The organism is Mesorhizobium sp. M1A.T.Ca.IN.004.03.1.1, from assembly GCF_003997555.1.
Taxonomy (GTDB): domain Bacteria; phylum Pseudomonadota; class Alphaproteobacteria; order Rhizobiales; family Rhizobiaceae; genus Mesorhizobium.
The window spans coordinates 43,107-100,777 of record NZ_RZTV01000011.1 but is presented as its reverse complement, the minus strand read 5'-3'; the positions used below and the strand labels follow the sequence as shown (position 1 = coordinate 100,777).

Below are 57,671 nucleotides of genomic sequence, written 5' to 3'. Positions count from 1 at the left end.
GACATCGGCACCTGGTCGATGTCCAGTAGTTCCCTCAGTTGAGCCACGGAGCGCTCCTGATTGCCGAGTGCGCATAGCACCAGCAATCGCTGCGGGTGCGACAGGCTCCGAAGCAATTCCGCCGCCTTGTCCGAGGCCGGGATCATATCTCTTACATTCATACTCTTGAATTTATAATCTTTGAATGTTAGATGCAAGCTCGCCATCCGGGCTCCGTCGAAGCCACACCCTACAACCGCGCCGGCCCGTTTGGAAATTGAGCCTGATCAACGCAGAGCGCGGGCTCTCCAGCGCAGAATGCTGCGAAAGATCAAATACCGGGAGGATCATCATGTCACACATCGTCGTCCTCGGAGCAGGTCTCGGCGGCACCATCATGGCATACGAAATGCGCGACAAGCTGCGCAGCGACGACCGATTGAGCGTCGTCACGCTCGGCACGTCCTATTCCTTTGTGCCCTCCAATCCCTGGGTGGCCGTCGGATGGCGGGAGCGCGACGACGTCACCGTCGATCTGGCGAATACCTTCAAGCGGCGCGGCATCGCTCTGCGCCCCGAAGGCGCGAAGAAGGTGCATCCGAAGGAAAACCGGATCGAGCTCAACGACGGCTCCTTCGTCGACTACGACTATCTGATCATCGCGACCGGCCCCGACCTTGCCTTCGATGAGGTGCCGGGTCTCGGACCTGCCGGCCATACCCAATCCATTTGCCACATCGATCATGCCGTCGCCGCGCGGGCGAGGTTCGACGAATTGGTCCGCAAGCCCGGCCCGATAGTCGTGGGCGCGGTCCAGGGCGCATCCTGCTACGGCCCGGCCTATGAATTCGCCTTCATCCTCGACACCGCGCTGCGCAAGGCCAGGGTGCGCGACCGCGTGCCGATGACCTTCGTCACGCCGGAGCCCTATATCGGCCATCTCGGCCTCGACGGAGTCGGCGACACCAAGGGCCTGCTCGAGAGCGCCATGCGCGATCGCCACATCAAGTGGGTCACCAACGCCAAGGTGGCTTCGGTCGACGCCGGCGTGATGCATGTCGAAGAAGTCAACGACGATGGGACGACCAAGGCCAAGCATGACCTTCCCTTCGCCTTCTCGATGATGCTGCCGGCTTTCCGCGGCGTGCCGGCGGTGATGGGTGTCGAGGGCATGGTCAATCCACGCGGCTTCGTCACCATCGACAAGCATCAGCGCAACCAGACCTATCCGAACGTCTTCGCGATCGGCGTCTGCGTTGCTATTCCGCCGGTCGGCAAGACACCGCTTCCCGTGGGCGTGCCGAAGACGGGCTTCATGATCGAATCCATGGTCACGGCCACCGCCGAGAACATCGGCGCGCTTCTGCGCGGCGAGGAGCCGAGGGCTGTCGCGACATGGAATGCGGTCTGCCTCGCCGATTTCGGCGATGAAGGCATAGCCTTTGTCGCGCAGCCGCAGATCCCTCCCCGCAACGTCAACTGGTCCTCGCAGGGCAAGTGGGTTCACGCGGCGAAGGTCGGGTTCGAGAAATACTTCCTCCACAAGGTGCGGCAGGGGAAGAGCGAGACCTTCTATGAGGGGCTGGCGCTCGACGTTCTCGGCATCAAGAAACTCAAGGCCATCCACATCGAGCCGGCCGAATAGGCACGGCGATATCCAGGAGAAAATGGATCATGACGATAGACAGGGCAGTTCTCATGTTCGCGGGCTTCATGGTGCTGATATCGCTCGCGCTCGGCATCTACTATTCGCCCTACTGGTTCCTGCTGACCGCATTCGCCGGGCTCAACATGGTGCAGGCCTCGGTCACGGGCTTCTGCCCGGCGGCGATGGTCTTCAAAAAGCTCGGCTGCAAGCCGGGCGTGGCGTTCAAATAAACGGCACGTCATCGAGCAATTGGCCGCTAGCCGGGAGGCGGCCCAGTCGCCTCCCGACCCATTTCAATCGGCGAGACAAGCATAATGAGAACAATACGATCGGCCCTCGCGAACATTGTTCTGATCGGCGCCGCCGGCCTTGTCGCGGTCGATGCGCGCGCCGCCGATTTCACGGTCAAGGCCGCGGCCGTCACCGAGATGAAGGCTGTGTATGGACAGGTGGAGAGCCGCACGATCCTGCCGGCCAGGGCGAGGATTTCGGGAACCGTCGCGTTCGTCCGCGTCTCGGAGGGCGCTGAGGTAAGCAAAGGCGACGTGATCGCCACCGTCGTCGACGACAAGCTCGCCTTGCAGCTCAGAGCCGCCGACGCCAAGATCGCGGCACTGAATTCGCAACTCGACAGCGCCCGCACCGATCTGCAGCGCGCGCAGGACCTGCTCGCCAAGGGTGCCGCCGCCCAAAGCCGGGTCGACGCCGCGAAGACGCAGTTCGATGTCGTCACGAACCAGCTGGCGGCTGCGATTGCCGAGAAGGCGGTCATCGAGCAAAGCACCAGGGAAGGCGATATCCTGGCTCCGGCCGACGGCCGGGTGCTGACGGTACCGGTGGCCGCCGGCTCGGTGGTCATGGCGGGCGAACCTGTCGCACGGGTGGCGTCGGGCCAATACTATCTGCGACTGTCCTTGCCGGAACGGCACGCCGTCGAAATAACGGAAGGCGCCCGCGTCGACATCGGTGAACGCGGCACGGGTACCAATGCTGGCTTCGTCAAGGCCAGCGAGGGACGGATTGCCAAGGTCTACCCCGAGATCGAGAGTGGCCGCGTGATTGCCGACGTCGAAGTCGCCGATATCGGGACCTATTTCGTCAATGAGCGCACGCTCGTTTCCATACCGGTTGCGAAACGGACCATGCTGGGCGTTCCGCCGGAGGCACTCAGGACCGTGCACGGCATAGACTACGTCACCGTCGAGACGGCGGACGGCCCACTAGAGGTCGCGGTCGTGCTAGGCGGGGAATTCCAGGACGCCGGCCAGCCTCGCGTCGAGATCCTGAGCGGTCTTGCCGATGGCGACAAGGTCGTCCTGCCATGAAACTCGGCATCGCCGGCTGGCTTACCCGTTCCTTCATCGCATCGCCGCTGACGCCTCTGTTCCTGCTGGCCGCGCTGGCGCTCGGGCTCGTGGCCCTGGTCACGTTGCCGCGCGAGGAGGAGCCGCAGATCTCCGTTCCCATGGTCGACATCCACGTGTCCGCCAACGGCCTGAAGGCCGAGGATGCCGTCAAACTCGTGACCGAGCCGCTGGAGACGATCATCAAGGGCATTGACGGCGTGGAGCACGTCTACTCGCAGACGATGGATGACGGCGCGCTGGTGACCGCGCGCTTCAAGGTCGGCACCAGCTCGGACGCCGCGATCCTGCGCGTCCACGACAAGGTCCGCGCCAACATGGATCGCATCCCGGTTGGGATCCCGGAGCCGCTGATCGTCGGGCGCGGCATCGATGATGTCGCTATCGTGGTGGTGACACTGACGCCGGCGCGAGAGGCAGCGACGCGCTACTCCTCTGCGGACCTGACGCGTCTTGCGCATGAGCTGCAGGTCGAGGTCGCGAAGCTTCCCGATATCGGCCTCACCTACATAGTCGGGGAGCAGCCGGAAGAGATCCAGGTCGAGCCGGATCCGGAAAAGCTCTCGCTCTATGGCATCACGCTGCAGCAGCTGACGGGCAAGATCGCCGGCGCCAACCGTTCCTTCCAGATCGGCACGGTGCGCGACCAGGGCAATCAGCGGGTGCTGGTGGCCGGCCAGACGCTGCAGGCTTTGTCCGACATCGGCAACCTTTTGCTGACCGCTCGTGACGGCCGGCCGGTCTATATCCGCGACGTCGCCAGCGTCGTGCTGGCGACGTCGCCGGCGGAAAACCGCGTCACCGACGTCGTCAAGTCCGACAAAGGTCTCGAGCGCGCGCCGGCCGTGTCGGTGGCGATCGCGAAGCGGCCGGGCACCAACGCGGTCGTCATCGCCGATACGATCGTCAAGCGCCTCGACCAGGTGCGCGGGCAGATCTTCCCCAAGGACGTCGAGATGGCCGTGACGCGCAACTATGGCGAAACGGCCAATGAGAAGGCCAACGAACTGCTCTTCCATCTCGGTCTGGCGACCGTCTCCATCGTGCTCTTGGTCGCCGTCGCCATCGGCTGGCGGGAAGCTCTGGTGGTGGCCGTGGTGATACCCACGACGATCCTGCTGACCATGTTCGCATCGCGCATCATGGGCTACACGCTGAACCGCGTCAGCCTGTTCGCGCTGATCTTCTCCATCGGCATCCTCGTCGACGATGCAATCGTGATCATCGAGAACATCGCGCGCCACTGGGCGATGGACGATGGACGTTCGCGCACCCAGGCGGCGATCGACGCGGTCGCCGAGGTCGGCAATCCCACCATCGTGGCGACGCTGACCGTGGTGGCGGCGCTGCTTCCCATGCTGTTCGTCTCCGGCCTCATGGGTCCCTATATGAGCCCGATTCCGGCCAATGCATCGGCGGCGATGCTGTTCTCCTTCTTCGTCGCGGTGATGCTAACACCCTGGCTGATGATGAAGCTCGGCGGCAAGGATCAAGCCGGCGCGCATGGCCACGCCGGCAGCGCGCATGGCGGCGTGCTGGGACGCATCTATGTCGCGGTGGCGCGGCCGATCTTGAAGTCGCGGTTCCGGGCGTGGGCCTTCCTTTTGGCCGTCGGCATCGCCACGATTGGGTCCATGGCGCTGATCTACACCAAGCAGGTGACGGTCAAGCTTCTGCCCTTCGACAACAAGACCGAACTCCAGATTGTGGCGGACCTGCCCAAGGGCTCGTCGGTAGAGGAGACCGACCGGCTGCTGCAGGCAGCCGTGAACCGGCTGGCCTCGGTGCCGGAAGTGGTTTCGTTCCAGACCTACGCAGGCGCCGCCGCGCCTTTCAACTTCAACGGCCTGGTGCGCCACTACTACCTGCGATCGAGCCCCGAACAGGGCGACATCGCAGTCAACCTGCTTCCCAAGGGCGAGCGCAGCCGCGCCAGCCATGCCGTTGCGCTCGACTTGCGCGATCGCTTGAAAGGAATGGCGATGCCTGCGGGCACGGTGCTGAAGGTGGTCGAGCCGCCGCCGGGGCCGCCGGTGCTCGGCACGCTGCTGGCCGAAATCTACGGCCCGGATGCCGAGACCCGTCGCGCGGTCGCGGCCAAGGTGCGCGAGACCTTCGCCAGCGTCCCGTTCATCGTCGACGTCGACGACAGCTTCCACAACCAGCCGGAACGGCTCCGGCTTTCGATCGACCAGGACAACCTGGAATATTACAAGGTTGAGCAGGCGGACGTGTACGACACGCTGAGCTATCTCTACGGCGGGACCACTGTCGGCTACTCGCACCGAGGCGGCGGACGCCTGCCGATCCCGATCCGCATCGCCTTGTCCAAGACAAATGGCGTGGTCGACCAGCGTGCCTTGGCAACGCCGGTGGCCGCAAACGCGCTGCCCGGCGCGCGCGACGTTGTCGAGCTTGGCGACGTCGTGCGGGTGAGCCGGGAGGCGGCCTCCTACCCGATCTTCCGCCACAACGGGCGCCCGGCCGAGATGGTGATGGGCGAACTGGCCGGCGCGTTCGAAGCGCCGGTCTATGGCATGCTCGCCGTGGACGATGCGATCGCCAAGGCGGACTGGGGCAACGTCCCAAAGCCGGCCATCGCGCTGCACGGCCAGCCGGACGACGAATCCAAGCCCACCCTGTTGTGGGACGGCGAGTGGGAGGTGACCTGGGTGACGTTCCGCGACATGGGCGCCGCCTTCATGGTGGCTATCCTCGGCATCTACATCCTGGTCGTGGCGCAGTTCGGATCGTTCAAGCTGCCGCTGGTCATCCTGACCCCGATCCCGCTGACGCTGATCGGCATCATGCTCGGCCACTGGGCCTTCGCCGCGCCCTTCACGGCCACCTCGATGATCGGCTTCATCGCGCTCGCCGGCATCATCGTGCGCAACTCTATCCTGCTGGTGGATTTCATCCGACACGCCAGAGGGCCCGACGAACCGCTCGTCGGCGTGCTGCTCAAGGCCGGCGCGATCCGCTTCAAGCCGATCCTGCTCACCGCGCTCGCGGCGATGATCGGCGCGGCGGTGATCCTGACCGACCCTATCTTCCAGGGGCTGGCTATCTCGTTGCTGTTCGGCCTCGCCTCGTCGACGCTGCTGACGGTGCTGGTCATCCCGGCGATTTATGTGGCGCTGCGAACCTGACATGCCATTTTTACGGCCCTCGCCGCATTCGAAAGGTTTACTTGATCAGTTGCGCGAACGCAGATGGTGCTTGCCAGGTTGAGAGTCGGATATCGAACGTTTATCGGCCTTCCCTTAGTTCACGAGGGACAGAGGTCGCTGAGATAGTTGCGCACGGTTTTGACATGTTTGGCCCGATAATCCGTCACATTTCGCAAAGAAAGCCAGTCATGCCACTTTTAACAGCTGCAATTGAGCAGAATTGCTCCTGGCGGGCACGGTACCAGCGCCGACGACCACATTCTCATCATGCAGCTTGCCGATGATACCACCGAACCGTTCGGGTTTGGCCGCGAAGTGGTGTCCAGGTCCGCACCCCTGTCGCACGCGACATCGCCAAGGCCAACCGGCTGCTTGAGGAGACAGGCCACGCGGACTTTCAGTTCTAGCTGATCACGGCCGATGAGGACTTTAACCGCAACACGGGCGATGCCATCGCGGCGCTGTTGCGGGAAGCGAAGGTCACCATCAAGCACACTGTCCGCCAAGTTCGCCCTTCTGAAACAACTAGACAAAGTATCCGTTCTGGCTGCACCGGAAGCTCCGCTCAGCTAGCCGCGCATCGCTCCTGCAGCAACGCTCATGCGCGTTTCGCCTTTCCGATCCGCGGCTCTCTTCGCCATGTTCTTGGCGAGCCCGACTAACCGGAGGACAGAACGCTTTGGATTGGAATCGAGCCAGACAGCCCTGATCGAGCTGACACTGTTGTGGCCTTCAAGGGGCATCCACTTCGCCGAATCGACGGTGATGGTGCGGGCATAGCTCTCCTCTGCAAAAGTTACTCCTTGGCCGAGTTGAACCTTGAGAATGATCGTCGCCAGGTCCGCCGAAGACGCCTGGAGGACCGGCCCACCAGCCGCCGCAATACGTTCCAGCAGTCGTAGATCAAGCCGTGGCCCCTCCTGTCCGGCTGAAATCAACAGGCACATATCCGCGAGGTCGGACCACGCGACCGCCGGCTTGTCGACAAGGGGATGGCGCGACGAAAGGAGTACGAAAAGGGGCTCCTGCCAGAATACCTCGCTGCAGCAGGACGTCATCTGGCCGAGGTCGTGGGTAAAGGCAATGTCAAGTCGACGCCGACGTATGGCAGCCAGGCACTGCCCGGCTGGAATATCTTCGATGGAGAGGTTCACCTCGGGGTATCGGCTGCTAAAACGATCAATGAGCCGCCTGAGAAATTCCCCTCCTGTCACCCAGCACAATCCGATGCGGAGCGTCCTTGCATCCTTGTAGCCTCGGGCACACTGGATGAAGGCGTCGAGCAGACCATCGTAGTGAGCGCGCACAACGTCGATCCACGCCCCTCCAGCCTCGGTCAACCGAACCCCGCGAAAATCGCGCTCGAACAGTTGCATGTCTAAATGCTGTTCGAGTTTGAGAACATTGCGACTAACAGAGGATTCCCGGACCCTCAGGGCTCTTGCCGCCCGCCGCAGGCTGCCGTAATCCGCCGCTGCAAAAGCATAGGCCAGCAACCGAAGGGCGTTGCCGTCGCCGGTCATGCAGCCTGCGCCTTGCGGATTATCGGCATGGGCAAGGTCTGTTTCGCGCCAAATGGTTCGGACTTCTTCGCGCGGACGGTATAGGCCGAGCCGGCGATGATATTGTCGTGCGGGTCGTAGGGATCACTGCCGAGCTGGTATCGGACGCGCAGGTCGGACCAGGTTTCGGGCACAATCTGCATCAGGCCCATCGCTCCCTTGCGCGAAGTGGCGCGTTGATCGCCTGCGCTCTCGGCGCCAAGAACGGCGCGGATCCAGGTTGGCGGAAGGCGGAAGCGCTTCGCCGCTTCCGCGATGTGGGTATCGTAGCGACCGCGCGCCGTCAGTGTGGCGACCGGCGAGCTCTGCGCCGGCGCATTGGCGGGAAGGATGCAATTGACGTGTAGCCCGCCAAGCAGAATAAGCGCCGGACGCCAGATCGCGCGAGACGCGTGCGTTCTCATTTTGCCCGTCGGCTGACGGCGCGCCGACATCGCTTAGTCCTTCTCGGCGCGATCGCGCTGGCGCGACCATTGCAAAGACCAGGACGTCTTGTCGTCGCCGTTTTGGAACAGATACGCCCGAACCGGCTGCGCAAAAGTCGGGTCGTCGATCTGCAACGATATGAACTCGCCGGCCTTCTCGCTCGAGTGTTTCCAGCCGGCCCCGATCGTGCTGCCGTCTTCGCCGCCGGCGTGCACACGATAGTCGGGCGCATTGTCCGCATCGCTCGATTCAGCCGCGACGATCGCGACCTCAAGGTCAAGACTAAGCGTGCGAATTCGCCCCGAATACCCGGTCTGATGGCGAATAAATTCTCCGATCTGTGGCATAGTGCTTTCTCCTGTCTTTGATGTGTGCGGTGACGATTGACGGCTCCAAAGAGTGCCGCCGATGGCGCACTCACCGCGCTGCCGCGCGCCATTGGAAGCGGCCGTCGCCCTGCTCGTCGGTCCATAGCGGGACCGCGTGGCCAATAACGTGATCGGTGGAAACGAGGCCGAAGTAGCGGCCATCGAGGCTGTCGCGAACCCAGCGGTTCATCAGGAAAACGGCGCCGACCGGGATGCGCAGGCAGCCCTGCCAGATCGGCAGGCCACGGCCGACGTGATCGCGCTCGAGCGCAACGCCCACGTCAGAGCCATCGACCGCAATCGTGAACCCGTTGCGGCACACGGTCTGACCGGAGACTGCAAGAATATGCTTCAGCAGCAGCACGCCTTTCGGCAGATAGCCGCGCCCGGCAAGGAATGTTGCAAGCGGTTCGGGCTGTTTCACAGCGACGAGATCGCCCACTGAAAACGCCCCTGCGCCGTCGATGCGGTAGAAGCCGATCGGTGCGCTGGCCGACGCGTTCCAGACAAACTTCGGCGGGACTGGCTTGAGAACAGGGTAAAGCGCACCAACCGTCGCAAGTGCCGTCACGAGGGCAAACGGTATGCGCCTGCTCCCCGGCCTGTCACCGCCGATCGTATCGAGCGCGCGCTCGACCGCGTGGCGGAAATTATCATGGCGCGGGGCGAACAGGGCGAGGCATGGCTTCCACTATACGACCATCTGGAACAAGCCTTGCGGGATCACCAGGCGAAGGAAGCACGTCTCGAAGAAGTGCGCCAGCGCGTCATACGATTGCGGGATCGAATGGCAGGGCGATCTTCATGAGTTCTTCCTGCCACATCTTCATCTCGCCACCCTCGCCATATTTCGGGCGATCGATGGTGTGCCCCATCAGCATGCGGCGAAGTTCTTCATCCAGCCTGGCGTTTTTCATCCGGTCTTCAAACGAGTGGCGCAGCGAGTAGACCGTGTGCTCGCTCGTTGGAAACAGGTTGTGTTTCTTGAAATGTTTATTCACTGCGGCCGACAGCTGAGCTTCGCGATCCTTGTATCGGGGAAAGCCTTGCGGATGTCTCTTGAACACTTCAAGCGCTACGCCGACCAAGGGCACCCTGCGCACAGACGATTCCGTCTTGATCTCACGCGGATCCTCGGGGTCCTCCCTAGGCTCGACAGAGATGTGAGGCACTTCATGATCGAGATGGATGACACCGGCATGCAGATTTGCAAGTTCGCTCGGTCGGCACCCTGTCTCGACGAATGCCAGAACGATGCCTCGAGCCTGGTCGTTGAGCTTCGACAAAGCACCTGGCGCTAGGATTTTGTCCTTGATCCAGTCCGTCGGGAACGGTGGCCGGCTACGTTTTGATTTATCCTTGAACGACAGGTCCGCAAAAGGATTTTTCTGTTCGGGGAAACCCAGATGGCGGTAATAGTCCCCGTAGAGCATTCGGAGGTTGCCCATGTTGCGGTTGCCGGTCGACGCCGAACGGTCGCCCGGGCCCTCTTCAGGCGCCACGCGGTCTAGCCAGTATTTGTGGACCTTGCGAGCATCATCGCGGGTAATCTGGCTCATAGGCTTGTCTTCGACCAGTTCGATGAACACGTCGACGCTCATCTTACGCTTGGCCTTCCACCGCTTGCGCTGATCAGGACTCTTCGTCCGCAGTTCGTCTCGGACTATTTCAGAGAAGTATAGCTGAAGCGCTTCAGATATCTTGTGGTCTGGCGGCGCTACCGTGCCCGTCACGGCGTCGACGACGGGAGATTTTGCGGGTTCCGCGACCGTGCTCTCGACTCGCCGCATGATGGTCTCGAGCGACTCGGAGGCAAGAATTTCGCCAAGCGGCCGGTAAACGAACCCTAGCGATTCTGCTCTCTTCACAGCGAGCTTGTAGCGGGTCTGCGCGGCCTGAGGATTTTCTCCAAGCAGCAATGCCGCCCAGAGCCCATTGTCTGCGGCCTCGTGGAGGTCGCGCGCGGTTCTGGCCCTTGATCTATCCCGCGTGTCTAGCGAGCGACGAACGAATTGGCCGCGATCATCAAGGCCCCTGACCTCTGTGGGGACTCGGCGTCGATAATGGAAATGATCGCCCCTGAGCTGGAGGTAGCGGTCAGGATCTTCCTGTTCGCGCCTTCGTCCCATGACTCGCAACCGCCATTTGTATCACAATAGGTAGCACAATTGGTGACACAAAATCGCGTTCTGAGCAACCCTGAAAGCCAAAATCCAGAGTTTTATGGAGCAAAATCAAAGGCTTACGAGAGATGGTGATGGTACCGTTGGCTGGGCTCGAACCAGCGACCCCCAGATCCACAATCTGGTGCTCTAACCAACTGAGCTACAACGGCACATCCGCCTGAGCGCAATCCGAAGAGAAAATCATTCCCCGTGTCCGCTCCGTCGTCGGCGATGCGTCCAATACGGATTATCGGAGTCTAATTCAAGGCCTTTGATGAGGCAAAGATCCGATGAACGAACCCGCGCAGTCCTGATTGGGCAAAGAAAAGGCCGGCGGGAGGAGGTGCCGGCCTTTTCCTGTTACGAGCCAGCGGGAGGAGGAGCTGGCTGGTCACCCCGGAGAGTAAAGGGAGGAGGTTTCACACTCCGGGTATTCATCTCATCAATTCATCGCACATCTATTTGTCTGACGAAATGCGACGTTTTGATGCATCGTTGAGTTGCGCCTGAAATCAGGCCGCCTTGATGTCCTTGAACGCCTTCTCGAAAGCGGTCTTCACCGGCTTCGAGACGTCCTCGACAGCCTTGGAGGCGACGGCCTGAAAGTCCTTGGCCTGCTCGACGGCCATCTCAGCGCGCTTGCGCAGGAAGGCAGTCTGCAGCTCGACGACTTCCGACAGCGTCTTGGCGCCGACCAGGGCTTCAAGGTGCGAGAAGCTGGCCTCGGCATTGGCGCGAAGGATGGCAATGGTCTTCAGCGAGACATCGCCGGAAACGGTCTTGGCGGTCTCGTAGGTCGACTCCAGAACCTTCTGGGTCTCCTCGGCGCCGTTCTTCAGTTTGGTGTAGGCCTCTTTCGACTGCTCGACGCCCTTCTCGGCGAAGGCGCGGATCTGGTCGGTGGCTTTGGAAGCGTCAAAGCTCGGGAATTCAACGTTCTCGATGGTCTCAGCGGTCTTGGCAGTCTTGGACATTTTCCAACCTTTCAAGGGCAGCGGCTTTGACGGAAAGCCGTCTCGTTCATGTATGATGGCAATATAAAGGCAAGTTTTGTGCATTGCAATATCTTTGTTGCACTGCACCATAAAAAAATCGCCCCGCCATTAACCAAGAGCCCAGAGATTTCGGCCGATACACGGCATGGCTTGTGGACCTTGGTCCCGTACGCTTTTATTAACAAAGCGTTAACTCAAAAAGCCCGCCTGGAAGGTCTGCCAGCGCATGCCGCCTGAAAACTACTCCTTCCTCGACGTCGCCGTGCTCGACGCGGTGCGCCAGCGCTTCGCCGCCGGCGACGCGCTGGCCATACTGTCGGCCGATCTCGAGCAGGTGATCTGGGCCAACGGGCCAGGTGCCGCGGTATTCGGCTATCCGGACATCGAAGCAATCATCGGCGCTTCCGCGCGGCTGCCGCTAGTTGCCAGGCGGCAGATCATGGCGACCAGCGGCTTTCCGGATATCGGCAGCGACCGCGCCGTCACCGTGCGGCTGGCGACCGGCATGGTCAGCCGCGCCGTCGGCTTGCTCGCCAGCGCGGTAACGATGCCGGACGGCGAAAAGGCGATCATGCTGGCGATGCCCGCGGCGCAGACCGGCTCGCGCGGCGCCGCCGAAATCGCCAGCCGCGCCATTGGCGGCTTCACCGAGGCCGGACATTTCATTGCCTTCGTCGATGCCCAAGGCCATGTCGAGGCGGCTTCGGAGGGATTTGCCGCGCTCGGCATCAGGCCGGAGACGCTCGCTGCCCTGGTCGCGGACGTGGCAAGTGCTGGAGACCGCATCGTCAAGCGGCTTGTTCCCGGCGCAAGCACCTCCTACCCGGCCGGGCTTGCGCGCTTGACCGACGCGCGCCATCTCCTGGTGGTGATCGACGAAGACCAGCTCGACGGGGAGCGGAACGACCAGCCCGACGCCGGTAAGTCGGCAGCGCCGGAAGGCGCGCCCACCGTCTCCGAAGACAAAAACACCACAGTCATCGCCGAGCCGAGCCGAGAGAACAATACCCAGTCTCCGGCCGCGGCAACGGGCGAAAAGGCAGACGTGGTCCCGCCGGCGGCCACGGATGACGCCCGGCCAACGCAAAGGACCGCGGCCACGGCCGACCGCGCGCCGGATGCTGCGCTGGTAGGCGGTGCCGGCCCGGCGCAGCATGACCATTGGTATTTCAATGCCGGCGGCGACGATGTGAAGGGGCCGGAGAGGCCGCCACAGATCGGACCGGCGGAGGTCGCGGCCGCAAGCCGGCAGCACACCGCCGGAACGGCGGCCGAGCCGAGCGCGGCGCGCAACATCGACCGTTCGGCGCCGCCGCTGCGTTTCGTCTGGCGGACCGACGCCGAAGGTAAGTTCAGCGCGCTGTCGCCGGAATTCGCCGATATCGTCGGCAAACCCGCCGCCGATGTGATCGGTCGCCGCTTCAGGGATGTCGCGACGACTTTCGGCCTCGACGCATCGGGCGAGATCGCCACTCTGCTCGAGCGGCGCGATACCTGGTCGGGACGCTCGGTGCTGTGGCCGGTGGCGGGCACGGACCTGAAGATCCCCGTCGATCTTGCGGCGCTGCCGGTCTATGGCCGCAGCCGCGCCTTCGAAGGCTTCCGCGGCTTCGGCGTCGCGCGCAGCGGCGACGCCGTTGTCGACCCGGAAGCGCTCGGCATGGCGCTGGTGCCCAATGGCGCCGCTCCGACAGAACCCGAACCTGCCGCCGGGCAACCCGCGGCCGAGCCGGCGAAACCTGCCGACCCGTTCCTGGGCGAAGTGCCGGCGCTGACCATCGTGCCCAAGCCGGAGCGCCGCTATGCCGACAAGGTGATCCGGCTGGCCGAGCACAGGCAGCCGGCCAACGACAAGCAGCCGGGAAATGACAGGCCGGCGAGTGAGAAAGGGCTGTCGATCCTCGAGCGCAGCGCCTTTCGCGAGATCGGCGAGCGGCTGCGGAAGGACAGTTCGGGACCGGCCGAGCCGCCAAGCGGCGCAACCGCGGGTGCTCAAAAGCAATCAGATGCGGCTGCAACCGCCGACAAGGCTGCTCCCAAGGCCGAACAACCGTTGGCCGGTGAGAGGAAGACCGATGGTACGGCCGAAGCGGAGACCGAGGCGGAAGATCAGAAGGATCTGGCTCGGCTCGATGGCCTCGATGTTCCCGAGGCAGCCGCTGGGAAAGACGAAACGCCCGCCGCCTCCGGGTCGCTGCTCAACTATGCCGGGCGCGAGAAAGCCGCCGATGAAGCGGAGGAAGCGCGTCCCGACAGGCGCCAAACCGCAGCGGCGGACAGGGCAGCTGAACCGACGGCCGAGCGGCCAGGAGCCGAAGCCCCTGCCCCTGAGGCAGGCGCTAGCGACGACGACGGCATGACCGCCGACGATTTTCGCGACGCGGAAGACAGCGAGGACTGGGTCGGTTCCGACCGGGATGGCGCCCTGCCCGCGGCTGAACAGCCTGGCGAAGCGAAAGCGCCGCCACCGAAAAGGCCGCGCCTCACGGTGCCGCCGCTCAAGCTCGAGGGCTTCGTGCCCTCGGCTTTCTCCACCGGGGAAGACGGCAGGGCTCCCGATACGTCCATCCTCGCCAGGCTGCCTGTGCCGCTGCTCATCCATTCCGGCGACGTGCTGCACTATGCCAATGAGGCGTTCCTGGAGCTCACCGGCTACGACGCGCTGGAAGACCTTGCCGATGCCGGCGGGCTCGGCGCGCTGTTCGCCGACCATTACGCCGATGATGGCGAGACCGACGAAAGCGACCGTTCGCTGAAGCTCACAACCCGCCAGAGCCAGGAATTCCCGATCGATGCGCTCCTGCGCTCGGTGCCGTGGCGCGGCGGTAAGGCGCTGATGCTGGTGGTGCGCCGCTCGGGCGAGGACGAGGCGCCCTCCGCCCATCTCAGCGCGGCCAATGACGAGCCGAACCAGCAGCCGGACGTGTCCGAGCTGAAGTCGCGAATCGCCGAAATGCGCACCATCATCGACACCGCCACCGACGGCGTGGTGCTGATCGGCCGCGACGGCAACATCCGCTCGATCAGCCGCCCGGCTGAAGCCCTGTTCGGCTTCGACAGCGACGAGATCGCCGGCAAGCCCTTTGCCTCGCTGTTCGCCATCGAGAGCCAGCGCGCAGCGCGCGACTATCTCGTCGGCCTTTCCGAACCTGGCGTGGCGAGCTTGCTGAACGACGGGCGCGAGGTGATCGGCCGCGAGGCGCAAGGGCGCTTCATCCCGCTGTTCATGACCATCGGCAGGCTGCCCAACGACAGCGGCTTCTGCGCCGTCGTGCGCGACATCACGCAGTGGAAGCGGGCCGAGGAAGACCTCACCCAGGCGCGCGCCGTGGCCGAGCGCGCCTCCTCGCAGAAGACGGATTTCCTCGCCCGCATCAGCCATGAGATCCGCACGCCGCTCAACGCCATCATCGGCTTTTCCGAACTGATGGTGGACGAGAAGTTCGGACCGGTGGCCAACGACCGCTACCGAGACTATCTGCGCGACATCAACCGTTCAGGCAACCATGTGCTCGACCTCGTCAACGACCTGCTCGACATCTCCAAGATCGAGGCCGGCCAGCAGGAGATGGCCTATGAGGCGGTGTCGCTCAACGACACGCTGGCCGAAACGGTGGCGATGATGCAGCCGCAGGCCAACCGCGAGCGCGTCATCATCCGCTCGAGCTTCGCCTCGCGGCTGCCGGAAGTGGTGGCGGATTTGAGGAGTGTGCGCCAGATTGCGTTAAACATACTGTCGAACGCCATCCGCTATACCCAGGCCGGCGGCCAGGTAATCGTGTCCACCGCCTACGAGACCTCCGGCGACGTTGTCATGCGCGTGCGCGATACCGGCATCGGCATGACGCCGGCCGAGATCGAGCAAGCACTGAAGCCGTTCAAGCAGATCAATGCGCTCAAACGCGGCCGCGGCGACGGCACCGGCCTTGGGCTGCCTCTGACCAAGGCGATGGTGGAGGCCAACCGTGCCCGCTTCACTATCACCTCGACACCTGGCGAAGGCACGCTGGTCGAAGTCGTCTTCCCATCGACGCGCGTGCTGGCCGAATAACGATCCGCAAGACAAGCTTTCGGCCAAAGAAAAAGGCGTCCTGGAGGACGCCTTGGAAATGAGATGCTGTCACAACGGGGCTTGAGCTGAACCTCAGGGGACGAGGAACGGGATTTCTCCCTCAAGTTACACGCGACTATCGGCGCCGTCCCTTAACAAGTCCTTACCGGGAGCCAAAAAAATTTACGAATGTGTACCACTCGTGAAATCTAGGTAAATTGGACCGACACTATTTCTTAACCATGCCGGGGAGGCCTAATCAGCAAGCTGCGGCAGGTTCTTGAACAGCTCCAGCGCCTCGGGATTGGCGAGCGCTTCCTTGTTCTTGATGGCGCGACCATGCACCACGTCGCGCACGGCAAGCTCGGTGATCTTGCCCGACTTGGTGCGCGGGATGTCGGTGACGGCAACGATCTTCGCCGGCACATGGCGGGGGCTGGCGCCCGAGCGGATTCTGTCGCGGATGCGCTTTTGCAAATCCTCATCGAGGCTCACGCCGGCGGCCAGCCGCACGAACAGCACGACGCGCACGTCGTTGTCGAAATCCTGGCCGATGCAGAGCGCCTCCAGGATTTCCGGCATCTGTTCGACCTGGTTGTAGATCTCGGCCGTGCCTATCCTCACCCCGCCTGGATTGAGCGTGGCGTCGGAGCGGCCATGGATGATCATGCCGCCATGCGCCGTCCATTCGGCGAAGTCGCCATGGCACCAGATGTTGTCGAAGCGCTCGAAATAGGCCGCGCGGTACTTCTTGCCTTCCGGATCGTTCCAGAAGCCGATCGGCATCGACGGGAATGCCTTGGTGCAGACGAGTTCGCCTTTCTCCTGCCGGACCGGCTTGCCGTCGTCGTCCCACACGTCCACTGCCAGGCCGAGGCCCGGCCCCTGGATCTCGCCGGTCCGGACCGGCTCGGTCGGGACACCCAGCACGAAGCAGGAAACGATGTCGGTGCCGCCGGATATCGAGGCGAGATGCACGTCCTTCTTGATGCCGTCATAGACGAAGCGGAAATCCTCCGGCGACAGCGGCGAGCCTGTGGAAGAGATGGTCCGCACGCTTGCAAGGTCGTGGCTGTCGATCGGCTTCAGCCCTGCCTTGCGTACGGAATCGATGAATTTCGCCGAAGTGCCGAAATAGGTCATCTTCTCGGCATCGGCGAAATCGAACAGCGCATTGCCGTCGGGGTAGAAGGGCGAACCGTCATAGAGCAGCAACGTCGCCCCCGAGGCGAGGCCCGAGACCAGCCAGTTCCACATCATCCAGCCGCAGGTGGTGAAGTAGAAAAAGCGGTCGCCGTCCAGCAGGCCGGCATGCAGCCGCTGCTCCTTGACGTGCTGGATCAGCGTGCCGCCGGCCGAGTGCACGATGCATTTCGGGATTCCGGTCGTGCCGGAGGAGAACAGAATGTAGAGCGGGTGCGAAAAAGGCAGCCGCTCGAAGGCGAGCGGCCTGGCGGCAAAGGGCGAGAGCGCTCCTTCCAGCGCCTCGGCCTTGTCGATGGTGGCGGCGACATCGGCCGACGTGCCGAGATAGTCGACGATCAGCACCTTGCGCACGGTCGCGAGTTTCTCGGCCACCGCGCGGATCTTGTCGGCGACCTCGATGGCTTTGCCGTTGTACCAATAGCCGTCAGGCGCGATGAAGACGACCGGCTCGATCTGGCCGAAACGGTCGAGCACGCCCTGTTCGCCGAAATCAGGTGAGCAGGAAGACCAGACCGCGCCGATCGAGGCGGCAGCCAGCATGGCAGCGACCGTCTCCGGCATGTTCGGCATCATGGCGGCGATGCGATCGCCCTCTCTGACGCCGATCGACAGGAAGAGCTGCTGCAGGCGCGAAGTGAGCGCATGGAGCTCGTTCCAGGACAGCCGGCGCTCGACCTTGTCCTCGCCGCGGAAGACGATGGCCAGGCTGCCGCCGGTTTTTTTCAGAAGGTTCTCAGCGAAATTGAGTTTCGCGTCGGGAAAGAAGGCGGCGCCAGGCATCTTCTCGCCATCGACCAGAGCCCGCTCGCCCTTGTCGCCGACAAGTCCGCAAAAGTCCCACACGAGGTCCCAGAACGCTTCGCGGTCGTCGATCGACCAGCGGTGGAGCTCGGCATAGCTGGAGAAAGCCTGGCCAGACTTGCCAGCCGCAGCTTTCATGAAGGCAGTCATGGGCGCGGAGGCGATCCGGTCCTGCGTCGGCGTCCACAAGGGGGTGTCGGCAGCCATATCGTTCCTCCCAAAGCGCGTCGCGATTGCGGCAATTAAGCCTGATGTCGCCTGCGTCGTTGTCCAAAAACCGGCGTGGCGTTGGCGGACCGGACGGGCTTATCGCTTATGCATACCGCAGCGCAGCAGAGCAAGATTTTGTTGAAATGGCCGACAAGGACACGGCGCAAACGCCATCGGAGGGCCATAAAGACTTGAAAAGCGTCGGCGCTCGGCTACACCCGTCGGGCGATTTGTCGGCAATGGAACTCACGGGGCGAGATGAGATCATCTTTGATCCGGCGCGGGGTATGGGTAATCGGCGTTGCGGTGCTGGTCATCGCGCTCGCCGTCGCTGCCTTGCCGCTGATTGCCTCGACGCGCATCGTACGCGACCGCATCGCTTGGGAATTGAGCGCCTGGAGCGGCTTTCGCGTGACGATCGACGGTTCGCCGCGCATCGAGGTGTGGCCTAAGTTCCGGGCCATCCTCAGCGATGTGACGCTGTCGCAATGGACGGAAACCGACGCGCCGCCGGTGATCGAAGCCGAGCGCGTCGAAGTCGATCTCTCGGCCATGGCCGCCGTGCAGGGCGACGTCCAATTCTCTACGGCAAGGCTGGTGCGGCCGACGATCAGGGTGGAGCGCAAGGCGAGCGGCCTCTATCTGCCGCCGCTGCCGACCGGCGGCCGCATCACCCGCTCGATCGACACTGCGCGCGGCGTGGTCACCGCGAACCCGCAGAAGCCCGACCTCGGCAGACTACCTTCCGATCCGTTCGGCATCGTCGAGTTCCGCGACGGCCGCGTCGTGACCTCGGTTGGCGGCAAGGATACCGAGATCCTGAGCAGCCTCAGCGGCCAGGTGAACTGGGCGGCGATGAACAGCGACGCCGCGCTCACGGCGACCGGCATATGGCGCGGCGAAAGCGTCCAGATCGATTTTTCCTCGGCGAAGCCGCTGGTGCTGTTTGCCGGAGGGGTCGCCCCCGTCACGCTCGCCTTCAAGGCGGCGCCCGCCACACTTTCTTTCGACGGCGTCACCTCGATGTCAGAGAACGGCTATCTGGACGGCCAAGCGAGATTCACCGCCCCTTCGCTGCGACGCCTGCTTGAATGGTCGCAGGCCGGCATGGCGCCTGGTGCTGCGATCGGCTCCGTCTCGGTCGCGAGCAAGGTGGCGGCCTCGGCGGGGCGCGCGAAGTTCGAGAACACGACGGTGGCGCTGGACAACAACCCCGGCATGGGAGCGCTGGACTTTTCGTTCAGCGAGCCCCTTCCCGTTGTTTCCGGCACGCTTGCGTTCGATGCGCTCGATCTTCGATCGGTCCTTTCCGCTTTCACGCCGATCGCTCCGGCCGGCCAGGCAGGCCCCGGCGAGTTCGACACCGGTTTCGCCGACAAGATCAACCTCGATCTCAGGCTGTCGGCGGCGCACGCCACCGCCGGCCCGATCCAGCTTGCCGATGTCGCCGCGACCGCGCAGGTCAAGAACGGGCTTGCCGTCTTCGACATCTCCGACGCGTCGGCCTTCAACGGCAATATCCAGAGCAGCCTGCGCTTCGACCGCAAGCCGGACGGCACGCAGGTCGAGTTGCGGCTTTTGGCATCGGACGTCGACACCGGCGCCTTCGCCACCGCGGCGGGGATGACGCGGCTGGTGCCGGCCGGAACCGGAACCGTCTCGGTCATTCTGAAGGGGCCGGGCAAGGCCTGGGACTCGATCTTCGAGAACGCCGACGGGTCTTTCTCGGCGACGTTCGGGCCGGGCTCGATCAACGGCCTCAACCTGCCTGCCTTTCTCAAGCGCAACGAACAGGGCGGATTCTTCGCCCTCGACGACGTCGCCGACGGCTCGCTGCCCATCGACGGCGCCGAGATCAAGGCGAGCATCTCGAAAGGTGTGGCGCGGCTGGACAAGGCAGAGGTCAATGCACAGAAGTACAAGATCTGGCTTTCGGGCATCGCCTCCTATACCGGGCGCGGGCTGGCGCTCTCGGGCGGCATCATCCCGAACGGACAACCTGCGCAGCAACAGCCGGCCCAACAACCGGCTACCGCCGGTCAGACAGCGGTGCAGGCGCCGCAGCCCTCAAAGCAGTCGTTGTTCTTCGTCGGCGGCAACTGGAGCACTCCGTTCATCTCGCCGATCAGCCGCGGCGTTTCAGGCCAATAGACCAAGGCGCAGGTCGCGCCCGTCTTTGTTCCCTATCCGCGCTGCGCCGCCTGCTCATCGCGCTGGCGCTGGACCGCGCGGCGCTTGTTGGCGATCGAGGCAATGATGACGCCGATCGCGACGACGGCGATCAGGATGGTGCAGGCGGCATTGATCTCAGGCGTCACGCCGAGGCGCACCTGGCTGTAGATCTTCATCGGCAGCGTCGTGGCGCCGGGGCCCGAGGTGAAGGAGGCGATGACCAGATCGTCGAGCGAGAGCGTGAAGGCCAGCATCCAGCCGGAGATGATCGCCGGCAAGATGACGGGCAAGGTGATCTGAAAGAAGGTCTTCACCGGCGGCGCGCCGAGGTCCATCGCGGCTTCCTCCAGCGAGCGGTCGAAGGAGACGAGGCGCGACTGCACAACGACGGCCACGAAGCACATGGTGAAGGTGATGTGGGCGAGCGTGACGGTGAAGAAGCCTCGGTCAAGTCCGACGGCCACGAAGAGCAAGAGCAACGACAGGCCGGTGATGACTTCCGGCATCACCAGCGGCGCAAAGACCATGCCGGAAAACAGCACCCGCCCCTTGAAGCGTGTGTAGCGGGTCAAGGTGATCGCCGCCAGCGTGCCGAGCACGGTGGCAACGGTCGCCGAGATGACGCCGACGCGGGCTGTCACCCAGGTGGCGTCCATCAGGCCCTGGTTGTGGAACAGCGACACGTACCATTTCGTCGAAAAGCCGCCCCAAACGGTGACGAGCTTGGATTCGTTGAAGGAAAAGACGATGAGAAGCACGATCGGCAGATAGAGAAAGGCAAAGCCGAGCACGATCGAGGTGATGTTGAAGCGGCTCCAGGTGGCGTTCATTTGCCTTGCTCCTGGGCTTTCGCTTGAGCCTGCTGGAAGAACATGATCGGGACGGTCAGCACCAGGAGCAGGATGACCGCCACCGCCGACGAGACCGGCCAATCGCGGTTGGCGAAGAATTCGTTCCACAGCGTCTTGCCGATCATCAGCGTCTGCGAGCCGCCGAGAAGGTCCGGTATGACGAACTCGCCGACCGCCGGGATGAAGACCAGCAGGCAGCCGGCAATCACGCCCGGCAGCGACAGCGGGAAGGTGATCTTCCAAAAGGCACCGATCGGCGGGCAGCCGAGATCCTGCGCCGCCTCGATCAGCGAATAGTCCATCTTCTCCAGCGACGAGTAGAGCGGCAGCACCATGAAGGGCAGATAGGAATAGACGATGCCGATGAAGATCGCGGTGTAGGTGTTGAGGATGACCAGCGGCTGGCTGATCAGGCCAGTGGCGAGCAGCACCTGGTTGAGCAGCCCTTCGGGTTTCAGGATGCCGATCCAGGCATAGACGCGGATCAGGAACGAGGTCCAGAACGGCAGGATCACGAGCATCAGCAAGGTCGGCCGGATCGTCGCCGGCGCGCGCGCCATGCCATAGGCGATCGGATAGCCGACGATCAGCGTCAGCACCGTCGAGATGCCCGCGATGATCAGGCTGGTCACATAGGCGTTGAAGTAAAGCGCGTCCTGGGTCAGCCAGGTGTAGTTGTCGAAGTTGAGCTCGCGAAAGCCGGCGAAGAATCCGGAAATGCCGTCGCCGAAATCGAGCACAGGAGTGTAAGGCGGCATCGAGATCGCCGTCTGCGACAGCGAGATCTTGAAGACGATGATGAACGGGACAAGGAAGAAGAACAGCAGCCAGAGATAGGGAACGATGATAACGAGACGGTCAACGAAGCCCTTCGCCAGCCTGGTCGGCAACTGAGCGGCGGTTTCGGCCGAGGAAGGGGCGGCGGCGATGTTGGTCATGGCCGCCCTGTTACCTTGTCAGCACGACGCCGGCGTCCGGCCGGAAGGAGACCCAGGCGCGATCGTTCCAGGTCAGAGGGTCGTCGCTGACGCGGGCAGCGTTCAACGCGCTTGCCCGCACCATCTGTCCGTCGTCGAGCTTGATGTGGTAGACGGTCATGTCGCCAAGATACGCAACGTCATAGACTTCGCCTTCCAGCGCATTGACGGCATCGGCCGGCTTCCTCGACGATACCTTGATCTTCTCGGGCCGGATCGCGAAGACGATGTCGGCGCCCTTGGTGGTGTCGGTGGCATTCTCGACAACGATCTGCGCACCGGTCGCGCCGGTGATGCGCGTCGTATTCGCTGCCCGCTCGGCAACCTTGCCCTCGAACATGTTCACATTGCCGACGAAATGCGCCACGAAGCGCGACGTCGGGGCCTCGTAGATTTCCGCCGGCGTCGCCACCTGCATCACCTCGCCCCTGTCCATGATGGCGATGCGGTCGGCCATGGTCATGGCTTCCTCCTGGTCGTGGGTGACGACGACGAAGGTAAGCCCAAGTTCCTGCTGCAGGTCCATCAGTTCGAACTGCGTCTCCTCACGCAGCTTCTTGTCGAGCGCGCCGAGCGGCTCGTCCAGCAAAAGCACCTTCGGCCGCTTGGCGACCGAGCGGGCAAGCGCCACGCGCTGGCGCTGACCGCCGGAAAGCTGGTGCGGCTTGCGCTTGGCGAACTGCTCGAGCTTGACCAGCCTCAGCATCTCGGCGACGCGCTTTTCGATATCGGGAGCGGGCATGCCTTCCTGCTTGAGGCCGAAGGCGATGTTCCTTTCCACCGTCATATGCGGAAACAGCGCATAGGACTGGAACATCATGTTCACCGGCCGCTTATAGGGCGGAATGCCGCGCAGGTCCTGGCCGTCGAGCAGAATGCGCCCCGCGGTCGGCTCCTCGAAGCCGGCGAGCATCCTGAGCAGGGTCGACTTGCCGCAGCCCGAGGCGCCGAGCAGGGCGAAGAACTCACGTTCGAAGATGGTCAGCGACAGATTGTTGACAGCGGTGAAGTCGCCAAACTTCTTGGTCACTTTGTCGAACTGGATATACGGCTTGGCGCTCGGATCATTCCATGGCGCGAAATCCCTGCGGATGCTGCCAAGCGATTTCATGTCCCACTCCGGGTCTATTTCGTTCCGCTGGAACGGTTCATGGTTTCGAGGAAACGTCGAACCGCTTTAGCTTTTTGTTTTGACGCAATTCCGGGCGGAAAACCGTCCCACACTGTTGCTGGAATTGCTTCTAAAGAAAGCGACCCCGGCAGTTTCTGCCGAGGTCGCGTCTCGATGCTTATTGGCCGGTGACGATCTTGGTCCAGGTGCGCGTGATGATGCGCTGTGTCTTGGGATCGTAGGGCTGGACGGTGTAAAGCTTCTTGGTCGTCTCCTCGTCCGGATAGACCGAGGTGTCCTCCAGCAGGGCCTTGTCGACGAACTGCTGCGAGGCCTTGTTGCCGTTGGCGTAGAGCACATAATTCGAGGATTTGGCGATGACTTCCGGGGTCATCATGTAGTTGATGAACTCATGCGCTTCCGCGACATGCGGCGCGTCGGCGGGGATCGCCATCTGATCGAACCACATCTGGGCGCCTTCCTTGGGCACCGAATAGCCGATCTCGACGCCCTGCTTGGCCTCCTCGGCGCGGTTTCGCGCCTGGAACACATCGCCCGACCAGCCGATCGCCAGGCAGATGTCGCCGTTTGCCAGCGCGTTGATGTATTCCGAGGAATGGAACTTGCGAATATACGGGCGGACCTTGAGCAGGGCCTCCTCGGCCTTGGCGATATCGTCGGGCGAGGTGCTGTTTGGATCGAGGCCGAGATGTTTCAACGTGGCCGGAATGATGTCGGAGGGGGAATCCAGCACATAGACGCCGCAATCCTTGAGCTTGGCGAGGCTCTCCGGATTGAAGAACACGTCCCAGCTGTCGATCTTGTCGGTGCCGAGTGCCGCCTGCACCTTCTTGACGTTGTAGCCGAGGCCGACCGTGCCCCACATATAGTTGACCGAGTACTCATTGTTCGGATCATACTTTGCGGTGCGCTCCGAAATGACATCCCACATGTTGGAGATGTTCGGCAGCTTGGACTTGTCGAGCTTCTGGAAGACGCCGGCCTGGATCTGGCGCGCCAGGAAATTGGCGCTGGGCACCACGACATCATAGCCGCTGCCCCCGGCCAGCAGCTTCGTCTCCAGGATCTCGTTGGAATCGAAAGTGTCGTAGACGACCTTGATGCCGGTCTTCTTGGTGAAGTCCTCGATGATCGAGCTGTCGATATAGTCCGACCAGTTATAGACGTTGACGACGCGGTCGTCGGCATGGCCGCTCGCGGCGAAGAGCGTCAGAAAGGCCGAAGTCGCCGAAAGCAAAAGCGCTTTGCGGATCATGATATTCTCCTTTGGTGAGTGTTCCCGTGCCGGCTCGTCGCGACATGGGCGCGGGACGGCGTTTGTTTCAGACTATGGAGATTTCCGGAGAGCCACAAGCGCGCGCGCCTGGCAGTGCGCCGGATCGTTGAGTGACGGGCGCCGCCCTTGCCTCCTTTCCAGGAAGCTGTTCGGACGGCCTCAGCGGCGTTGGCCGCGGCGTAAGCAGAGATGTAACGATGCGGTCCGGCCTCGATGAGGCCGGCGGAGTCACTTGGCAAGATACGCCTGTCTTGTTGTTGCCGTAATTGCAGCCTGCCCGCCCCGCAGCGGAGTTGTCAATGGGGAAGACACGCGAGCATCAATTGGGAGACGGCAGCCCGGTGATGCCCGGCCGCTCGGGCCGGGTCTGCCGCTTGAACTCAAACGCAATATGAACAAGCAGCGCGGCGATGACGACCGCGCCGCCGATGATGGTGCGCCCCGACGGCACCTCGGAATGGACGAGCCACACCCAGATCGGACCGAGGATCGGCTCGAAAGTGCCGAGCAGCGCCGCGACGGCCGCGGGCACCAGGCGGGCGCCCATGGCGAAAAAAGCAAGACCGACGCCGAGATTGATGACGCCGAAGGCGAAGAGAAAGCCCATGTCGCGCCCGGAGACGGTGAATTCCGTGGCTTGCGAGGCAGCAAAAGCACCGGCGAGCAATGCGCCGAGGCAAGTGGCCGGCACCATGCGCACATGGGCAAAGCGCCGGGTGATCACGGTCGCGAACGACAACATCACCGCGATCAGCAGCGCCAGGCCATCGCCGATCGGCGAGACGGCGCCGTCAAGCGATTCCGAGACCATGATGGCCACGCCGGTGATGACGGCGGCAATGGCGACCCAGGTTCCTGGGGTCACGCGTTCGCGAAACAGCACCCAGGCGAGCATGGCCGCCAGAAGCGGGACACCGGCCTGCATCAACAAGATGTTGGCGACCGTCGTGTAGGCGAGCGCGACGATGAAGCTCGTGGAGGCGGTGGCGAAGCAGAGAGCGACGCCCAGCCCAGGCAGGCCCATGTCGCGGAACAATCTCCAGGTGCCGCGCCAGCCGTCGCGCCAGAGCATGAAGGCGACGAGGAAGCCCACCGCCCAGATCGAGCGCCAGAACACCACGGTCCAGCTGTCGCCGACATGGATGAAGCGAGCGATGGTGCCGCCAAAACTCCACATCAGCGCCGACAGGAAGACCAGCAGCATGCCGATCCGCTCCTCGCGCGGCGAGACGGCGGCCAAGGCAACGCGAGACGAGGCGGTATCGGTCATAGGCGAGACTGTCAGCGATTTGCCGGCGCCACGATCCACCACGGACGACCACACCATATCCCATTCGCGTAGCGCAAATGCTCGAGCCAGGCGTGATCCAGCATCCGCTGAAATGTAGGACAAAGCCGGCTTGCGGGCCGCCGAACCGCTGCGGCTGGCGGGGGTGCTACCCCTGGAAATCGAAGGCGCTGAGACCCGTCACCATCTCGTCGAGGCCAAGCGGCCGGGTCACCGGCGGCTCGGCGCGCGCCAGGCAGCCAACGCGCTCGCAGAGCCTGCAGGCCGGGCCGACCGGCGTTGCATATGCCGTGCTCTGCGCGGCCTTGGCGGCGGACGGTCCGGGCAGCGCCGCGCTGTAGACGATCTCGTCGCGAAAGCCGATGTCGCAGCCCAGCAGAAGCGCCGTGCGCCGCGGCCGCTCGGAGAAGGCGCCTTGCGGCCCTTCGAGCGTGCGGGCGATGCAGAGGAACTCGGCCCCGTCCGGCATTTCCACCGCCTCGACCAGGATCCGGCCCGGCTGCGAAAAGGCCGCATGGACAGGAAGCTTCGGACAGGCGCCGCCGAAACGGCTTTGCGGATAGCCCAGGCTGCCCGCCTTGCGGAAGCGGTTGCCGGCACTGTCGACCTCCAGCATGAAGAACGGTACGCCTGAGGCGCTCGGCCGCTGCAGCATGGTCAGGCGGTTTGCCGCCTGCTCGAAGGAGACGCCGAAGCGCGAACGCAAGACGTCGATGTCGTAGCGGGCGCGGACGGCCGCTGCATGAAAGGCGTGATAGGGCATCATCAGCGCGTGCGCCGCATAGCGGCCGAGCTCGAAACGGGCTAAGCGGCGCGCTTCGTCCGTGCCGAGCTTCAACGTCTGGATCTCGCCCGCCACGGCCACCGTCATGCGCATCAGGCTCGCCTCCATGGCGACCTCGCGCAGCTGATCGAAGGGGGAGAGCCGCTCTGACAGGAACAGGCGTTGCGAATGGCGATCGTAGCGCCTGCGCCAGTTCGGCATGGTGGCCACCGGCAGCACCTTGACCACGATGCCGTGCTCGCGCCTTAGCCACGCCTTCAGCGTGCCGAACAGGTCGTCGCCTGGATCGAGCAGCGAAATGAAGGCCTCGGCTTCCTCCTCCAGCGCGGCGAAATGGTTCGGCCTGCGCTCGAAAGTCTCGTGCACTTCGTCGACAGGCAGGCGCGTGCCGGACAATGCGGTCGCCCTGCCCTCCCGCGCCAGGAGTTCATTGAGATCCGACAGCCGATCGGCCTGCTCGCGATAGGCGCGAAACAATTTCACCATCGCGGCGGAAGCGTTCGGCGCGATCTCGGCGAGGTCGATCAGTTCCTGGTCGCCCGGCAGTTCGCCGGCCAGCAGCGGATCGCCGAACACTTCCTTCAGCGCCGCGATCGATCCTTTGGTCTCGCCCTGCAATTCGTGCGGATCGATCTTGTAGGCCGACGCCAGCTTGAGGATCAGCTGCACCGTCAGCGGCCGCTGGTTGCGCTCGATGAGATTGAGGTAGGACGGCGAGATGCCCAGGCCTTCGGCCATCGCCGTCTGGGTCAGGCCCTTGGCGTTGCGAAGCCGGCGGATGCGCGGCCCGGCGAAAATCTTCTGCTCGGCCAATCGGCTACCTTGAAAAGAGTTTTACATAACGGCGCGCCGTCGCGGGCTCATCCAGCTTTTTACAATCATGACAGATTTACAGCCCCGACCTGTCAAACGCAACACCAGTTTTCCCGTATTTTAGCGGGCAAGCTCCGGTTTTTCTGGCGACTTTTGCGGCGCAATGTAAACAATGTAACAAGTGAACGGCCCACAGATACGTCCCTCAAACGGGCCATCTAAACAAGCAAGACTGACCTGGAGCAATCGATGACTGATTTTTACAACCTCGTCCCGTCCGCGCCGGAAGGCCGTTTCGACGGCATCGAACGGCCCTACTCGGCGGAGGACGTGAAGCGGCTGCGCGGCTCGGTCCAGATTCGCCATACGCTTGCGGAGATGGGCGCGAGCAGGCTGTGGAAGCTGATCCACGAGGAAGATTTCGTCAATGCGCTCGGCGCCATGTCGGGCAACCAGGCCATGCAGCAGGTCAGGGCGGGCTTGAAGGCGATCTATCTGTCGGGCTGGCAGGTCGCGGCCGACGCCAACACCGCGTCGGCCATGTATCCGGACCAGTCGCTTTATCCGGCGAATGCGGCGCCGGAACTGGTCAAGCGCATCAACCGCACGCTGCAGCGCGCCGACCAGATCGAGACATCCGAAGGCAAGGGTCTTTCGGTCGAGACCTGGTTCGCGCCCATCGTCGCCGACGCCGAAGCCGGCTTTGGCGGGCCGCTCAACGCGTTCGAGATCATGAAGGCTTTCATCGAGGCCGGTGCCGCTGGCGTCCACTATGAGGACCAGTTGGCGTCGGAGAAGAAGTGCGGCCATCTCGGCGGCAAGGTGCTGATCCCGACCGCAGCGCATATCCGCAACCTCAATGCGGCCCGGATTGCAGCGGACGTGATGGGCACGCCGACGCTGGTGGTGGCGCGCACCGACGCGGAAGCCGCCAAGCTGCTCACCTCCGACATCGACGAGCGCGACCGGCCTTTCGTCGACTATGACGCCGGCCGCACGGTCGAGGGCTTCTATCACGTCAGGAACGGCATCGAGCCCTGCATCGCGCGCGCCGTCGCCTACGCGCCGCATGCGGACCTGATCTGGTGCGAAACCTCGAAGCCGGATCTTCAGCAGGCAAGGAAGTTCGCTGAAGGGGTGCACAAGCACCACCCGGGCAAGCTGCTCGCCTATAATTGCTCGCCGTCGTTCAATTGGAAGAAGAACCTGGACGACGCGACCATCGCGAAGTTCCAGAAGGAACTCGGCGCCATGGGCTACAAATTCCAGTTCATCACACTGGCCGGGTTCCACCAGCTGAACTTCGGCATGTTCGAACTGGCCCGCGGCTACAAGGAGCGCCAGATGGCGGCCTATTCGGAACTGCAGGAGGCGGAATTCGCGGCGGAGGTCCATGGCTATACCGCGACCAAGCATCAGCGCGAAGTCGGCACCGGCTATTTCGATGCCGTTTCGATGGCGATCTCCGGCGGCCAGTCTTCGACCACCGCCATGCATGAGTCGACCGAGCACGCCCAGTTCAGGCCGGCGGCCGAGTAATGACAACAGCAGAGGAAACGCCCGAAGGGCACTTACGTCGAGGAGAACAGCAATGGCATCGATAAGCCGGGTCAAGGAACGGGCCGAAGAACAGTCAAGCGCGATGAGCGTCGATCAGCAGGCGACGATCCGCATGCTTGCCAACGACCTGCACAGGCTCAACCAGTCTGTGATGAAGGCGGTCGAAGCAGGTGTGTCCGTCGAGCTGGTGCGCTCGGCCAGGCACCATGGCGGAGACGGCAACTGGGGTGATCTTTTGATCCCAGTGATCGTCACCCATCAGAGCCAAGGCTGACGTAACGTCAACAATCACTCGCGAGTGTCTCCCGTGCGCTATACGTTCCGGGAGACGTTCGTTTTTTCGAATTGTGGCCGTGGCGCCGGGGAGAACTTGCGCCGGTTTTTAGCAATTCTTGCTATATTATCATTTTCCACTATTTTTGCTTGACACCGCTGGCGATCTCGCGCCAATTGCGCGCTTAAGGTTTCAACCCTGCATTGAACCAGAGCCTCCGCCAGACATGTGTCCCGCCAATCGTGACGACTCTGAAAAACCAATGAAACCGGCGGACCGTGGCGCGGCGGCCCGGCTGCCGGCGGATTTCTCCAAGGTGCTGGTGGTCGGCAAATCGTCGATCAACCGGGTCGTCGTTTCGAAAATCGTGGAAAAGTCCGGGCTGAAGCCGATTTCGGAGCCACCGGAGGCGGCCGAAAAAGCTTTGGCCGGCCTGGTTCCCGGCGCAATCATACTCGACGGCGGACCCGACGACAGGGATTGCGACAGGTTGCTGTCCGGCATCGACGCGCTGCGGCGCGCTTCCGGCAAGACGCGGCCCGCCGTGATCCTGCTTTCAACCAGGAATGGCACGCCGGACAGCCTCGGCCTGTCGAGCGTGGTCGACGCCGTGGTCGCCAAGCCGATCACGCCCGAAAGGCTGCAACCAGTAATCGATCGCCTGGTCGGCCGCGGCTAGGCAGAGGCGACGCTCAGCCGGGCTTCGCTATTGCCTCGACCAGTGCCGGCAACTCGCCGAGATCTGCGATCTCGCGAAAACGCGGCGCCGCGACAGGCGCCTCGGCGTGTTCGATCGCCCAGGTCAATTCGTGCGGCACATGGATGCCCCAGCCACCGGCCTCGATGGCGGGAACAACGTCGGACTTGAGCGAGTTACCAACCATCATGCTGTTCTGCGGACCGTCGCCATGGCGGCTGAAGATGCGGGCATAGGTGGCTGCGCTCTTGTCGCTGACGATCTCGACGGCATCGAAAAGATCACCCATTCCCGACTGCGCGAGCTTGCGCTCTTGATCGAAGAGGTCGCCCTTGGTGATCAGCACCAGATGGTAGGAGCCCGCCAGCTTTTCGACCGTCTCGCGGGCATGCGGCAGCGGCTCGATCGGATGGCTGAGCATCTCGCGGCCGGCAGCCAGGATTTCGCCGATGACCGAACCGGGCACCTCGCCGTTTGTGATCGCGACGGCCGTCTCGATCATCGACAGCGTAAAGCCCTTAATGCCGAAGCCATAGAGGGCGAGGTTGCGCCTTTCCGCTTCGAGCAGCCGTGCCGCGATGTGCTCATGATCGCCGTGCTCGGCCAGCAAGGCGGCAAAACGCTTCTCGGTCAGGCGGAAGAACTGCTCGTTCTGCCACAGCGTGTCGTCGGCATCGAAGCCGATGGTGGTCAAACGTGGAGCGGACATGTGCGACCCTTTGCTTACAGGCTCATCTAGACCCTGTGGCGCTGCGCCGCCAGCAAGAAGACAGGCACGCCGGTTCCTTTAGGCTGCGTCTCGGCTTGCCTGTGGCGACGCGGGCGCCTCCCCTTTCCTTCCGCCACGGCGCCCGGCTATACTTTGAAATCCGCAACACAATCTGGTGAATGATGCCGCCTGAAAAAAAGGAAGTCCGTCCGTCGAGCCGGGGGGGACGAGCCCGCACGCCTGCCTTCTTGAAAAACGAACGCGGTGTGAAGAATTGGAAGGAAGCCAGCGCCTGGCTGGAGTGGCGCGGCATCGAGGACATCGAGTGCATCACGCCGGACCAGGCCGGCGTCGCCCGCGGCAAGATGATGCCGTCGAAGAAATTCACCTCCAACACATCGCTGGCGTTGCCTTCAGCCGTGTTCATGACGACGATATCCGGGGGCTATCCGGAAGACGGCAATGGCTTCCACTATCCGGAGGACGACGGCGACCTGAAGCTCTTGCCCGATCTCTCGACACTGACCGTCGTGCCCTGGGAGGAAGATCCGACCGCCGCGGTGATCTGCGACCTCGTCCACCAGGATGGCCGCTCCGTCGAATTCACGCCGCGCAACGTTCTGAAGCGCGTGCTGGCCGCCTATGACGACCGTGGGCTGAAGCCGGTGGTGGCGCCCGAGATCGAATTCTATCTGGTACGCAAGAACCCCGATCCGGACTACCCGCTGACGCCGCCCGTCGGGCGCTCAGGGCGGCCGATCGGCGGCGGCGCCGGCTATTCGATCGCGGGCGTTAACGAGTTCGACGAACTGATAGACGACATCTACCATTTCTCGGAGCGGCAAGGCCTGGAGATCGATACGCTGATCCACGAGGAGGGCGCCGGTCAGCTTGAGATCAACCTGCGTCACGGCAATCCGATCGAGCTTGCCGACCAGGTCTTCATGTTCAAGCGCACGATCCGCGAGGCGGCGCTGAAGCACGAAATCTACGCCACCTTCATGGCCAAGCCGATCCAGGGGCAACCTGGCTCGGCCATGCATATCCACCAGTCGGTGGTCGACAAGAAGACCGGAAAAAACATCTTCTCGGCCGAAGACGGCGCCGAGACGGATGCGTTCTTCCATTTCATCGGCGGCATGCAGAAACACGTGCCGAACGCGCTGGTGATGCTTGCGCCTTACGTCAATTCCTATCGGCGGCTCACGCAGGCTGCGTCGGCGCCGGTCAACAACAAGTGGGGCTACGACAACCGCACGACGGCTTTCCGCGTGCCGCGTTCCGATCCAGCGGCGCGGCGCGTCGAAAATCGGATTCCGTCCTCGGACGCCAATCCCTATCTGGCGCTTGCCGCCTCGCTTGCTTGCGGGTTGATCGGCATGAACAACAAGGTCCAGGCCGAGCCGCCGGTGCTGACGACCGCCAACGAGGACGAGATCGACCTGCCGCGCAGCTTGCTCGAGGCCGTGGACCTTTTCGAGGCCGACAAGGAGCTTGGCGCCATTGTCGGCAAATCCTTCGCAGCCACGTATGCGGCCATCAAGCGAGCCGAGTTCGAGACATTCATGGAAGTGATCAGCCCTTGGGAGCGGGAGTATCTGTTGCTGAATGTGTGAGCGGCCACTTCGTCGAGTGAATGGGTGAATAGTGAATGGTGAGTAATTTCTCATATTGGATGGGTGAACGCAGCCAGAGCGCTCTAGCAAAGCATTCACTATTCACCATTCACCTGCGTTTCCGCATGCCTCGATGGGCGGGTATTCCGGCCACGGCATCATGCTGTCCAACTTCTTCGGCAAGCTCTACGCCGAGACGGTCGCGGGCAATCGCGACCGCTGAAGCTGATCGAGTATCTGAAGATTCCCGCCCTCCCGGACAGCTGTTGTTTACGCGCACCGCTGCTGTTTCTGGCGCTCAACTGGTTCGCACTGCGCCGCAGGATCTGAAGCCGGAACATGTGCAGAAGCTGTTAATTCGACAAGTCCGCTTCCCTAACGGCACGTTGCGGAATCCTTAACAAACGCGCAGAATTTCGCAAAAAGGCGCACTGATGCCATAATCGGCGGTAAAAGATGCCGGTTCTGGGCGATAAGACGGGGATTTGCGCGGGCCTGCCCGCTGGAAATTTCGGGACCGATGCCGATCAGCCGCGAATGGTTTGCGGCAAGATCGAAAGAACGTCGGCCCGGTTGTTGGAGGTGGTTTAGGTGAACGAGCCCTTCAGTTTCGGTGCGCCGGAACGACGGCACTTTGCCGTGCGGTTCGGCTATGACATGCGGCCCTCGTTCTGGCAGGGCCTGCAGTCGAACGCGCATCTGGTGATCGCGGCCGTCGGCACCGCGGCGCTGCTTGGCGTGGCGGCGGTGGCGCTTTGGCTGGCCTTGCCGGCCAATGAGCGGCAGGCGATCGCGAAAACGGAGCAGACCGTCCCCGCGATCCCGGTCAAGACGAAGAAAATCGCCCCGGCCGCGGCGAGCTCTGTCAGTGTCGCCGCCGCGCCGCAAGCGGCGCGCAAGGCCGATGCGGTTTCGCCCATGACTGCGGCCCGGGAAGCCGCCATCCCGGCACTGGCTTCCAACAATCCCCGCTGGAACGGCACGGTTGGTGAACCCGCGCCCGCGGCGGATGCTCCGCCGGCCTCATCCGCTCAGGCAGCGGAGAAGCCGGCGACGCAGAACGACAAACCGGCGGTTGCCGCCTTCGCCGAATCCGGGTCCGGAAACGATGCTTCGGCCGCCCTGGCTGAGGTCGCGGCGCCAGCGCCGGCGGCTGCCCAACCGGCAGACGCAAAAAAGCCTGACGACAAAATGGATGCGGCCCAGACCGCCGCCATCCCGGACGCGAAGCCCCAAGTTGCCGAGGCCCAGCCGGCGTCACCCGAGGATGCGGCACAGGACGAGCCGAAGCCCGAAAACGCCGGCACTGGCACCAATGGACGCGTCCTGAGGGCTGTTACCATGCGTTCCGGCCCGAAGAACGGCGCCGCCGCGATCGTCACTGTGCCTGCCAAGTCAGCTGTGCAGGTGATGAGCTGCAAAAAATGGTGCGAGATCGTCTATAACGGCAAACGCGGCTGGATCTACAAGAGCTTCGTCAAGACCGGCGCCTGATCTGGTCGCTCTTGGCGGCCTGACGCCGCCGCGACGTCGGTTCAGATGCAGCGCCCGCCGTCGACCTCCAGCGCCACGCCGGTGATGAAGGCCGCCTCGTCCGAAGCCAGCCAGAGCGCCGCGTTGGCGATGTCGAGCGGCGTCGACAGCCGGCCGAGCGGGATAGAGACGCGGAATTTTTCGCGGATCTCCGGCGTGTCGGCGCCCATGAACTTCTCCAGCATGCCGGTCTCGCCGGCGACCGGGCAGAGGCAATTGACGCGGATGTTCTTCGGGGCGAGTTCGACCGCCATCGACTTGGTGGCGGTGATCGCCCATCCCTTGGAGGCGTTGTACCAGGTGAGGCCCGGCCGCGGCCTGATGCCGGCTGTCGAAGCCGTGGTCAGTATGACGCCGCCGCCCTGCCGGTCCATGATCGGCACCACGGCAAGCGCGGCATGATAGATCGCCTTCATGTTGACAGCGGTGATCAGGTCGAAGGTTTGCTCGTCGACGCCGAGCATGTCGCCGTTGCGATGGGTGTAGCCGGCATTGTTGACCATGATGTCGACGCGGCCGAAGGCGCTTTTGGCGGCATAAACCATCTCGTCGAATTCGGAGCGTTGCGAGACGTCGGTCTGGGTCCAGATCGCGTTGTCGCCGATTTCCTTCGCCACGCGCGCTGCGCCCTTGGCGTTGAGGTCGGCAACCACGACGCGCGCGCCTTCCTCGGCGAAGCGCTTCGCCATGCCCTCGCCGAAGCCCGACGCCGCGCCGGTGATGATGGCAACCTTGTTTTGCAGACGCATGGTTTTTCCCATCATTGAAGGGCTGGCGGTCGCCATTCTCCCTTAGCTTTCGTCACATTCAGGTTCTATGTTGCAGGCGCGAACGCTTCCGGAAAGCTGTTGCTTGCCGACAAGCCTCCCGGCGGCGCCAGTGTCAAGGCCGCATTTGGGCCCAATCGATTGTCCAGCGATTGGTCCCGGATGTGACACCATGACACTGGACGATTTAAATCGATTAGAATATATCAGCCCCGCTACCGGCTAGCGGCATCAAACCGGACTGACCATGACCAGCCAGATCATCCCTGTCGAACCTTTCGACTTCATCATCTTCGGCGGTACCGGCGACCTATCGGAGCGCAAGCTTCTGCCCTCGCTCTACCACCGCCAGCGCGACCACCAATTTTCGGAGCCGACGCGCATCATCGGCACGTCGCGCGCGAAGATGAGCGATGCCGAGTTCCAGACCTTCGCCAAGAAAGCGATATCGGACCATGTGAATCCGGCCGACATCGAGCCGAAGGAACTGGACACATTTCTTGCTCGGCTTTCCTATGTCTCGGCGGACGCCACCTCCGGCGTCGGCTTCGACAAGCTCAAGAAGGCCATCGGCGACAGCGACCGCATCCGCGCTTTCTACCTCGCGGTGGCGCCGGCGCTGTTCGGCGACATCTCGCATCAGCTCAAGGAACACAAGCTGATCACCCCGAACTCGCGCATCGTGCTGGAGAAGCCGATCGGCCGTGACCTCGCCTCGGCACGGGCGCTCAACGACGCTGTGGGTGACGATTTCCACGAAAGCCAGATCTTCCGCATCGATCACTATCTCGGCAAGGAAACGGTGCAGAACCTGATGGCGCTGCGCTTTGCCAACGCGCTTTATGAGCCGCTGTGGAACTCCGCCCATATCGATCATGTGCAGATCACCGTGGCCGAGACCGTGGGTCTCGAGGACCGCGTCACCTACTACGACAAAGCCGGCGCGCTGCGCGATATGGTGCAGAACCACATCCTGCAGCTGCTTTGCCTGGTTGCCATGGAAACACCGTCCTCGATGGACGCGGACGCCGTGCGCGACGAGAAGCTGAAGGTGCTGCGGGCGCTGAAGCGCATCAACGGCAACGAGGCGCCGAAGCACACGGTGCGCGGCCAGTATCGCGCCGGCGCCTCCGCCGGCGGGCCGGTCAAGGGCTATGTCGAGGAGCTCGGCAAGGACAGCAACACCGAGACCTTCGTCGCCCTCAAAGCCGAGATCGGCAACTGGCGCTGGGCCGGCGTGCCTTTCTATCTCAGGACCGGCAAGCGGCTGGCGACCCGCGTTTCGGAAATCGTCATCGAATTCAAACCGATCCCCTATTCCATCTTCGGCGACAGCGCCGGGCCGATCTTCGCCAACCAGCTGGTGATCAGGCTGCAGCCGGACGAAGGCGTCAAGCAGTACATCATGATCAAGGATCCGGGGCCGGGCGGCATGCGGCTGCGCCAGATCTCGCTCGACATGAGCTTCGCGCAATCCTTCCACAGCCGCGCGCCGGACGCCTACGAGCGGCTGATCATGGATGTGGTGCGCGGCAACCAGACGCTGTTCATGCGTCGCGACGAGGTCGAGGCGGCCTGGAAGTGGATCGATCCGATCCAGAACGCCTGGGAAAGCGCCAGGCAGGAAGCGCAGGGCTATACGGCCGGCACCTGGGGTCCGTCGGCCTCCATCGCGCTCATCGAACGTGACGGACGGACATGGCACGAGAGCAATTGAGCGGGGCCGCTTACGCCTGGAACGGCTTTGCCGACCGCCAGCAGCTGGCGGCGGCCCTTGCCGGCCACGTCGCCGCCCGCCTGACCAAGGCGATCACCGACCGCGGCACCGCATTCCTCGCCGTATCCGGCGGCACGACGCCGGCAAAGTTTTTCGCCGCGCTCTCTTTAATCCCGATCGCCTGGGACAAGGTCACCGTGACGCTGGTCGACGAACGTTTCGTGCCGCCCTCCTCGCCGCGCTCGAATGCCGGGCTGGTGGCGGCCAACCTGCTCCAGAACAAGGCAGCGGCAGCGCGCTTCGTGCCGCTCTACCATGAGGCGGCGAGCATCGAGGAAGCAGCGGCGTCGGACAGCGAGGTCCTGCAATCATTGCCCTGGCCTCTGGATGTGGTGGTGCTTGGTATGGGTGCCGACGGGCACACGGCCTCCTTCTTTCCCGATGCCCGCAATCTCGCCGAGCTCATCGACCCGTCCTCACCGCGCATCGTGCTGCCCGTGCATGCGCAAAGCGCCGGCGAGCCGCGGCTGACGCTGTCGATGGCGCGGATCGTTGCCGCCGGTTTCATCGCGCTCCACATCGAGGGAGAGGACAAGCGCATCGCCTTCGACGGCGCGATGGGAGCGGGCATTAAAAAGCCCGTCCGCAACGTGCTCGAGGCGGCGCCGATACCGGTAGAGGTGTTCTGGGCACCCTGATTTCAGCAAAGGAACAGCCCCGGAGGCTGTGGGAGGACGTTTCCGGGGCCCGAAAGGACCAGCCATGACAGCCAGACGCGACATCGAAGCCATCACGGAACGCATCCGCCAACGTTCGAAAGCCGACCGCGAAGCCTATCTCGGCCGCATCGCGGAGGCGTCGGGACGCGCCGCCAACCGCGCGGTGCTCTCCTGCGGCAACCTCGCCCACGGCTTTGCCGTCTGCAGCCCATCGGAGAAGGTGGCACTCGGCGGCGATCGCGTGCCCAACCTCGGCATCATCACCTCCTACAACGACATGCTGTCGGCGCATCAGCCGTTCGAGACCTTTCCGGCGCTTATCAAGGACGCGGCACGCGAGGCGGGCGGCATCGCCCAGGTCGCCGGCGGCGTGCCGGCGATGTGCGACGGCGTGACGCAAGGCCAGCCAGGCATGGAACTGTCGCTGTTCTCGCGCGACGTGATCGCCATGGCAGCGGCGATCGGCCTTTCGCACAACATGTTCGACGCCGCCGTCTTCCTCGGCGTCTGCGACAAGATCGTGCCCGGGCTGGTGATCGCGGCGCTCACCTTCGGGCACCTGCCGGCGGTCTTCATCCCCGCCGGGCCGATGACGTCGGGCCTGCCGAACGACGAGAAGGCCAAGGTCCGGCAGCTCTACGCCGAGGGCAAGGCGGGCCGCGCCGAGCTGCTCGAGGCGGAGTCCAAATCCTATCACGGGCCGGGCACCTGCACCTTCTACGGCACCGCCAATTCCAACCAGATGCTGATGGAGATCATGGGCCTGCACACGCCCGGCGCCTCCTTTGTCAACCCGGGCACCCCGCTGCGCGACGCGCTGACCAGGGAGGCGGCGAAGCGCGCGCTGGCGATCACCGCGCTCGGCAATGCCTATACGCCGGTCGGGCGCATGATCGACGAGCGCTCGATCGTCAACGGCGTGGTCGGCCTGCACGCGACCGGCGGCTCGACCAACCACACCATCCACCTCATCGCCATGGCCGCGGCAGCCGGAATTTCGCTTACCTGGCAGGACATCTCCGACCTGTCGGAGGCCGTGCCGCTGCTCGCCCGCGTCTACCCGAACGGACTCGCCGACGTGAACCATTTCCACGCCGCCGGCGGGCTCGGCTTCCTGATCCGCGAGCTGCTCGACGAAGGCTTGCTGCACGAGGACGTGCAGACGGTCTGGGGCGAAGGCCTGCGGCCCTATGCTGTCGAGGCAAAGCTCGGCGCCGACGGCAGCGTCGTGCGTGAAGCGGCGCCGCTCGAGAGCGGCGATGAGAAGGTGCTGGCGCCGTTCAAGAAGGCGTTCCAGCCGACCGGCGGACTGAAGGTGCTTGCCGGCAACCTCGGCCATGCCGTGATCAAGACCTCTGCGGTCAAGCCCGAACGGCGCGTCATCCAGGCGCCGGCCAAGGTGTTCGACAGCCAGCAGGGGCTGAACGAAGCTTTCAAGTCGGGCACGCTGACCGGCGACTTCGTCGCTGTGATCCGCTTCCAGGGGCCGAAGGCCAACGGCATGCCGGAACTGCACAAGCTGACCACCGTGCTCGGCGTGCTGCAGGATCGCGGCCAGCGCGTCGCGCTGGTGACCGACGGGCGCATGTCGGGTGCTTCCGGCAAGGTGCCGGCGGCGATCCATGTGACGCCGGAAGCGGTCGAGGACGGGCCGATCGCCAGGATCCATGACGGCGACATCATTCGCCTCGACGCCGACGCAGGCACGCTGGAGGTGCTGGTGCCGGGAACGGAGTTCGCGCTGCGCCGCACGGCGGATGCCGACCTGATCGGCAACGAGTTCGGCTTCGGCCGCGAGCTGTTCGCCGGCTTTCGCCAACTGGTTGGCCGCGCCGACCACGGCGCCGCCGCCTTCGCAAATGCCTAACCTCAATCTGCTAAAAAAAGAGCGGCTCGGTGCCGCCGCTCGGAGCCGCCCTTTGTCGTAAGCGGTGTGCCATCGGCACCTAGACAAGAGGTCTCACGAGGTATTCTTGCCACTGAAGACCTCCGCCAAATAGTCAATAAACACCCTGACTTTACGTGGGGTGTGACGTCGCTGAGCGTAGAAGGCGAAGATCGGTTGCTCCATGGGTTCATGATCCGGCAGCAGCCGCACGAGGCGGTTCTCCGCTATATCCTGGGCGACCATGAAATCGCCCAAGAGGGAGTACCCCCCTCCCGCTAGGCAGGCGTTTCTCACCGCTCGCGCTGAGTTCATTGTCAATTGCTGCGGCACTTCGAAGTCAATGACCTTTCCTTGATGCGAAAACTTATGAACGCGCCCCCATTCCCCGCTGACCTGAGTAACGGATGGGCACGCTCTGATCTCGTCCAAGGTCCTGGGTGTCCCATATTGCTGGCAAAACTGGGGTGTCGCGACGAACACGATCCTCTGCGTGAAAATCCTCTGCGCAATCAGGGATGAATCGTTCAACGGTCCTACCCGGATGGCGACATCGAAGTGCTCGCCAATGAGATCAACCAAACGATTGCCAAGGTCGATTGAGACATCGAGCTGCGGGAACCGTCGCACGAACTCAGGAACCACTGGTGCCAGGCACTCATTACCAAAGGCCGTTACGCAGGAGACGTGGAGTTGGCCGCGAGGAGTTTCGTGGCGTTCGCGTACTGCGCTCCGCATCTGATCAAGCTCCTCCAGGAGGCCGGTGCTCTTTTGCACGAACTCCATCCCGGCATCCGTCAGATTGATCTGCCTGGTGGTGCGGTTAAAGAGACGTACGCCGAGATCGGCCTCCAAGTCCGCCACAATGCGGCTTACCGAGGCAGCGGAAAGGCGCAAATCCCGGCTCGCAGAAGAGAAGCTGTTATGCCTGGCGACTGCCACGGCCACCTTCATGGCCTCGATCATATCCATCCGCCATTCTTCCGAAATTCAAAATAATGTCTCTCACCGTGCGCTCTTTAACACGGAAGCCGAAATCATGCATCAATGGGGCGAACGCTCAAATTGAGGAGATGGACATGTCCAAAAATCCTAGCTGGATACTTCGCAGCTACCCTTCCGCAATGCCCTCCGTCGAGAACTGGAGCCTGGAGGAGCGTTCAATTCCCGATGCCGCGGATGGTGAGCTGCTGGTGAAAACTCTGTGGCTCTCCGTCGATCCCTATGTGCGCGGTCGGATCAGCCCCGCGAAGAATTATGCTGCTGGTTTTAGAATTGGCGACCTGATGTGTGGCGGCGGAATTGGCGAGGTAATTACGTCTGAGTCTCCAGACTTCAAGCCAGGCGACCTCGTGATGAGCGATCATTTTGGTTGGCAGCCGTTCAGCGTGATCCCGGCCGCGTCAGCCAAGCCCGTGACGACAACCGACGCTCCGATTCAGGCCGTACTGAGCTATCTCGGCATGCCCGGTCTCACCGCCTACTTTGCCCTCCTCAAAACCGCAACTCCGAAGGTGGGGGAAACGGTGTTGATCTCTGCCGCTTCAGGAGCTGTGGGGCAGATTGCGGGACAGATCGCGCGGATCAAAGGGTTCGACCCAGTCGCTGTTGCGGGCTCGGACGAGAAGCTGGAATGGTGCAGGGAGCTTGGATATCGGACTGGCGTCAATCATCGACGCTCCGCTGATCTCGCGGCAGATGTCGCCACCGCATGCCCTAGCGGCGTCGATGTCTTTATCGACAACACCGCCGGGCCGATTCACGATGCAGCCATGTTAAACCTCAACATCTTTGGCAGAGTGGTGATTGTCGGCACTATTGCCTTGGCCAACCGGTTTGACCAACCAGATATCGGTGTCAGGCATCTCAGAAGGACACTAATCACCCGTGCGCGGATAGAAGGGTTCTTGCTCGACGACCACGAAGGAGAATACGAGACCGCGATTGCCGATCTGCTGTCATGGTACAAACAGGGACTGCTTCAGACACGGGAAGATGTTGCGGAAGGGATCGAGACCGTGCCCCACGCTTTCGTTCGGATGTTGAAGGGAGAGAACTTCGGCAAGCAACTGGTCAAGCTATGACGCTCTAACCAGGGTTGTCCGCTTCGGCCCGGCCCGATTTTTGTGCACGCGTTACTCAAGCGGATCGTTCCAAGGCAGCAGCTCATCGATCCGCCTCCGCTTGTGGCCGTTGACGATGGCGGTAAGCGTGGTGGTCAAGTAGGCCTGCGGGTCAACAGCATTGAGTTTGCAGATCTCCTCTGGCGCAGGCAAAACTAGGTTGCCCTGCCGGGCCAGCGTTCGCCAGGACGACAGATGGTTGGCCTCCAGCCCGTGGCGCTCCGCTACTTCGTTCACCGTCACGCCCGGACGCAAGCCCTCCGAAACGATCTGTGCCTTGACCTTATCCGGCCATTGGCGATGCGCCTCACGTCGGCCCCGCCGTGTCGTGAGAACCTCCAATGTCGTGTCCATGGAGAAACTGCTTCTCGCTCATCCATGGAACCTTGATCACAGATCAGGCGTCAGCGGGCAACGTGGGGGGCAAAACAGCGGTTACCCTTTTTCGTTCGTTTGCGGACGGCGATGCCTACTGAACGGTGATCTCGCTCCGCTCACCGGCCTTGATCGTCACCGGCATTTCCTTGTCCTGGCCCTGATCGGACATGTGCCGCACGACGACATAGTCGCCGGCGGGGATAGTCTGTTGCCAGCTGTCGCCATAGGTCAGGCTGAGCGACTTGCGCTTGCCCTCAGCATCCTTCTTTGACGAGAACACCTCGATCGAATAGGCGCCGGGCGCCGACATTCCCAGCACGCCGGCGCCGAGAGCCACCTTCACATCCTGGTTGTCGCCGGCCTTGATGCTGAAGGGCTGTTCGACAACGGCGAGATCGAGCGTGGTTAGCGCGACATAGTCGTCCGGCGGCAGCCAGAACTTGCTGTCCGGACCGTAGGAGTGCTCCACGCTTTCACGCGAACCGTCGATCTTCTTCTTCGCCTTGACGATCTCGAAGCCGATGCCGGAATTGTCGGCCTTGTCGCCGCCGGCGGTGTAGTAGGCGTTAAGCACGGCATGGCCGACGCCGACCACGATATCCTTCTCGACCGTCTGTCCGGCGGCAAGCTGGATGGTTTCGGTCACCGTGCCGGCGCCGATCTGCACCGTCACCTTTTGCTCGCCGGCGGGCACGGTGGCCTTGGTGTCGCCATAGTGGGTCGTGCTGCCGCCCGGATAGGCGAAGTCGACACGCGCCTCGCCGCTGATCTCCGAGCCCTGGCTCGCATGCGGGTGGATAACCAAGGTTCCGGCGTTCAGCGTGAACAACGGGCTGTAGGTCTGGCCGGCTTCGATCTTGATCTTCTGCTCGCTCCTTGCCTCGTCGGCGCGACCGACGACAATGTAATCGCCCGGCTCGAGATTGATCTTGAGCTCGCCATACTCGGTCATGACCTGATCGCCGCGCGAGCCGTCGGACTTGGCCTTGTAGATCTCCCAGGCATTGCCGTCGGTGATGGCATCGCCGCCTTCAGCCATGACGACGCTCGGCGTGAAGTTGAATTCAGGCTTGGCGGGTTCGGGTGCAGGCGCCGGCGCCGGGGCCGGAGCAGGCTCTGGCACGGGCGCCGGCGCCGCGACGGTCTCGACCAGCGCTTGCTGCAATGCCTTCTCGTCGGAGGCCTGGATGTATTTTCCGCCGGTGTTCTCGGCGAGGCAGGCGATCTGCCTGCCTTCGTCGGCGGTCAGGCCGAAGCCGACTACGTCGGCGGTGAAGTCGACGCCGGTCTCCTTCAGCTCCTTGCCGAGCGCGCACGGATCGCCACCGCAGGTCTCAAGACCGTCGGTGATGAGAACGACCGTGGCCTTGTCCTCGGTGTATTTCAGCGCTTCGGCGGCCTGCTTGACGGCCGCCGTCAGCGGCGTCTTGCCGAGGAATTTCATGCTGTCGGCGGCCGCCGAGATCGCGCTCGCCGAACCCGCCTGCGGCGGCACGATCAGCTCGATGTCCGCGCAGCTGCCTTTCTGGCGATGCCCGTAGGCCATGAAGCCGATCTCGTCGTCGCCCGGCACCGACTGCAGCACCGTGCGCAGCGATTCGCGCGCGATCTCGAGCTTCGGCTTGCCGTCTATCTGGGCCCACATGGAGCCGGATGCATCGAGAATGATGATGACCTTGTTGGCGGCAAAGCCAAAGGTGGTCATCGACAAAAGGAGGATCGCCGCAGCAACGCTCCGTGCCAGTCCCGCCATGAAAATCTCCTGAGTGAACCCCCGTCCGCGCCGGGAAAGCTATTTGAGCCGGGCTTTGCAGACAAGTCCGATGGCCGGCAAGTCGCTCAATAGGTGGTTCGGCGCTCTTCCGACGGCGGACGGCCGAACTGCAGCCGGTAGCTTTGCGCGAAATAGGAGTGGGAGGTGAAGCCGGTGGCGATCGCGACGTCGAGGATCGGCATATTGGTCTGGCGCAGCAATTCGCGCGCCCGCTCGAGCCTGAGCCGCATGTAGTAGCGGCCCGGCGTCACGTTGAGATGGCGCAGGAACAGGCGCTCGACCTGGCGCACCGACAGGCCCGCCGACTTGGCAAGCTGCACCGCCGACAAAGGCTCATCGAGATGGTCGGCCATCAGCTCAACGATACGTCTCAGCTTCTCCGACTTGCCAGTGAGGTCGCGCTCAGGTCCGACGCGCTGGCGGTCACCGGCCGAGCGGATGCGCTCGTGCTGGAACTGGTTGGCGACGCCATTGGCGAGGTTGGAGCCGAAATCGCCGCGCACGATCTCCAGCATCAGATCGATCGAGGTGGTGCCGCCGGCGCAGGTGTAGCGCTTGCGATCGATCTCGAAAACGTTGCCGGTGCAGTTGATGTCCGGAAAACGCTCTATGAAGCCGGCGCGGTTTTCCCAGTGGATAGTGCAGCGGTAGCCGTCGAGCTGGCCGGCCTCGGCGAGCAGATAGGAGCCGACCGAGAGCGCGCCGAGCGCGTTGCCGCGGCGGCCCCAGCTGCGCAGCGCCGCCAGCACCTTGCTCTTGCCGGGGAACTCGGTGGTGAGCCCGACCGAGACGAACAGGATATCGACCGGCGGCATGTCGGCGACTGAATAGTCGATCTTGAGCGGAAGGCCGTTGGAAGCCATGACCGCGTCGCCATCTGCCGATATCGTCGTCCAGCCGTAATAATCACGGCCGAGCAGACGGTTGGCCGAGCGGAAGCAATCGATCGCCGCCGCCAGCGAGAACATCGAAAACTTGTCGACCAGCAGGAAGCCGAACTGCCGACCGCCCTGAACGGGATCGCCCATGACCGGCCGTTCAACAGGAGCAGTAAGATTCGGCAAGGATGCTGCTTTCCGATCAGAAGGACGGCCGCTTCAATCCGGCCGCGAGGTAGGCGGAAGCTACAGTGTTGGCCATCAGCATGGCAATGGTCATCGGTCCGACGCCGCCGGGGACCGGCGTGATGGCGCCGGCGACCGCGGCCGCTTCGGCATAGACGACGTCGCCGACCAGCCGCGACTTGCCTTCGCCCTTCTCCGGCGCCGGAATGCGGTTGATGCCGACATCGATAACGGTGGCGCCGGGCTTCACCCAATCACCCTTGATCATTTCTGGACGGCCGACGGCGGCGACCAGGATATCGGCGGTGCGCGCCAGCGCCGGCAGGTCCTTGGTACGGCTATGGGCAATGGTGACGGTGCAGTTAGCGGCGAGCAGCAGATTGGCCATCGGCTTTCCGACGATGTTGGAGCGGCCGACGACGACTGCATTGAGGCCGGAAAGGTCCTTGCCGCGCACGCGCTGGATCAACAGCATCGAGCCGGCGGGCGTGCAGGGCACGAACGCCGTCTCGAGCTCGCCGGTACCGAGCTTGCCGACATTGATGAAGTGGAAGCCGTCGACATCCTTTTCCGGCGCGATCGTCTGGATGACGTTGCCGGCATCGATATGGCCGGGCAGCGGCAGTTGCACAAGGATGCCGTGGATCGACGGGTCGGCGTTGAGATCGCCGATGGTCTTCAACAGCTGCTCTTCGGTCGTCTCAACCGGCAGCGTGTGCTGGAGCGAATGGAAGCCGCACTCCTTGGCCGTGCGCGACTTCGAGGCGACGTAGACCTGGCTTGCCGGATCCTCGCCCACGATCACCACCGCCAGACCGGGCCTGGTCGCGCCCTTGGCCGAAAGCTCGGCGGTCAGCGCCTTGACCTTCGATACCACGTCTGCGGCGACACTCTTCCCGTCGATCACTTCGGCCATCATTCACCTTCAACACTGTTGCGCGGCCACGCTTGGCACGCAGCCCTGATCCTCAATCCAGCAGTCGGCACGCGAACGCGGCGCGCAAGCGGTCAAATGCCGCGCGGCATTTTCACGAAAATTCGACAGGGCAATCCCGTCAAAACGTCGTCGGATGCCGTAAACCCGAAACCGGCTGCTCTTATCGAAGGCCGCTTTTAGCGAAGACGGGGTATTTTAGAAATAGCTGCGGCGCGAGCGGCTTTCGGTCAGATCGCGCACCGCCTCGCGGAATCGCCGGCAGGGCCGCAGCGTGCTTGGCCTACGACAAGTGTCGCTGCGACCTCTCTCGGCTCGCCGCCCCGACTGATCTGGCCGATCGATCTCCTTGAGACTGGACTTTTCCGCAACCGCGCGAGCGGCTAAGGAGAGCCCTCTTTGCGGAGGTTTCGATGACCATCAGGCTCGTTCTCGCCGGTTGCGGCAATATGGGTTACGCGATGCTCTCTGGCTGGCTGAAATCCGGCAAGCTCGAGCCGTCGGCGGTGTTCGTGGTCGAGCCCAATGCCGAGTTGCGCAGGCGAGCCGAACATCTTGGTTGCGGCGCCGCGGCCGACGCATCCGCAATTCCCGCCGATGCCATGCCCGATCTCGTCGTCATCGCCGTGAAACCGCAGGTCATCCGCGATGTGACGGCAAGCTACAAGCGCTTCGGCGACGGCAGGACCACCTTCGTCAGCATCGCCGCGGGCACGCCGGTCGCGACCTTCGCGGAGATCCTGGGCGGGCTCGCGCCGATCGTGCGCTGCATGCCGAACACGCCGGCGGCGATCGGCAAGGGCATGATGGTGGTGTTTTCCAACCCGCTCGTTCCCGACAACGTCAGGCGCTTCGCCGCCGAGCTGCTGTCGGCGAGCGGTGTCGTGACGACGATCGACGACGAGAGCCTGATGGACGCGGTGACCGCGGTCTCCGGTTCCGGCCCGGCCTATATTTTCCATTTCATCGAGGCGCTGACGGTCGCCGCCGAGAAGGCCGGCTTGCCGGCCGAGACAGCCAAAGTGCTCGCCCTGCAGACCGTCTATGGTGCAGCCTCGCTTGCCGCCGAAAGCGATGAAGAGCCGGGCGTGCTGCGCCAGCAGGTCACCAGCCCGAACGGCACGACCGCCGCAGCGCTTGCAGTGCTGATGGGCGAAGACCGGCTGACGAAGCTTTTGACCGACGCGGTGGAAGCGGCGCGGCTCAGATCGATAGAGCTGGGGAAGTAGTCCTGACGCCATACAGCATCTCGTCCTGCAGTTGGCGCAGGGCAAATAGCTTGGTCGTCTTGTCGGGCGCAGCGTTGTCGGCGGTCAGGAGTTCGCCCTTCCTGACCGGCTTCAGCACCTTGCCGCCTTCAAGCAGTCCGACCGGCACGGCACGGCTGGCGCGCGCCTCGGCGACCGTCATGGTCCAGGAGCGGTAGCAGGTCTCGCCGATGGCGTCGAAGATCTCGCCTGCGGCGAGGTCGCGCTTGGCGACCGCGCAGACCTCGGCCACCGGTGTAGGCAGCGGCACCATGTCGGGTTTGCCGTAGAGCATGATGCGGGCTGCGGTCAGCGGCACCTCCAGCGAGGTCAGGTGGTACGGCCTGAAGAAGCTGTAATAAGGGCCGTGGCCGACATGGAGATCGTCCATGCGCTCGACGACACGCGGATGCGTCGCCTCGACGATGACGAAGACGCCAGGCGCCACGCCCTTGCCGATCGTGTAGTCGACGATACCCTTCTTCGACAGGATGCCGCCGTCCTCGCGCGGGATGAGCACCTTGGCCAGCTGATCACGGTCGGCTTTCGGGCCGTGCATGCCCGGAACATCGGGCACCAGGCCAGTGGCGTTGGCGATGGCGCACATCTCGACCATGGTCTTGGAGCCGTCGACGAACTCGACCAGCATGCGCGGGTTCATGTTCCGGCGCAGCGCTTCATCCCGATAATCGTCGGGAACGGCGTCGTGATTGAGCGGGTTGTTCTTGCCCTTGCCAGCCGAGACGATGGTATAACCGAGCGACGAGGCGAACTCGATCAGCTCCATGCAGCTCGACGGCTCGTCGCCGGCGCCGACCGAATAGACGACGCCGAGCCGATCCGCCTGCTGCTTGAGGTAGCAGCCGATGGTCACGTCGGCCTCGACATTCATCATCACCAGATGCTTGCCATGCTGCATCGCCATCAGGTCGAAATCGGCGGCGACGCCGGGTTTGCCGGTGGCATCGATGACGACGTCGATCAGCGGGCTGGTGACCAGCATCTCATTCGAGGTGATGGCGATCCTGCCGCTTTCTATCGCCTGGCTTACCTTGGAGGCGGTCTCGGCTTCTGCAGCCATTGCATCGTCGCCATAGGCGATGCGGATCGCGTCGCGAGCCGTGTGCGGGCGGCGCGTGGAAATGGCCGCAATCGAAATGCCCGGCATCAGCATGCCCTGGGTCACCAGATCGGTGCCCATCTCGCCGGAACCGATGACGCCGATGCGCACGGGGCGGCCGTCGGTGGCGCGCCGGGCGAGATCGCGGGCAAGCCCGGTCAGGGCGACATTTGTCATACAAGAACGTCCATGCTTTGCTTCAGCCCGCAATACAGGGAACGATCCCCGTTTGCCAACAAAACCAGCCACCCATGGCAATTTCGTGCGCACGTCTTGCAGGACCGGCGCAGATTTCCCGCAACGATCCGCAACCTTCAGGTGTTTGAAAGCCTTGGCCATGTCCGGAGGAAGGGCGGATCCCGCGGTTCGTGCCAAGTGCCGATCTGACCGCCAAAGTTGGCACGGTGAGCGACCCCTCGGTCGATTCCTTTGTGCGGACTTACTGTTTATTTAGGGAAAATGGTGTTCGCGGTCGGTTTCAACTGAACGGCGCCCTCGGCGAGAGATCGTTTTCTGTGCCATTTTTGCTACATCCGCCGGGACTAATGGCTGGAATCCGTGCTTTTGGAGCGCTCTAAATCAATAAGTCCTCCCATCCGCGAAAAATCTGCTAGATACTCGTTGCAAGCTCCGGTGGCAGGCTTGGGCGAAATAAGCGCTGACAAAAACAAAAAGGCGCGGGGATAGTCACGGGGTAGAAATGACCAGGACGGGTAAAGTGACCGTCGGCTGGCGCCTTGCGCTTGCCATGACGGTGTCGATGCTGGCTTGCGGAAGCGCCAGCGCACTCACGCTCAAGGAAGCTGTAGCAGTCGCGGTCGAATCCAATCCGGAGATTGGGCAGGCGATCGAAAACCGCGAAGCCATCGAATTCGAGCTGCGCCAGGCGAAAGGGCTCTATCTTCCCAGCGTCGATCTCGAAGCGTCGACCGGCGTCCGCCGTCTGGATAACGACTCCCGGCGAGCGCTCGACGAGGACCATGACGCGCTTTATCCGAACGAAGCGGACCTCACCGTCTCACAGACGCTCTATGACAGTGGCGCGAGACGGGCCGAATTGAACCGCCAGGCCTCGCGCGTCGACGGAGCTTCCTTCAGGGTGCTGGAACGGTCCGAATTCATCGGGCTTGCCGTCGTCCAGGACTATCTCGAATACATGCTGCAGGCGTCGATCGTCGCCGAAGCGAAGAAGAACCTCGGCTTCCATCAGTCTATACTCGGCGACATCAAGCAAGGCATCGCGGGCGGCGCGCTCAACGATGCCGACCGGCAGCAGGCCGAGGAGCGGCTTTACGCCGCCAAGGCGCGGATGCAGGAGGCGACCGAGGAACTGGAAGCGGCCAAGATCCGCTTCTTCAAGAATGTCGGCAAGCCGCTGACCAACCCGTCGCGGCCGGCCGATGTGGCCGGCGCGCTGCCGCGCTCGCTCGATGACGCGATCGGGCTTGCCAGACAGAACAATCCGCGCGTCCACATGGCCAACAGCGACATCGATGCTGCCGCGTCGCTGGTCGACGCCGCGCGGGCGAAATACGGCCCCACCATTACCGCCGAGGGTGTCGCACGGGGCGGCTATGACATCGACGGCGACGACGGCGACACCAGCGACCTGCAGGCTCGGGTGGTGCTGCGCTGGAATCTCTATCGCGGCGGCATCGACAAAGCCAACGAGCAGGAGCAGATCCGCCGCACCAGCGAGCAGCGCCTCGCGCTGCATCAGGTGCTGCGCGAGATCGAGGAAGCCGTCCGCACATCTTGGGACCGCCGCTTCCGCCAGGCGGAACTTGCGCAGACGCTGCGGCTGCAGGCAGCAACCAACGAAAGGCTGGTTGCTTCCTACCGGGAGCAGTTCAAGGTCGGACAGCGCTCGCTGCTCGACGTGCTCGATGCGCAGAACACGCGCTTCAACACCGCGACGCTGGCCGACACCTCGTCCTACGCGTCGCTGTTTGCCCAATACCGGCTGCTGGCCGCGACCGGGGAGTTGCTGAAGACGCTGAACATCCAGCCGGCCAAGCAGGCAGCCGCCTACGCGCGCAGCGAATTCGGCGTGCCGGCGACAGCCGATACCGAAACCTATGCGCGCACACCATCGGAGCAGAAGAACGATCTGCCGTTCGACATCCTCGCGCCGGTCAGGAAGAAGCAGCCGATGTAAGCATCGATCTCTGGTCCTTCGGGGCGGATCGTGAATCAGCAACCTAATATCGTCTCGCCCAAGGAGGCTTTCAAAGCCTGCTTCTCGGCGATTGCAGCCTATCTTGGCCGGCCGAGCGCCGAGACCGTGCTGTTTGCCGGGGTGCCGATTTCGGACACGCTGATCGAGCCGGACGACATCAGGCATCTGGCCGAACGGATCGGTCTCGAGGTCCAGGCGTTCAACCATCGCGATTTCGTGCGCGGCCGGGTCGATCTTCCGGCCATCGTCTTCCGCGCCAGCCAACTGCCGGTTGCGTTGCTCGCCGAAACGGAAACTGGGCAATTTCTAACGGCGCCGCAGGAAAACGGCCGCACCACGATCGGCAAATCGGAGCTTGCCGAAAGCTACATCAGCGGTGGCGCCTCATTCTCGATCACCTATGCCAACACCGCCGAGGAGATGACGGTCGGCACGGCGCCGAGGATCGAAAGACGCCATTGGCTGACCGGAACGATGGGGGCGTTCTGGCGCACCTACTCGAAGGTCGTGCTGTCGGCGGTCTTCATCAACCTCTTGGCGATCGCCTCGCCGATCTTCACCATGAACGTCTACGACCGCATCCTGCCGAACAAGGCGATCTCGACGCTCTGGGTGCTGGCGCTCGGGATCGGCGCGGCCATCCTGTTCGACCTGTTGCTGAAGACGGCCCGCGCCTCGCTTATCGACTATGCCGGGCGCAAGGCGGATCTCAGGATTTCCTATCTGCTGTTCGAGAAAGTGCTAAACTCGTCGCTTTCGGCGCGGCCGGGATCGACCGGCGAATACGCGAACCGCGTCACACAATATGAGTTCGTGCGCGAGTTCTTCACCTCGAATACCATAAGCGTCTTCATCGACACGGTTTTCGTCTTCGTCTTCCTGCTGGTCATCTACGCCATTGGCGGCTGGCTGGTGATCATACCGGCACTTGCCTTCGTCATCGCCGTCATTGTCGGTCTGGTGACACAAAGGCGCATCGGCAAGCGGGTCGCCGCCTCGATGAACGAATCTGCTCAGCGCCAGGCCCTCCTGGTCGAGTCCATTTCGACGCTGGAGACGATCAAGTCGCTGCGCGCCGAGGCCTATCTGCTGCGCAAATGGGGCGAGCACTCGAAGAACGCCGCCAACACCTCGGAGAAGATCAAGGAGCTTTCCGCCGCTGCCGGCAACATCACCGGCGCCATCCAGCAATTCGTCACCGTCGCCCTGGTGGTTGCCGGCGCCTATGCCTTCTCGGAAGGCCAGGTCTCGACCGGCGCGATTATCGGCACGGTCATGCTGGCGGGCCGCGCGGTCGCGCCGCTCGGCCAGATCGCCATCACGCTCTCCCGCTTCCGGCAAGCCGTGCTGTCGCTCAGGATCGTCAATACGATCATGTCGCAGCCGGAGGACCGGCCCGACACGGTCGGCTTCGTCAACCGGCCGATCCGCAGCGGCGCGATGCTGTTCAAGAATGTCGGCTTCGCCTATCCAGGCACCGAAAACGAGGTTCTGAACGGGCTCAACATTGCAATCCGCCCCGGCGAGCGCATCGGCGTCATCGGCCGCATCGGCTCCGGCAAGACCACGATGGGGCGCCTAATCGGCCGGCTGTTCCTGCCGACGTCCGGAGAACTGCTGCTCGACGGCATCGACATCCGCCAATACCACCCCTCTGAAGTTCGTGCCGCGGTCGGTATCGTCGCGCAGGCCGGCGACCTGTTTTCGGGCACGATCAAGGAAAACCTCCTGATGGCCGCGCCGGACGCGACCGACGAGGAAATCATCGATGCGGCGAAGGCCGCGGGCGTCGACGATTTCGTCTCTCGCCATCCGCGCGGCTACGACATGAATGTCGGCGAGCGTGGCACCAATCTGTCGGGCGGCCAGAGGCAGGCCGTGGCGATCGCGCGGCTGTTGCTGACCAAACCGAAAATCGTGTTCCTGGACGAGCCATCGGGTTCGATGGACCTGGCCTCGGAACGGCAGTTGATCAGGCAGCTCAAGGTGGCGTTCGACCGCAACACGACGCTGATCGTGTCGACCCATCGCTACAGCATGCTGGAGCTAGTCGACCGCCTCATCGTCATCGAGCAGGGGCGCGTGGTCGCGGACGGAGCAAAGGAACAAGTCATCCAGGCATTGCAAAAGGCGAATGCCTGACCGGGACGTTGGGGAATGTTAGCAAAAGACGACCGGCCGCCGCTTTTCGCTTCGGCGTCCGTATACATCATAGGGGCACTGTTCGTGGCCTTCACCGCCTGGGCATCCTTTGCCGAGGTCGATGAGATCGCGCGCGGCGACGGCAAGGTCATTCCTGCTTCCAAGACGCAGATCATCCAGGCGAGCGAAGCCGGCGTCGTCCAGGAAATCGCTGTCAAGATTGGCCAGACCGTCAGGAAGAACGATCTGATCATCCGCCTCGACAACACAGGCAACACCTCGAGCCTGGGTGAGGAGCAGGCCAAGGCGCGGGCGTTGCAGGCGCGCATTGCCAGGCTCAAATTCGAGCAGAGCGGCAATCTCGAGGGCGCGTTCCCCTGTCCGTCCGACATCCAGAAGACTGCCCCGGAGATCTGCGACAACGAGCAGAAGCTGCTCGTTGCGCGCCGAGACAACTTCCAAGTCAAGCTGTCCGTGCTGAAGTCGCGTCTCGATCAGCGCGAGAAGGAACTGGACGAGGCAACCGCCAATTCAGACCGCCTGTCCAAGAGCCTCGCCGTCAGCGACCAGGAAACGGCGCTCGTCGAATCGATGGTCAAGAAAGGCCTGATGGCCAGGACCGAACAGATTCGCGTCGAGCGGGAGCAGACCGATCTCCGCGGGCAGCTCAACCTTGCCGGAGAGACCATCAAGAAGAGCAAGGCGGCCATCACCGAGGCGCAGCTTCAAGTCGACGAGCTCGGCCTGCAATTGCAGCAGGAAGCATTGAGCGACTTGACGCAGGCGCTGGCGGACCTCTCTGTGGTGGACGAAACCATTCGCGGCGCCACCGACAAGGTGGCGCGGACCGATATTCGCTCGCCCGTCGACGGCATCGTCAACACGCTCGATGTCAACACGCTCGGCGCTTTCGTCCAGCCGGGCGCGGTCGTGGCCGGCATCGTGCCGACCTCGGAGACGCTGCTGGTCGAGGCGCGGGTCTCGCCGCGCGACGTCGCCTTCATCCAGCCGGACCAGGACGCGCTGATCAAGGTCACGGCCTACGACTTCTCGATCTTCGGCGGCATCGAAGGCAAGGTCTCCAACATCACCGCCGACAGCCTGGTCGACCAGAAGACGGGCGAGCCCTACTATCAAGTGCGCGTCGCGACCGAGAAATCCACGCTGCAAAGGAACGGCAAGACTTATTCGATTATCCCCGGCATGATCTGCTCGGTCGATATCAAGACCGGGCGCAAGACGATCCTCAACTATCTATTGAAGCCCATCAACAAGGCGCGCCAGGAGGCGATGAGTGAACGATAGCGCCGCACGCCCCGACACTCCGCGCGACCGGCTGCTGCCGCCGCTCGCAGCCGAGGATTTCGGCCCGGAGTTCCGCGTCGTGGCGCGTGGCGGCGTGCGCCGCGGCATCCGTTTGGAGCGCGCTTTCTGGGTGTCGCTGAAGCAGATGGCCGAAAGCCGCAAATGCACGATCGGCATGCTGGTCGCGGAGATCGCCGAAAATCATCCCGACCAGGGCAATCTCACATCGGCCATCCGGGTCGCATGCATGCGCGGCCTCGCCGAGGAAAGCATGGAACTGCGCAAGCTCGCCTCGATCCGGACCATCAACGCGATCCTGGTCGCCTGCCCCTCGCCCGCCTTCGCGCTGTCTTCGTCGAAGAAGATCCTGACCTTCAATGCCCCCTTCCAGCAATTGGTCAGGCGCCAGCTGCCGAACGCGCCGGGCGACGACGGCAGGCAGGACCTCAAGCTGGCGCTGGACCTCAACGTCGTCGACGTTTTTGCCCGGCTCGACGCCAATGGCGAGACACCCGTCACCACCGGCTTCGTCATCGGCGCCGGCGAGCGCCGCTACAGGGGCCAGCTCAGCGCGGTGCGCGCGCCGGTCACAGAGCCGGAGCTGTTGATGGCGTTCGTCTTCAACGGTTGAAGAGGCAAGCCGCCTACTTCGCTCCGAAACCGGAGCCTGCCGACGTGACCGTCACATCGGGCGAAGCGCCTTCGCCGGGCGCCACTGTCGCGAAACCACCGGCGATGTCGGCGATCTGTGCGCCGGCTTTCGTGCCGTGGATCCAGGCTCGGTCGGTGCTGAATGAATAGAGCGGGACATAATCGGGAAGATCGCGGTCCATCGCCACAACGTTGCTGAGGCTGTCCAGGATGAAGGTGCCGCTTCCGGTGCTCACCGACAGCACCGCGTGGAAGAATTTCCGGCGGCGATCCTGCAGCACGACGAGCGACATGCTCTGCGCCGGGATCCCGGCGCGCAACAGCGCCGCCATCTTCAGGATCGCGAAATCCTCGCAATCGCCGGCGCGATGCTCGAGGATCTCCGACGGCTTCGCCCAGTAGTCGAGCTTGCCGTAGACGACGCTGTCCTTGCGATAGGCGATCAGCCGGTTGATGCTGCTGTTGACGAAGTCCAGCTTGTCGCGAAAAGCCTTGTTGGCTGCAATGCCGACGATCTCCCCAAACGCAGCGTTCTCACGATCGCAGGCACTTCCGGCCGTGCAGTCGATAATCGCCTTGTAGACAGGCGCCCAGCGCGCGGCGACCGGGAAGTTGCGCATGGACAAGGCGACCGACCCGAACACGCCCGGAATGATCGCCCCAGTCTGAATCGGGTCAACCTGGATCGGGTCGATCCGGATCGGATCGACGCCGGGGGTAGCCTCTCCACTCGCAGAACTTGCCGCCGGGCGGACTTCGAGAGGCGCATAGGCACTGGCGGCACCGCCGACCCGGTACGCGGCAACAGGCTGCCATGGCTGCAATCTGGCCAGCGAAACGCCGCCGAGATCGGCCGGCGCAGGCAGCGTTTGAGAGGCGGGACTTGCGACGGAGACTGCGCTGGCCGACGACGCATTCGGCAGACCGGCCAGGCCGATTGCCAGCAGCAGAACCTTGACCCTCGACGCCGACGAGGCAGTTTTTTGTATTTTCATGACGCCCACCTTTGACTGTGGACGCTACCGATCTTGTCTCAAATTATCGGAAAGGAAGGTGGGTAAGTTTCCACGAATCAATCTATTCTGCTTTGTCTCAAATTTTATTCAAATTTATACTTGAATTTGTCGAACTGCCGCCGCGCTCCCCAGCCGGTTCGGCGGCGCACCTGAAGATATATAATTGGATATATCGTTGCGATTTACCAAGTGTAAAAAATGCAAATCCATGCATATTCAAGTATATCAAAAAGATTGAAGGTACGTTGCAAAGTTCGAGCCCCGCATGTCTCTTGCCGGGAAATGCCGAAGGGGGCTTGAGCTATGACGACCAGTATCGAATTCGACGCCGTTTCAAATTTCTCGGACGAGCACGCGACTGTCGGCGAACAGCCGATTTCGGGTGTCATTTCGGGCGTCCAAGTCGCCCAGGCCTCCGGCGGCCAGACGGCACCAGCGGCAGGCGAACCTGTGCCGGTCGATGTGGGAAGCGGCGCGCCGGCAAAGGGCGACGGCAACGCCCAGAACGCACAAAGCACAGCCAAGCCGGCGGCGGACGGCAACGCTCCTGCCGCCAACGCCCCTGCCGGAAACGCGCCAGCACCGAACACGGCAGCCTCGAACGTTGCGCATGAATATCACGCCGAGGCCGGCAATGTCGTGAAGCTTCCGGCCAATGTCTCGATCGACGACATCAAGGTCGACGGGCACAATCTGGTGCTGGTGCAGCCGGACGGCGCCGAGATCGTCATCAAGGACGGCGCGCTCAACGTACCGACCTTCATCATCGGCGATGTCGAGGTGCCGCGCGTTGCCCTGATCGCCGCGCTCGAAGCCAGCCATGTCGATGTCGCCTTCGGCGCCGACGGCTCGATCTCGGCCGGCGGAAATGGCTCGCCAAGCAGCGCCGGCGGAGACTTCTCGGTGCCGCCTGGCGGGATCGGCGACGGCTTCGGTCTGTCGGCACTTTTGCCGCCAACGGCATTGGCGTTCGGACAGCCGGAGAACCGTGAACTGTTCCCGTCCCTGCTTAAGCCGGACTCCACGCCGTCGATCGGGACCATTGGCGAAGCGAGCGTCAACGAAGCCGGCCTGCCGCCACACGGCGGATTGCCGGCCGGTTCCGGCGAGATCGCCGACGGCGATTCCGGCAACAACTCCAACACCTCCGAGACCACTTCCGGCACCATTGGCTTCACCTCGCCGGACGGCGTGGCGCAAGTCACGCTCGGCAGCCATGTGCTGACCTCCGCGGCGCAGACCTTCACCGACGCCACAGGCTCGCTGACCGCAAGCTATTCTTTCGACGCGGCTACCGGCACCGGCACGATCAATTACAGCTACACGCTGAACACCAACACTTCGGGCGACGGCACGAGTGTGAGCTTCGCGGTCGGCGTGACCGACTCCGACGGCGATGCCGCGCCTCCCGGCACCCTCGTGATCAACATCATCGACGATGCGCCGACTGCTGTTGCGGATACGGATGCCGTGCCTTCGGGCTCACACGCGTCGATCGACGGCAACGTCATCACCGGCGCGGGCAGCGACGGCAACGCGACAGGCGCCGATATCCAGGGCGCCGACGGCGCGAGCGTTACGTCGGCCTATGGCAAGGACGGCGCGGGATCGGCGCAGACGGTAACGGGCGCCGGAGTGTCGATCGTCGGCGAGTATGGCACGCTGGTGCTGCACTCGGACGGCAGCTACACTTACACCCGCGCCGCGGAGACGAAGGGCGGGGTGGACGACGTATTCCACTACACGCTGACGGATGGCGACGGAAACCAGTCTTCGACGACACTGACCATCTCGATCGGCAACTCGACGCCTACCGTGACCGACCTGACGCCGGCAGCCAATGGCGGCGACGTGACGGTCAACGAGGACGACCTGCTCGCCAGCCGCGGCGCCGGTGAATCGGCCGGCTCCGACACCTCCAAGGAGAGCACCACCCAGGGCGGCACCTTCACCATCGCCTCGCCCGACGGCATCGCCACGCTCAGCATCGACGGCCACGCCTTCATCACCAACGGCGTCTTCAGCGCCGGCTCCTTCACCACGGCGCTCGGCAACACGCTCAACGTCACCGGCTACAATGCCGCAACCGGCGTCGTCAGCTACACCTACACGCTCAACGACAACGAGGCGCATGCCGCCGGCCAGGGCACCAACAGCCTGTTCGAGAACATGACCGTCTCGCTCACCGACCAGGACGGCCAGAACGCCACCGGCACGCTCTCCGTCAACATCGTCGACGACGTGCCGACCGCGGTCGCCGACACCGATGCCGTGCCTGCGGGCTCGTTCGCCTCGATCGGCGGCAACGTCATGACCGGCGCGGGCAGCGACGGCAATGCGGCCGGCGCCGACACCAAGGGCGCCGACGGCGCAACCGTGGTCGGCGTCGCGGCCGGCAACACCAATGCCGATCTCGACAACGCCGCCACCGTCGGCTCCGTCATCCAGGGCACCTACGGCAAGCTGACGCTCAATGCCGACGGCTCCTACACCTATGTCCGCGACGCCGGCACCGCCGGCGGCCATGACGACGTCTTCACCTACACCATCAAGGACGGCGACGGCGACACCTCGCACACCACGCTGACGATCTCGATCGGCAACACGCCGCCGACCATCACCGACCTGACGCCGGCAGCCAATGGCGGCGACGTGACGGTCAACGAGGACGACCTGCTCGCCAGCCGCGGCGCCGGTGAATCGGCCGGCTCCGACACCTCCAAGGAGAGCACCACCCAGGGCGGCACCTTCACCATTGCCTCGCCCGACGGCATCGCCACGCTCAGCATCGACGGCCACGCCTTCATCACCAACGGCGTCTTCAGCGCCGGCTCCTTCACCACGGCGCTCGGCAACACGCTCAACGTCACCGGCTACAATGCCGCAACCGGCGTCGTCAGCTACACCTACACGCTCAACGACAACGAGACGCATGCCGCCGGCCAGGGCACCAACAGCCTGTTCGAGAACATGACCGTCTCGCTCACCGACCAGGACGGCCAGAACGCCACCGGCACGCTCTC

The 57,671-nt window shown here is 63.3% G+C and carries 44 protein-coding genes, 1 tRNA gene and 3 pseudogenes (1 of these 48 only partly in view); 23 read left to right on the top strand and 25 right to left on the bottom strand.

What is annotated here, in order from left to right; genetic code table 11:
* A protein-coding gene (locus tag EOD29_RS25965; protein ID WP_245475429.1) for a metalloregulator ArsR/SmtB family transcription factor crosses the window boundary here: on the bottom strand, positions 1-206 show its 5' portion. It extends 136 nt beyond the left edge of the window; only the first 206 of its 342 coding nucleotides appear in the window; it begins with the start codon at positions 204-206; its stop codon lies off the left edge, out of view.
* A gap of 125 nt (positions 207-331) precedes the next feature.
* On the opposite strand from EOD29_RS25965, the gene EOD29_RS25960 reads away from it, so the two are divergent.
* From EOD29_RS25960 to EOD29_RS25945, 4 genes are all read left to right on the top strand, one after another.
* Entirely contained in the window at positions 332-1,624 is a 1,293-nt protein-coding gene (locus EOD29_RS25960) for an FAD/NAD(P)-binding oxidoreductase (protein ID WP_127248328.1), read from the top strand.
* A 29-nt stretch (positions 1,625-1,653) separates the two neighbouring features.
* On the top strand, positions 1,654-1,857 hold the full coding sequence (locus tag EOD29_RS25955) for a DUF2892 domain-containing protein (protein WP_127248327.1): 204 nt from the start codon (positions 1,654-1,656) through the stop codon (positions 1,855-1,857).
* Positions 1,858-1,941: 84 nt separating this feature from the next.
* On the top strand, positions 1,942-2,952 hold the full coding sequence (locus EOD29_RS25950; RefSeq protein WP_127248326.1) for an efflux RND transporter periplasmic adaptor subunit: 1,011 nt from the start codon (positions 1,942-1,944) through the stop codon (positions 2,950-2,952).
* Positions 2,949-6,140 (top strand): efflux RND transporter permease subunit, encoded by a 3,192-nt coding sequence (locus EOD29_RS25945; protein WP_127248325.1) that lies wholly within the window; start codon positions 2,949-2,951, stop codon positions 6,138-6,140. The genes EOD29_RS25950 and EOD29_RS25945 overlap by 4 nt, the downstream gene beginning before the upstream one ends.
* Before the next feature lie 590 nt (positions 6,141-6,730).
* On the opposite strand, the gene EOD29_RS25940 is transcribed toward EOD29_RS25945, so the two are convergent.
* From EOD29_RS25940 to EOD29_RS25910, 7 genes are all read right to left on the bottom strand, one after another.
* Entirely contained in the window at positions 6,731-7,684 is a 954-nt protein-coding gene (locus tag EOD29_RS25940; RefSeq protein WP_127248324.1) for a LysR family transcriptional regulator, read from the bottom strand.
* Positions 7,681-8,127, bottom strand: coding sequence for a transglycosylase SLT domain-containing protein (locus tag EOD29_RS25935; RefSeq protein WP_206520497.1), 447 nt, complete (start codon positions 8,125-8,127; stop codon positions 7,681-7,683). The genes EOD29_RS25940 and EOD29_RS25935 overlap by 4 nt, the downstream gene beginning before the upstream one ends.
* A 33-nt stretch (positions 8,128-8,160) precedes the next feature.
* Positions 8,161-8,496 (bottom strand): DUF736 domain-containing protein, encoded by a 336-nt coding sequence (locus EOD29_RS25930; protein WP_127248322.1) that lies wholly within the window; start codon positions 8,494-8,496, stop codon positions 8,161-8,163.
* Between the two features lie 70 nt (positions 8,497-8,566).
* Entirely contained in the window at positions 8,567-9,088 is a 522-nt protein-coding gene (locus EOD29_RS25925) for a S26 family signal peptidase (protein ID WP_128203450.1), read from the bottom strand.
* A gap of 196 nt (positions 9,089-9,284) precedes the next feature.
* A complete protein-coding gene (locus EOD29_RS25920) occupies positions 9,285-10,646 on the bottom strand; it encodes a DUF6538 domain-containing protein (protein WP_127248320.1) in 1,362 nt (453 codons plus the stop codon).
* A 129-nt stretch (positions 10,647-10,775) separates the two neighbouring features.
* Positions 10,776-10,852, bottom strand: a tRNA-His gene (locus tag EOD29_RS25915).
* Between the two features lie 342 nt (positions 10,853-11,194).
* Positions 11,195-11,656 (bottom strand): phasin, encoded by a 462-nt coding sequence (locus EOD29_RS25910; RefSeq protein ID WP_067327297.1) that lies wholly within the window; start codon positions 11,654-11,656, stop codon positions 11,195-11,197.
* 48 nt (positions 11,657-11,704) lie between these two features.
* Between EOD29_RS25910 and EOD29_RS25905 the strand changes: the two genes are divergently transcribed.
* Together EOD29_RS25905 and EOD29_RS25900 are read left to right on the top strand one after the other, a co-directional pair.
* A complete protein-coding gene (locus tag EOD29_RS25905) occupies positions 11,705-11,914 on the top strand; it encodes a hypothetical protein (RefSeq protein ID WP_127248319.1) in 210 nt (69 codons plus the stop codon).
* Complete coding sequence (locus tag EOD29_RS25900) at positions 11,904-15,728, top strand: PAS domain S-box protein (RefSeq protein WP_127248318.1); 3,825 nt, start codon at positions 11,904-11,906, stop codon at positions 15,726-15,728. The genes EOD29_RS25905 and EOD29_RS25900 overlap by 11 nt, the downstream gene beginning before the upstream one ends.
* A 255-nt stretch (positions 15,729-15,983) precedes the next feature.
* On the opposite strand, the gene EOD29_RS25895 is transcribed toward EOD29_RS25900, so the two are convergent.
* Positions 15,984-17,942 carry an acetoacetate--CoA ligase gene (locus tag EOD29_RS25895; protein WP_127248317.1) on the bottom strand — a complete coding sequence of 653 codons (1,959 nt, stop codon included), beginning with the start codon at positions 17,940-17,942 and terminating at the stop codon, positions 15,984-15,986.
* 261 nt (positions 17,943-18,203) lie between these two features.
* Between EOD29_RS25895 and EOD29_RS25890 the strand changes: the two genes are divergently transcribed.
* Positions 18,204-20,096, top strand: a complete 1,893-nt coding sequence (locus tag EOD29_RS25890) for an AsmA family protein (RefSeq protein ID WP_127248316.1) — start codon at positions 18,204-18,206, stop codon at positions 20,094-20,096.
* A gap of 32 nt (positions 20,097-20,128) precedes the next feature.
* Here EOD29_RS25890 and EOD29_RS25885 read toward each other — a convergent pair whose 3' ends face one another.
* From EOD29_RS25885 to EOD29_RS25860, 6 genes are all read right to left on the bottom strand, one after another.
* Positions 20,129-20,947, bottom strand: a complete 819-nt coding sequence (locus EOD29_RS25885; RefSeq protein WP_127248315.1) for an ABC transporter permease subunit — start codon at positions 20,945-20,947, stop codon at positions 20,129-20,131.
* Positions 20,944-21,906 carry an ABC transporter permease subunit gene (locus EOD29_RS25880; protein ID WP_127248314.1) on the bottom strand — a complete coding sequence of 321 codons (963 nt, stop codon included), beginning with the start codon at positions 21,904-21,906 and terminating at the stop codon, positions 20,944-20,946. Before EOD29_RS25880 ends, EOD29_RS25885 begins: the two co-directional genes overlap by 4 nt.
* A 10-nt stretch (positions 21,907-21,916) precedes the next feature.
* The gene (locus EOD29_RS25875; protein ID WP_095825799.1) at positions 21,917-23,056 is read right to left on the bottom strand and encodes an ABC transporter ATP-binding protein; all 1,140 of its coding nucleotides are present in this window, start codon (positions 23,054-23,056) and stop codon (positions 21,917-21,919) included.
* Between the two features lie 178 nt (positions 23,057-23,234).
* Positions 23,235-24,332, bottom strand: coding sequence for a polyamine ABC transporter substrate-binding protein (locus EOD29_RS25870; RefSeq protein WP_067327271.1), 1,098 nt, complete (start codon positions 24,330-24,332; stop codon positions 23,235-23,237).
* A gap of 340 nt (positions 24,333-24,672) precedes the next feature.
* On the bottom strand, positions 24,673-25,623 hold the full coding sequence (locus EOD29_RS25865) for a DMT family transporter (RefSeq protein WP_067327997.1): 951 nt from the start codon (positions 25,621-25,623) through the stop codon (positions 24,673-24,675).
* 166 nt (positions 25,624-25,789) lie between these two features.
* Positions 25,790-27,238 (bottom strand): XRE family transcriptional regulator, encoded by a 1,449-nt coding sequence (locus tag EOD29_RS25860; protein WP_095801100.1) that lies wholly within the window; start codon positions 27,236-27,238, stop codon positions 25,790-25,792.
* Positions 27,239-27,487: 249 nt separating this feature from the next.
* On the opposite strand from EOD29_RS25860, the gene aceA reads away from it, so the two are divergent.
* The 3 genes from aceA (at position 27,488) to EOD29_RS25845 (ending at position 29,751) form a co-directional block, all read left to right on the top strand.
* A complete protein-coding gene (gene aceA / locus EOD29_RS25855; RefSeq protein ID WP_127248313.1) occupies positions 27,488-28,777 on the top strand; it encodes an isocitrate lyase in 1,290 nt (429 codons plus the stop codon).
* A 52-nt stretch (positions 28,778-28,829) separates the two neighbouring features.
* Complete coding sequence (locus tag EOD29_RS25850) at positions 28,830-29,072, top strand: hypothetical protein (RefSeq protein WP_067327258.1); 243 nt, start codon at positions 28,830-28,832, stop codon at positions 29,070-29,072.
* A gap of 262 nt (positions 29,073-29,334) precedes the next feature.
* Positions 29,335-29,751: a response regulator gene (locus tag EOD29_RS25845; protein ID WP_066989304.1), complete on the top strand. Its 417-nt coding sequence runs from the start codon at positions 29,335-29,337 to the stop codon at positions 29,749-29,751.
* Between the two features lie 13 nt (positions 29,752-29,764).
* Here the strand turns inward: EOD29_RS25845 and EOD29_RS25840 are convergent, their stop codons facing one another.
* Complete coding sequence (locus tag EOD29_RS25840) at positions 29,765-30,478, bottom strand: HAD family hydrolase (RefSeq protein ID WP_095781924.1); 714 nt, start codon at positions 30,476-30,478, stop codon at positions 29,765-29,767.
* Positions 30,479-30,660: 182 nt separating this feature from the next.
* On the opposite strand from EOD29_RS25840, the gene EOD29_RS25835 reads away from it, so the two are divergent.
* The 3 genes and pseudogenes from EOD29_RS25835 (at position 30,661) to EOD29_RS25825 (ending at position 33,588) form a co-directional block, all read left to right on the top strand.
* Complete coding sequence (locus tag EOD29_RS25835; RefSeq protein WP_095776675.1) at positions 30,661-32,094, top strand: glutamine synthetase family protein; 1,434 nt, start codon at positions 30,661-30,663, stop codon at positions 32,092-32,094.
* Positions 32,095-32,224: 130 nt separating this feature from the next.
* Positions 32,225-32,424, top strand: a pseudogene (locus tag EOD29_RS25830) (FAD-dependent oxidoreductase); the annotation flags it as partial.
* A 261-nt stretch (positions 32,425-32,685) separates the two neighbouring features.
* Positions 32,686-33,588, top strand: coding sequence for an SH3 domain-containing protein (locus EOD29_RS25825; protein ID WP_127248311.1), 903 nt, complete (start codon positions 32,686-32,688; stop codon positions 33,586-33,588).
* A gap of 41 nt (positions 33,589-33,629) precedes the next feature.
* On the opposite strand, the gene EOD29_RS25820 is transcribed toward EOD29_RS25825, so the two are convergent.
* Positions 33,630-34,376, bottom strand: a complete 747-nt coding sequence (locus EOD29_RS25820; protein WP_127214515.1) for an SDR family oxidoreductase — start codon at positions 34,374-34,376, stop codon at positions 33,630-33,632.
* A gap of 265 nt (positions 34,377-34,641) precedes the next feature.
* Here EOD29_RS25820 and zwf point away from each other — a divergent pair, with 265 nt between their 5' ends.
* The 3 genes from zwf to edd all read left to right on the top strand — a co-directional run bounded on the left by zwf (position 34,642) and on the right by edd (position 38,697).
* Positions 34,642-36,111, top strand: a complete 1,470-nt coding sequence (gene zwf / locus EOD29_RS25815; protein ID WP_095801102.1) for a glucose-6-phosphate dehydrogenase — start codon at positions 34,642-34,644, stop codon at positions 36,109-36,111.
* On the top strand, positions 36,093-36,809 hold the full coding sequence (pgl, locus tag EOD29_RS25810; RefSeq protein ID WP_127248310.1) for a 6-phosphogluconolactonase: 717 nt from the start codon (positions 36,093-36,095) through the stop codon (positions 36,807-36,809). Before zwf ends, pgl begins: the two co-directional genes overlap by 19 nt.
* Before the next feature lie 64 nt (positions 36,810-36,873).
* Entirely contained in the window at positions 36,874-38,697 is a 1,824-nt protein-coding gene (gene edd / locus EOD29_RS25805) for a phosphogluconate dehydratase (RefSeq protein WP_127248309.1), read from the top strand.
* A 93-nt stretch (positions 38,698-38,790) separates the two neighbouring features.
* Here the strand turns inward: edd and EOD29_RS25800 are convergent, their stop codons facing one another.
* The gene (locus EOD29_RS25800) at positions 38,791-39,687 is read right to left on the bottom strand and encodes a LysR family transcriptional regulator (protein WP_127248308.1); all 897 of its coding nucleotides are present in this window, start codon (positions 39,685-39,687) and stop codon (positions 38,791-38,793) included.
* Between the two features lie 107 nt (positions 39,688-39,794).
* On the opposite strand from EOD29_RS25800, the gene EOD29_RS25795 reads away from it, so the two are divergent.
* Positions 39,795-40,799, top strand: coding sequence for an NADP-dependent oxidoreductase (locus tag EOD29_RS25795; protein ID WP_127248307.1), 1,005 nt, complete (start codon positions 39,795-39,797; stop codon positions 40,797-40,799).
* A gap of 51 nt (positions 40,800-40,850) precedes the next feature.
* On the opposite strand, the pseudogene EOD29_RS36560 reads toward EOD29_RS25795, so the two are convergent.
* The 5 genes and pseudogenes from EOD29_RS36560 to folD form a co-directional block, all read right to left on the bottom strand.
* Positions 40,851-40,976, bottom strand: a pseudogene (locus EOD29_RS36560) (transposase domain-containing protein); the annotation flags it as partial.
* A pseudogene (locus tag EOD29_RS36555) lies at positions 40,977-41,192 on the bottom strand (transposase); the annotation flags it as partial.
* Positions 41,193-41,307: 115 nt separating this feature from the next.
* Positions 41,308-42,969, bottom strand: a complete 1,662-nt coding sequence (locus tag EOD29_RS25785) for a VWA domain-containing protein (protein WP_127248306.1) — start codon at positions 42,967-42,969, stop codon at positions 41,308-41,310.
* 86 nt (positions 42,970-43,055) lie between these two features.
* On the bottom strand, positions 43,056-44,018 hold the full coding sequence (locus EOD29_RS25780) for a GlxA family transcriptional regulator (RefSeq protein WP_127248305.1): 963 nt from the start codon (positions 44,016-44,018) through the stop codon (positions 43,056-43,058).
* A 52-nt stretch (positions 44,019-44,070) separates the two neighbouring features.
* Positions 44,071-44,970 (bottom strand): bifunctional methylenetetrahydrofolate dehydrogenase/methenyltetrahydrofolate cyclohydrolase FolD, encoded by a 900-nt coding sequence (gene folD, locus EOD29_RS25775; RefSeq protein WP_127248304.1) that lies wholly within the window; start codon positions 44,968-44,970, stop codon positions 44,071-44,073.
* A 431-nt stretch (positions 44,971-45,401) separates the two neighbouring features.
* Here folD and proC point away from each other — a divergent pair, with 431 nt between their 5' ends.
* A complete protein-coding gene (gene proC, locus EOD29_RS25770) occupies positions 45,402-46,217 on the top strand; it encodes a pyrroline-5-carboxylate reductase (protein ID WP_127248303.1) in 816 nt (271 codons plus the stop codon).
* Here the strand turns inward: proC and EOD29_RS25765 are convergent.
* Positions 46,192-47,532, bottom strand: coding sequence for an NAD(P)H-dependent oxidoreductase (locus EOD29_RS25765; RefSeq protein ID WP_127248302.1), 1,341 nt, complete (start codon positions 47,530-47,532; stop codon positions 46,192-46,194). The two genes, proC and EOD29_RS25765, sit on opposite strands and share 26 nt — an antisense overlap.
* Positions 47,533-48,055: 523 nt before the next feature.
* Here EOD29_RS25765 and EOD29_RS25760 point away from each other — a divergent pair.
* From EOD29_RS25760 to EOD29_RS25745, 4 genes are read left to right on the top strand one after another with little or no spacing between them, the layout of a single operon-like run.
* Positions 48,056-49,513: a TolC family protein gene (locus tag EOD29_RS25760; RefSeq protein WP_095826908.1), complete on the top strand. Its 1,458-nt coding sequence runs from the start codon at positions 48,056-48,058 to the stop codon at positions 49,511-49,513.
* Between the two features lie 30 nt (positions 49,514-49,543).
* The gene (locus EOD29_RS25755; RefSeq protein ID WP_127248301.1) at positions 49,544-51,676 is read left to right on the top strand and encodes a type I secretion system permease/ATPase; all 2,133 of its coding nucleotides are present in this window, start codon (positions 49,544-49,546) and stop codon (positions 51,674-51,676) included.
* 15 nt (positions 51,677-51,691) lie between these two features.
* The gene (locus tag EOD29_RS25750) at positions 51,692-52,981 is read left to right on the top strand and encodes an HlyD family type I secretion periplasmic adaptor subunit (protein ID WP_066989331.1); all 1,290 of its coding nucleotides are present in this window, start codon (positions 51,692-51,694) and stop codon (positions 52,979-52,981) included.
* The gene (locus tag EOD29_RS25745) at positions 52,971-53,612 is read left to right on the top strand and encodes a ribbon-helix-helix domain-containing protein (RefSeq protein WP_127248300.1); all 642 of its coding nucleotides are present in this window, start codon (positions 52,971-52,973) and stop codon (positions 53,610-53,612) included. The genes EOD29_RS25750 and EOD29_RS25745 overlap by 11 nt, the downstream gene beginning before the upstream one ends.
* A gap of 13 nt (positions 53,613-53,625) precedes the next feature.
* Here EOD29_RS25745 and EOD29_RS25740 read toward each other — a convergent pair whose 3' ends face one another.
* Entirely contained in the window at positions 53,626-54,627 is a 1,002-nt protein-coding gene (locus EOD29_RS25740; protein ID WP_127248299.1) for a transglutaminase-like cysteine peptidase, read from the bottom strand.
* Between the two features lie 324 nt (positions 54,628-54,951).
* Here EOD29_RS25740 and EOD29_RS36550 point away from each other — a divergent pair.
* On the top strand, positions 54,952-57,671 hold a 2,720-nt coding region (locus EOD29_RS36550; protein WP_206520496.1), incomplete at its 3' end, for an Ig-like domain-containing protein.

What these genes read in the sequence shown, in the direction of transcription:
- EOD29_RS25845 (WP_066989304.1), top strand. Translation starts at nt 29,335, where the DNA reads ATGAAACCGGCGGACCGTGGCGCGGCGGCCCGGCTGCCGGCGGATTTC.
- EOD29_RS25740 (WP_127248299.1), bottom strand. Translation starts at nt 54,627, where the DNA reads ATGAAAATACAAAAAACTGCCTCGTCGGCGTCGAGGGTCAAGGTTCTG.
- EOD29_RS25870 (WP_067327271.1), bottom strand. Translation starts at nt 24,332, where the DNA reads ATGATCCGCAAAGCGCTTTTGCTTTCGGCGACTTCGGCCTTTCTGACG.
- EOD29_RS25920 (WP_127248320.1), bottom strand. Translation starts at nt 10,646, where the DNA reads ATGGGACGAAGGCGCGAACAGGAAGATCCTGACCGCTACCTCCAGCTC.
- pgl (WP_127248310.1), top strand. Translation starts at nt 36,093, where the DNA reads ATGGCACGAGAGCAATTGAGCGGGGCCGCTTACGCCTGGAACGGCTTT.
- aceA (WP_127248313.1), top strand. Translation starts at nt 27,488, where the DNA reads ATGACTGATTTTTACAACCTCGTCCCGTCCGCGCCGGAAGGCCGTTTC.
- EOD29_RS25905 (WP_127248319.1), top strand. Translation starts at nt 11,705, where the DNA reads ATGTATGATGGCAATATAAAGGCAAGTTTTGTGCATTGCAATATCTTT.
- EOD29_RS25875 (WP_095825799.1), bottom strand. Translation starts at nt 23,056, where the DNA reads ATGAAATCGCTTGGCAGCATCCGCAGGGATTTCGCGCCATGGAATGAT.
- EOD29_RS25765 (WP_127248302.1), bottom strand. Translation starts at nt 47,532, where the DNA reads ATGACAAATGTCGCCCTGACCGGGCTTGCCCGCGATCTCGCCCGGCGC.
- zwf (WP_095801102.1), top strand. Translation starts at nt 34,642, where the DNA reads ATGACCAGCCAGATCATCCCTGTCGAACCTTTCGACTTCATCATCTTC.
- folD (WP_127248304.1), bottom strand. Translation starts at nt 44,970, where the DNA reads ATGGCCGAAGTGATCGACGGGAAGAGTGTCGCCGCAGACGTGGTATCG.
- EOD29_RS25945 (WP_127248325.1), top strand. Translation starts at nt 2,949, where the DNA reads ATGAAACTCGGCATCGCCGGCTGGCTTACCCGTTCCTTCATCGCATCG.
- EOD29_RS25820 (WP_127214515.1), bottom strand. Translation starts at nt 34,376, where the DNA reads ATGCGTCTGCAAAACAAGGTTGCCATCATCACCGGCGCGGCGTCGGGC.
- EOD29_RS25865 (WP_067327997.1), bottom strand. Translation starts at nt 25,623, where the DNA reads ATGACCGATACCGCCTCGTCTCGCGTTGCCTTGGCCGCCGTCTCGCCG.
- EOD29_RS25940 (WP_127248324.1), bottom strand. Translation starts at nt 7,684, where the DNA reads ATGACCGGCGACGGCAACGCCCTTCGGTTGCTGGCCTATGCTTTTGCA.
- EOD29_RS25840 (WP_095781924.1), bottom strand. Translation starts at nt 30,478, where the DNA reads ATGTCCGCTCCACGTTTGACCACCATCGGCTTCGATGCCGACGACACG.
- EOD29_RS25950 (WP_127248326.1), top strand. Translation starts at nt 1,942, where the DNA reads ATGAGAACAATACGATCGGCCCTCGCGAACATTGTTCTGATCGGCGCC.
- EOD29_RS25800 (WP_127248308.1), bottom strand. Translation starts at nt 39,687, where the DNA reads ATGGATATGATCGAGGCCATGAAGGTGGCCGTGGCAGTCGCCAGGCAT.
- EOD29_RS25895 (WP_127248317.1), bottom strand. Translation starts at nt 17,942, where the DNA reads ATGGCTGCCGACACCCCCTTGTGGACGCCGACGCAGGACCGGATCGCC.
- EOD29_RS25890 (WP_127248316.1), top strand. Translation starts at nt 18,204, where the DNA reads ATGAGATCATCTTTGATCCGGCGCGGGGTATGGGTAATCGGCGTTGCG.
- edd (WP_127248309.1), top strand. Translation starts at nt 36,874, where the DNA reads ATGACAGCCAGACGCGACATCGAAGCCATCACGGAACGCATCCGCCAA.
- EOD29_RS25850 (WP_067327258.1), top strand. Translation starts at nt 28,830, where the DNA reads ATGGCATCGATAAGCCGGGTCAAGGAACGGGCCGAAGAACAGTCAAGC.
- EOD29_RS25880 (WP_127248314.1), bottom strand. Translation starts at nt 21,906, where the DNA reads ATGACCAACATCGCCGCCGCCCCTTCCTCGGCCGAAACCGCCGCTCAG.
- EOD29_RS25910 (WP_067327297.1), bottom strand. Translation starts at nt 11,656, where the DNA reads ATGTCCAAGACTGCCAAGACCGCTGAGACCATCGAGAACGTTGAATTC.
- proC (WP_127248303.1), top strand. Translation starts at nt 45,402, where the DNA reads ATGACCATCAGGCTCGTTCTCGCCGGTTGCGGCAATATGGGTTACGCG.
- EOD29_RS25930 (WP_127248322.1), bottom strand. Translation starts at nt 8,496, where the DNA reads ATGCCACAGATCGGAGAATTTATTCGCCATCAGACCGGGTATTCGGGG.
- EOD29_RS25955 (WP_127248327.1), top strand. Translation starts at nt 1,654, where the DNA reads ATGACGATAGACAGGGCAGTTCTCATGTTCGCGGGCTTCATGGTGCTG.
- EOD29_RS25885 (WP_127248315.1), bottom strand. Translation starts at nt 20,947, where the DNA reads ATGAACGCCACCTGGAGCCGCTTCAACATCACCTCGATCGTGCTCGGC.
- EOD29_RS25760 (WP_095826908.1), top strand. Translation starts at nt 48,056, where the DNA reads ATGACCAGGACGGGTAAAGTGACCGTCGGCTGGCGCCTTGCGCTTGCC.
- EOD29_RS25835 (WP_095776675.1), top strand. Translation starts at nt 30,661, where the DNA reads ATGCCGCCTGAAAAAAAGGAAGTCCGTCCGTCGAGCCGGGGGGGACGA.
- EOD29_RS25935 (WP_206520497.1), bottom strand. Translation starts at nt 8,127, where the DNA reads ATGAGAACGCACGCGTCTCGCGCGATCTGGCGTCCGGCGCTTATTCTG.
- EOD29_RS25795 (WP_127248307.1), top strand. Translation starts at nt 39,795, where the DNA reads ATGTCCAAAAATCCTAGCTGGATACTTCGCAGCTACCCTTCCGCAATG.
- EOD29_RS25750 (WP_066989331.1), top strand. Translation starts at nt 51,692, where the DNA reads ATGTTAGCAAAAGACGACCGGCCGCCGCTTTTCGCTTCGGCGTCCGTA.
- EOD29_RS25900 (WP_127248318.1), top strand. Translation starts at nt 11,904, where the DNA reads ATGCCGCCTGAAAACTACTCCTTCCTCGACGTCGCCGTGCTCGACGCG.
- EOD29_RS25960 (WP_127248328.1), top strand. Translation starts at nt 332, where the DNA reads ATGTCACACATCGTCGTCCTCGGAGCAGGTCTCGGCGGCACCATCATG.
- EOD29_RS25780 (WP_127248305.1), bottom strand. Translation starts at nt 44,018, where the DNA reads ATGGGCGATCCCGTTCAGGGCGGTCGGCAGTTCGGCTTCCTGCTGGTC.
- EOD29_RS25785 (WP_127248306.1), bottom strand. Translation starts at nt 42,969, where the DNA reads ATGGCGGGACTGGCACGGAGCGTTGCTGCGGCGATCCTCCTTTTGTCG.